The 57,671-nt window shown below is 62.1% G+C and carries 48 protein-coding genes (1 of these 48 running past the window's edge); 34 read left to right on the top strand and 14 right to left on the bottom strand.

The window, feature by feature from the left end; all coding sequences use genetic code 11:
• The 4 genes from purH to DYL59_RS24175 all read left to right on the top strand — a co-directional run.
• Positions 1-1,457, top strand: the 3' portion of a protein-coding gene (purH, locus tag DYL59_RS24195; protein WP_135291440.1) for a bifunctional phosphoribosylaminoimidazolecarboxamide formyltransferase/IMP cyclohydrolase. 151 nt of this gene lie to the left of the window's left edge; the window shows 1,457 of its 1,608 coding nt (coding positions 152-1,608); its start codon lies beyond the left edge, outside the window; it ends in the stop codon at positions 1,455-1,457.
• A 150-nt stretch (positions 1,458-1,607) separates the two neighbouring features.
• Positions 1,608-2,900: a phosphoribosylamine--glycine ligase gene (gene purD, locus DYL59_RS24185; RefSeq protein WP_135291439.1), complete on the top strand. Its 1,293-nt coding sequence runs from the start codon at positions 1,608-1,610 to the stop codon at positions 2,898-2,900.
• 114 nt (positions 2,901-3,014) lie between these two features.
• The gene (locus tag DYL59_RS24180; RefSeq protein WP_135291438.1) at positions 3,015-5,786 is read left to right on the top strand and encodes a hybrid sensor histidine kinase/response regulator; all 2,772 of its coding nucleotides are present in this window, start codon (positions 3,015-3,017) and stop codon (positions 5,784-5,786) included.
• A gap of 163 nt (positions 5,787-5,949) precedes the next feature.
• Positions 5,950-6,546 carry a MarC family protein gene (locus DYL59_RS24175; protein WP_017738529.1) on the top strand — a complete coding sequence of 199 codons (597 nt, stop codon included), beginning with the start codon at positions 5,950-5,952 and terminating at the stop codon, positions 6,544-6,546.
• On the opposite strand, the gene DYL59_RS24170 is transcribed toward DYL59_RS24175, so the two are convergent.
• The 5 genes from DYL59_RS24170 to cobG all read right to left on the bottom strand — a co-directional run bounded on the left by DYL59_RS24170 (position 6,543) and on the right by cobG (position 11,883).
• Positions 6,543-7,322: a hypothetical protein gene (locus DYL59_RS24170; RefSeq protein WP_135291437.1), complete on the bottom strand. Its 780-nt coding sequence runs from the start codon at positions 7,320-7,322 to the stop codon at positions 6,543-6,545. The genes DYL59_RS24175 and DYL59_RS24170 overlap by 4 nt on opposite strands.
• 227 nt (positions 7,323-7,549) lie before the next feature.
• Positions 7,550-9,187 carry a precorrin-3B C(17)-methyltransferase gene (gene cobJ, locus DYL59_RS24165; RefSeq protein WP_135291436.1) on the bottom strand — a complete coding sequence of 546 codons (1,638 nt, stop codon included), beginning with the start codon at positions 9,185-9,187 and terminating at the stop codon, positions 7,550-7,552.
• A complete protein-coding gene (locus DYL59_RS24160) occupies positions 9,187-9,918 on the bottom strand; it encodes a precorrin-2 C(20)-methyltransferase (protein ID WP_135291435.1) in 732 nt (243 codons plus the stop codon). Before DYL59_RS24160 ends, cobJ begins: the two co-directional genes overlap by 1 nt.
• Positions 9,918-10,544: a precorrin-8X methylmutase gene (locus DYL59_RS24155; RefSeq protein ID WP_135291434.1), complete on the bottom strand. Its 627-nt coding sequence runs from the start codon at positions 10,542-10,544 to the stop codon at positions 9,918-9,920. The genes DYL59_RS24160 and DYL59_RS24155 overlap by 1 nt, the downstream gene beginning before the upstream one ends.
• Entirely contained in the window at positions 10,537-11,883 is a 1,347-nt protein-coding gene (cobG, locus tag DYL59_RS24150) for a precorrin-3B synthase (protein WP_135291433.1), read from the bottom strand. Before cobG ends, DYL59_RS24155 begins: the two co-directional genes overlap by 8 nt.
• A 38-nt stretch (positions 11,884-11,921) precedes the next feature.
• On the opposite strand from cobG, the gene cbiE reads away from it, so the two are divergent.
• The 4 genes from cbiE (at position 11,922) to DYL59_RS24130 (ending at position 14,738) form a co-directional block, all read left to right on the top strand.
• Positions 11,922-13,127 carry a precorrin-6y C5,15-methyltransferase (decarboxylating) subunit CbiE gene (gene cbiE, locus DYL59_RS24145; RefSeq protein WP_135291432.1) on the top strand — a complete coding sequence of 402 codons (1,206 nt, stop codon included), beginning with the start codon at positions 11,922-11,924 and terminating at the stop codon, positions 13,125-13,127.
• Positions 13,124-13,849, top strand: a complete 726-nt coding sequence (locus tag DYL59_RS24140; protein WP_135291431.1) for a cobalt-precorrin-6A reductase — start codon at positions 13,124-13,126, stop codon at positions 13,847-13,849. The genes cbiE and DYL59_RS24140 overlap by 4 nt, the downstream gene beginning before the upstream one ends.
• Before the next feature lie 125 nt (positions 13,850-13,974).
• Positions 13,975-14,253 (top strand): hypothetical protein, encoded by a 279-nt coding sequence (locus tag DYL59_RS24135; RefSeq protein WP_135291430.1) that lies wholly within the window; start codon positions 13,975-13,977, stop codon positions 14,251-14,253.
• Positions 14,250-14,738, top strand: a complete 489-nt coding sequence (locus DYL59_RS24130) for a PIN domain-containing protein (RefSeq protein WP_135291429.1) — start codon at positions 14,250-14,252, stop codon at positions 14,736-14,738. Before DYL59_RS24135 ends, DYL59_RS24130 begins: the two co-directional genes overlap by 4 nt.
• Before the next feature lie 78 nt (positions 14,739-14,816).
• On the opposite strand, the gene DYL59_RS24125 is transcribed toward DYL59_RS24130, so the two are convergent.
• Positions 14,817-15,053, bottom strand: a complete 237-nt coding sequence (locus tag DYL59_RS24125; RefSeq protein ID WP_135291428.1) for a DUF6124 family protein — start codon at positions 15,051-15,053, stop codon at positions 14,817-14,819.
• A 356-nt stretch (positions 15,054-15,409) separates the two neighbouring features.
• Here DYL59_RS24125 and DYL59_RS24120 point away from each other — a divergent pair, with 356 nt between their 5' ends.
• The 11 genes from DYL59_RS24120 (at position 15,410) to DYL59_RS24070 (ending at position 26,148) form a co-directional block, all read left to right on the top strand.
• Entirely contained in the window at positions 15,410-15,712 is a 303-nt protein-coding gene (locus DYL59_RS24120; RefSeq protein WP_135291427.1) for a type II toxin-antitoxin system RelE/ParE family toxin, read from the top strand.
• Positions 15,713-15,715: 3 nt separating this feature from the next.
• On the top strand, positions 15,716-16,006 hold the full coding sequence (locus DYL59_RS24115) for an addiction module antidote protein (RefSeq protein WP_135291426.1): 291 nt from the start codon (positions 15,716-15,718) through the stop codon (positions 16,004-16,006).
• Between the two features lie 92 nt (positions 16,007-16,098).
• Positions 16,099-16,494 carry a DUF2946 domain-containing protein gene (locus DYL59_RS24110; RefSeq protein WP_135291425.1) on the top strand — a complete coding sequence of 132 codons (396 nt, stop codon included), beginning with the start codon at positions 16,099-16,101 and terminating at the stop codon, positions 16,492-16,494.
• Between the two features lie 45 nt (positions 16,495-16,539).
• Positions 16,540-17,022 carry a copper chaperone PCu(A)C gene (locus DYL59_RS24105; RefSeq protein WP_135291424.1) on the top strand — a complete coding sequence of 161 codons (483 nt, stop codon included), beginning with the start codon at positions 16,540-16,542 and terminating at the stop codon, positions 17,020-17,022.
• An 11-nt stretch (positions 17,023-17,033) separates the two neighbouring features.
• Positions 17,034-17,435 carry a DUF2946 domain-containing protein gene (locus DYL59_RS24100; protein WP_135291423.1) on the top strand — a complete coding sequence of 134 codons (402 nt, stop codon included), beginning with the start codon at positions 17,034-17,036 and terminating at the stop codon, positions 17,433-17,435.
• Positions 17,436-17,528: 93 nt separating this feature from the next.
• On the top strand, positions 17,529-19,547 hold the full coding sequence (locus DYL59_RS24095; protein ID WP_135291422.1) for a TonB-dependent copper receptor: 2,019 nt from the start codon (positions 17,529-17,531) through the stop codon (positions 19,545-19,547).
• An 83-nt stretch (positions 19,548-19,630) separates the two neighbouring features.
• The gene (locus DYL59_RS24090) at positions 19,631-21,013 is read left to right on the top strand and encodes a PepSY-associated TM helix domain-containing protein (RefSeq protein ID WP_135291421.1); all 1,383 of its coding nucleotides are present in this window, start codon (positions 19,631-19,633) and stop codon (positions 21,011-21,013) included.
• A 149-nt stretch (positions 21,014-21,162) separates the two neighbouring features.
• On the top strand, positions 21,163-23,271 hold the full coding sequence (locus tag DYL59_RS24085; protein ID WP_135291420.1) for a TonB-dependent receptor: 2,109 nt from the start codon (positions 21,163-21,165) through the stop codon (positions 23,269-23,271).
• A 140-nt stretch (positions 23,272-23,411) separates the two neighbouring features.
• The gene (locus tag DYL59_RS24080) at positions 23,412-24,194 is read left to right on the top strand and encodes an ABC transporter ATP-binding protein (protein WP_135291419.1); all 783 of its coding nucleotides are present in this window, start codon (positions 23,412-23,414) and stop codon (positions 24,192-24,194) included.
• Positions 24,191-25,138, top strand: coding sequence for an ABC transporter substrate-binding protein (locus DYL59_RS24075; protein ID WP_135291418.1), 948 nt, complete (start codon positions 24,191-24,193; stop codon positions 25,136-25,138). The genes DYL59_RS24080 and DYL59_RS24075 overlap by 4 nt, the downstream gene beginning before the upstream one ends.
• Positions 25,135-26,148 carry a FecCD family ABC transporter permease gene (locus DYL59_RS24070; RefSeq protein ID WP_135291417.1) on the top strand — a complete coding sequence of 338 codons (1,014 nt, stop codon included), beginning with the start codon at positions 25,135-25,137 and terminating at the stop codon, positions 26,146-26,148. The genes DYL59_RS24075 and DYL59_RS24070 overlap by 4 nt, the downstream gene beginning before the upstream one ends.
• Here the strand turns inward: DYL59_RS24070 and DYL59_RS24065 are convergent.
• Complete coding sequence (locus DYL59_RS24065; RefSeq protein ID WP_135291416.1) at positions 26,143-30,633, bottom strand: hypothetical protein; 4,491 nt, start codon at positions 30,631-30,633, stop codon at positions 26,143-26,145. The genes DYL59_RS24070 and DYL59_RS24065 overlap by 6 nt on opposite strands.
• Before the next feature lie 336 nt (positions 30,634-30,969).
• Here DYL59_RS24065 and urtA point away from each other — a divergent pair, with 336 nt between their 5' ends.
• From urtA to ureC, 11 genes are all read left to right on the top strand, one after another.
• Complete coding sequence (urtA, locus tag DYL59_RS24060) at positions 30,970-32,235, top strand: urea ABC transporter substrate-binding protein (RefSeq protein WP_135291415.1); 1,266 nt, start codon at positions 30,970-30,972, stop codon at positions 32,233-32,235.
• 139 nt (positions 32,236-32,374) lie between these two features.
• Positions 32,375-33,877, top strand: a complete 1,503-nt coding sequence (urtB, locus tag DYL59_RS24055) for an urea ABC transporter permease subunit UrtB (RefSeq protein ID WP_135291414.1) — start codon at positions 32,375-32,377, stop codon at positions 33,875-33,877.
• Entirely contained in the window at positions 33,877-34,956 is a 1,080-nt protein-coding gene (gene urtC, locus DYL59_RS24050; RefSeq protein WP_135291413.1) for an urea ABC transporter permease subunit UrtC, read from the top strand. The genes urtB and urtC overlap by 1 nt, the downstream gene beginning before the upstream one ends.
• A gap of 11 nt (positions 34,957-34,967) precedes the next feature.
• Positions 34,968-35,819 (top strand): urea ABC transporter ATP-binding protein UrtD, encoded by an 852-nt coding sequence (urtD, locus tag DYL59_RS24045; protein WP_135291448.1) that lies wholly within the window; start codon positions 34,968-34,970, stop codon positions 35,817-35,819.
• Positions 35,820-35,952: 133 nt separating this feature from the next.
• Positions 35,953-36,651 carry an urea ABC transporter ATP-binding subunit UrtE gene (urtE, locus tag DYL59_RS24040; protein ID WP_135291412.1) on the top strand — a complete coding sequence of 233 codons (699 nt, stop codon included), beginning with the start codon at positions 35,953-35,955 and terminating at the stop codon, positions 36,649-36,651.
• A 31-nt stretch (positions 36,652-36,682) separates the two neighbouring features.
• Complete coding sequence (locus DYL59_RS24035) at positions 36,683-37,522, top strand: urease accessory protein UreD (RefSeq protein WP_135291411.1); 840 nt, start codon at positions 36,683-36,685, stop codon at positions 37,520-37,522.
• 177 nt (positions 37,523-37,699) lie between these two features.
• Positions 37,700-38,002 (top strand): urease subunit gamma, encoded by a 303-nt coding sequence (ureA, locus tag DYL59_RS24030; protein WP_003171437.1) that lies wholly within the window; start codon positions 37,700-37,702, stop codon positions 38,000-38,002.
• A 9-nt stretch (positions 38,003-38,011) separates the two neighbouring features.
• Positions 38,012-38,524, top strand: coding sequence for a GNAT family N-acetyltransferase (locus DYL59_RS24025; RefSeq protein ID WP_135291447.1), 513 nt, complete (start codon positions 38,012-38,014; stop codon positions 38,522-38,524).
• A gap of 5 nt (positions 38,525-38,529) precedes the next feature.
• Positions 38,530-39,063, top strand: coding sequence for a GNAT family N-acetyltransferase (locus DYL59_RS24020; protein ID WP_135291410.1), 534 nt, complete (start codon positions 38,530-38,532; stop codon positions 39,061-39,063).
• Positions 39,060-39,365 carry an urease subunit beta gene (locus DYL59_RS24015; protein WP_135291409.1) on the top strand — a complete coding sequence of 102 codons (306 nt, stop codon included), beginning with the start codon at positions 39,060-39,062 and terminating at the stop codon, positions 39,363-39,365. Before DYL59_RS24020 ends, DYL59_RS24015 begins: the two co-directional genes overlap by 4 nt.
• 129 nt (positions 39,366-39,494) lie before the next feature.
• Positions 39,495-41,195: an urease subunit alpha gene (gene ureC / locus DYL59_RS24010; RefSeq protein WP_135291408.1), complete on the top strand. Its 1,701-nt coding sequence runs from the start codon at positions 39,495-39,497 to the stop codon at positions 41,193-41,195.
• On the opposite strand, the gene DYL59_RS24005 is transcribed toward ureC, so the two are convergent.
• Entirely contained in the window at positions 41,192-46,924 is a 5,733-nt protein-coding gene (locus DYL59_RS24005) for an NEL-type E3 ubiquitin ligase domain-containing protein (protein WP_135291407.1), read from the bottom strand. The two genes, ureC and DYL59_RS24005, sit on opposite strands and share 4 nt — an antisense overlap.
• Positions 46,925-47,103: 179 nt before the next feature.
• On the bottom strand, positions 47,104-48,042 hold the full coding sequence (locus DYL59_RS24000; RefSeq protein ID WP_135291406.1) for a DnaJ C-terminal domain-containing protein: 939 nt from the start codon (positions 48,040-48,042) through the stop codon (positions 47,104-47,106).
• A gap of 238 nt (positions 48,043-48,280) precedes the next feature.
• Here DYL59_RS24000 and DYL59_RS23995 point away from each other — a divergent pair, with 238 nt between their 5' ends.
• Positions 48,281-49,549 carry an Hsp70 family protein gene (locus tag DYL59_RS23995; RefSeq protein ID WP_135291405.1) on the top strand — a complete coding sequence of 423 codons (1,269 nt, stop codon included), beginning with the start codon at positions 48,281-48,283 and terminating at the stop codon, positions 49,547-49,549.
• A 135-nt stretch (positions 49,550-49,684) separates the two neighbouring features.
• Here DYL59_RS23995 and DYL59_RS23990 read toward each other — a convergent pair whose 3' ends face one another.
• The 3 genes from DYL59_RS23990 to DYL59_RS23975 all read right to left on the bottom strand — a co-directional run bounded on the left by DYL59_RS23990 (position 49,685) and on the right by DYL59_RS23975 (position 52,073).
• A complete protein-coding gene (locus tag DYL59_RS23990) occupies positions 49,685-50,698 on the bottom strand; it encodes an AI-2E family transporter (protein ID WP_032878157.1) in 1,014 nt (337 codons plus the stop codon).
• A gap of 212 nt (positions 50,699-50,910) precedes the next feature.
• Positions 50,911-51,213, bottom strand: a complete 303-nt coding sequence (locus DYL59_RS23980; RefSeq protein ID WP_010213547.1) for a PsiF family protein — start codon at positions 51,211-51,213, stop codon at positions 50,911-50,913.
• 71 nt (positions 51,214-51,284) lie between these two features.
• Entirely contained in the window at positions 51,285-52,073 is a 789-nt protein-coding gene (locus tag DYL59_RS23975) for an AraC family transcriptional regulator (protein WP_135291404.1), read from the bottom strand.
• Positions 52,074-52,170: 97 nt separating this feature from the next.
• Between DYL59_RS23975 and DYL59_RS23970 the strand changes: the two genes are divergently transcribed.
• Entirely contained in the window at positions 52,171-53,046 is an 876-nt protein-coding gene (locus DYL59_RS23970; protein WP_135291403.1) for a DMT family transporter, read from the top strand.
• Between the two features lie 101 nt (positions 53,047-53,147).
• Here DYL59_RS23970 and DYL59_RS23965 read toward each other — a convergent pair whose 3' ends face one another.
• Complete coding sequence (locus DYL59_RS23965) at positions 53,148-54,038, bottom strand: esterase/lipase family protein (protein WP_135291402.1); 891 nt, start codon at positions 54,036-54,038, stop codon at positions 53,148-53,150.
• Between the two features lie 166 nt (positions 54,039-54,204).
• Here DYL59_RS23965 and DYL59_RS23960 point away from each other — a divergent pair, with 166 nt between their 5' ends.
• On the top strand, positions 54,205-54,735 hold the full coding sequence (locus DYL59_RS23960) for a ferritin-like domain-containing protein (RefSeq protein ID WP_135291401.1): 531 nt from the start codon (positions 54,205-54,207) through the stop codon (positions 54,733-54,735).
• Positions 54,736-54,868: 133 nt separating this feature from the next.
• Here DYL59_RS23960 and DYL59_RS23955 read toward each other — a convergent pair whose 3' ends face one another.
• Positions 54,869-56,938: an AsmA family protein gene (locus tag DYL59_RS23955; RefSeq protein ID WP_135291400.1), complete on the bottom strand. Its 2,070-nt coding sequence runs from the start codon at positions 56,936-56,938 to the stop codon at positions 54,869-54,871.
• A gap of 349 nt (positions 56,939-57,287) precedes the next feature.
• On the opposite strand from DYL59_RS23955, the gene DYL59_RS23950 reads away from it, so the two are divergent.
• A complete protein-coding gene (locus tag DYL59_RS23950) occupies positions 57,288-57,659 on the top strand; it encodes a hypothetical protein (RefSeq protein WP_135291399.1) in 372 nt (123 codons plus the stop codon).
• Positions 57,660-57,671 lie beyond the last annotated feature (12 nt).

Below are 57,671 nucleotides of genomic sequence, written 5' to 3'. Positions count from 1 at the left end.
GCGTGGCCGCAGTGGAAGTGGCGGACTACACCGGTTTCGCAGAAATGATGGACGGTCGGGTCAAGACCCTGCACCCGAAAATCCACGGCGGCATCCTCGGCCGTCGCGGCACCGACGACGCAATCATGGCCGAGCACGGCATCAAGCCGATCGACCTGGTGGCCGTCAACCTCTACCCGTTCGAAGCCACCATCAACAAGCCAGGCTGCGACCTGCCGACCGCCATCGAAAACATCGATATCGGCGGCCCGACCATGGTTCGCTCGGCAGCCAAGAACCACAAAGACGTGGCCATCGTGGTTAACGCCAGTGACTACGCCAGCGTACTGGAAGGCCTCAAGGCCGGTGGCCTGACCTACGCCCAGCGTTTCGACCTGATGCTCAAGGCGTTCGAACACACCGCCGCCTACGACGGCATGATCGCCAACTACATGGGCACTGTTAACCAGGCCGCTGAAACCCTGAGCACTGAAGGCCGCAGCCAGTTCCCGCGCACCTTCAACAGCCAGTTCATCAAGGCCCAGGAAATGCGCTACGGTGAGAACCCGCACCAGAGCGCGGCGTTCTACGTGGAAGCCAAGCCTGCCGAAGTGGGCATCGCCACCGCGACCCAGCTGCAAGGCAAGGAACTGTCCTACAACAACGTGGCCGACACCGACGCCGCGCTGGAATGTGTGAAGAGCTTCGTCAAGCCAGCCTGTGTGATCGTCAAGCACGCCAACCCGTGCGGCGTGGCCGTCAGCCCGGACGCTGAAGGCGGTATCCGCCAGGCGTACGAACTGGCCTACGCCACCGACACCGAGTCGGCGTTCGGCGGCATCATCGCCTTCAACCGTGAGCTGGATGCCGAGACCGCCAAGGCGATCGTCGAGCGTCAGTTCGTGGAAGTGATCATCGCCCCGTCCGTGAGCGAAGAAGCCCGGGCCATCGTGGCCGCCAAAGCCAACGTGCGCCTGCTGGCCTGTGGCGAGTGGTCGGCTGACCGCGCGGCTGCGTGGGACTACAAGCGCGTCAACGGCGGCTTGCTGGTTCAGAGCCGCGACATCGGCATGATCGGCAGCGAAGACCTCAAGGTCGTGACCAAGCGCGCCCCGACCGAGCAAGAGATCAACGACCTGATCTTTGCCTGGAAAGTGGCCAAATACGTTAAATCCAACGCCATCGTCTACGCCAAGAACCGCCAGACCATCGGTGTTGGCGCTGGCCAGATGAGCCGCGTGAACTCGGCGCGCATCGCCGCGATCAAGGCTGAATACGCCGGTCTGCAGGTTGTAGGTTCGGTGATGGCTTCCGATGCGTTCTTCCCGTTCCGTGACGGCCTGGACAACGCCGCCAAGGCCGGTGTGACCGCCGTGATCCAACCGGGTGGTTCGATGCGTGACGCCGAGGTGATTGCTGCTGCCGACGAAGCCGGCATCGCCATGGTCTTCACTGGCATGCGCCACTTCCGCCACTAAACAGCACCGCTTTTCACCGGTAGGAGCGAGCTTGCTCGCGAAGAACTTGAGGACGATGGGGGGTGTCAGGTTTCCCCCTTTATCGTTGACGAATTTCGCGAGCAAGCTCGCTCCTACAGAAAAGCACAGCGTTTCTCAGAGGTTTTTGAAATGAATGTTTTGATCATTGGCAGCGGTGGCCGTGAACACGCCCTGGCCTGGAAAGTTGCCCAGGACCCACGCGTCCAAAAGGTTTTCGTCGCCCCCGGCAACGCCGGCACCGCCATTGAAGCCAAGTGCGAGAACGTTGCTATCGACGTGCTGGCCCTTGAGCAACTGGCCGACTTTGCTGAAAAAAATGTCTCGCTGACCATCGTCGGCCCGGAAGTGCCATTGGTTGCTGGCGTCGTGGACCTGTTCCGCAGCCGCAACCTGGACTGCTTCGGCCCAACCGCTGGTGCTGCCCAACTGGAAGGCTCCAAGGCCTTCACCAAGGACTTCCTGGCACGCCACAAGATCCCTACCGCCGATTACCAGAACTTCACCGAGATCGAGCCGGCCCTGGCTTACCTGCGTGAAAAAGGTGCGCCGATCGTGATCAAGGCCGATGGCCTGGCCGCCGGTAAAGGCGTGATCGTTGCCATGACCCTGCAGGAAGCCGAAGACGCCGTACGCGACATGCTCGCCGGTAACGCCTTTGGTGATGCCGGTTCGCGCGTTGTCATCGAAGAGTTCCTCGACGGCGAAGAAGCCAGCTTTATCGTGATGGTCGACGGCAAGAACGTGCTGCCGATGGCCACCAGCCAAGACCACAAACGCGTCGGCGACGCCGACACTGGTCCGAATACCGGCGGCATGGGGGCTTACTCCCCTGCCCCAGTGGTGACGGCAGACGTGCACAAACGCGTGATGGACCTGGTGATCTGGCCAACCGTGCGTGGCATGGCCGCTGAAGGCAATGTGTACACCGGTTTCCTGTACGCCGGCCTGATGATCGACAAAGCCGGTAACCCGAAGGTTATCGAGTTCAACTGCCGCTTCGGCGACCCGGAAACCCAACCGGTGATGCTGCGCCTGCAGTCGAGCCTGGTGTTGCTGGTAGAAGCCGCCCTGGCCCAGGCCCTGGACAAGGTTGAAGCACAGTGGGACCCGCGCCCAAGCGTCGGCGTTGTGCTGGCGGCCGGCGGTTACCCTGCCGACTACGCCAAGGGCGACGTGATTGAAGGCCTGGACGCGGCTGCTACGCTGGAAGGCAAGGTGTTCCATGCGGGCACCGCGCTCAAGGATGGCAAGGTCGTAACCGCAGGTGGCCGCGTACTGTGCGCTACCGCCATGGGCACCAGTGTCGACGCCGCGCAACAACAGGCGTACAAGCTGGCCGCGAAAATCGACTGGAACGGCTGTTTCTACCGCAACGACATCGGCTACCGCGCCATCGCCCGTGAACGAGGCGAGAACCAGTAAGCAGCGGCTGTCAGTAGCTATCCGTTCGGTTAGGCAAGGGCCTGTGGCCCTTGCCGTATAAAGGCCTGCCGCGCATAGTTAACCCCGTGCATCAACCTACGAAGGGATTTCGCCGTGCGCTGGCTCAGGATCGCCATAGGTTTTACTGTCAGTCTGCTGACGCTGCTCTGCCTGTTCCCGGCCCAGGCCGCCGCGCAAGGCAGTGGCTGGGCAGTATTGCTTGATGAACAGGCCGACCTGCAACTGAGCGACATCCGTTCCTCGCGCTACACCAATCAATTCAGCCCCATCGAACTGGACCGGATCACCGCCGCCGCGCCGGACGGTGCGTTGTGGGTACGCTTCAAGCTGCAACCGGGCAAACACGAACAGATCCTGCGGGTATTCGCCCCGGACCTGTCCCACCTGAGCCTCTATGTACTCGATGGCGACACCCTGGTGGAACAGCAGAGCACCGGCACGCGCCAGCCCCAGGCTGAACGCCCCCTGCCCAGCAGCGATTTCATGCTGCCGATGCCCCAGAGCCAGAAACCCCTTGAGGTCTACCTGCGCCTGGTCTCCGAACACGAACTGCGCCCGTATATCACCCTGGAACCGGCCGTCCTCGCCGCCGCCAACCAGACCCAAACGCTGATCTACGGCCTGTTGTTCGGCTGCCTGCTGATGCTGATCCTGCACAACCTCACACGCTTTGCCTACCACCGCTCCCGCAGCAGCCTATGGCTGGCGGCCTGCGAAGCCCTGTTGATGCTGAGCCTGGCGCTGCTGCTTAACCTGGTGGGCCCGTGGCTGCCCAACTGGCATGCAATCCAGACACCGGGCGCGTACCTGGCACTGCTGCTGACCGCGCCGTGCGGGCTGATGTTTGCCTATCGCTTCTTCATGCCCCTGGGGCCGCACCCACTGAACAAGCTGCTGATGGCCGATATCCTGTTTATCGTGCTGTGCGGCCTGTTGCTGCTGTTCGTCAACACCCTGCCGCTGAACATCATCACCTATGCCCTGGTGGCGCTGGCCGGCTTGAGCATGCTGTTCGTGTCGGGCTATCACTGGCAAAAAGGCTACCGCCCGGCGCGTTTGTTCGTGGCGGCGATGGTGGTGTTCAACATCGGCACGCTGATCATCCTGCCTGCATTACTAGGCCTCACGCTGTTGGCGCCCCAAGGCTTGATCCTGACCCTGCTCGGCTTTATCTGCCTCAGCGGCCTATTGATGAGCCTGGCCCTGGGCGAACGCCAGCGGGCAATTGTGGAGGCACGCTTCAGCCTCAGCCGCGACCTGGCCGCCAGCAATGCCGAAATCGCCGCCAAGGCTGAGTTCCTGGCCAAGATCAGCCACGAAATCCGCACCCCCATGAACGGCGTGCTGGGCATGACCGAACTGTTGCTGGGTACGCCTTTGTCGGTGAAACAACGGGACTATGTACAAACCATCCACAGCGCCGGCAATGAACTGCTCACGTTGATCAATGAAATACTCGATATCTCCAAGCTCGAATCCGGGCAGATCGAACTGGACGACGTGCAGTTCGACCTCAATGCGCTCATCGACGACTGCCTGAGTATCTACCGCGCCAAGGCCGAGCAGCAGAATGTCGAGCTGATCAGCTTTATCCAGCCCCAGGTACCCCGCGTCATCAGTGGCGACCCAACCCGTCTGCGCCAGGCCATGTTGAGCCTGTTGGAGAACGCCCTGCAAAAAACCGACGAAGGCGAAGTGCTGATCGTGGTTGCCCTGGATGACCGCAGCACCAAGCCGCGCCTGCGCATTGCCGTGCAAGACAGCGGCTTGCCGATGGAAGCCGCCGAGCGCGACGCGTTGCTGCACAGCGAACTGCACAGCAAGAACTTCCTCTCGGCCACCCGCCTGAGCGGCCACCTGGGCCTGGTCATCGCCCGCCAGCTGATCCTGTTGATGAACGGCGAGTTCGGCATCAAGAGCGGCAGCCATCAGGGCAGCACCTTGTGGCTGACCTTGCCGCTGGACCCGGAACGCCTGGAACACCCAACCAGCGACCTCGACGGCCCACTCAAGGACGCCCGTGTACTGGTGGTGGACGACAACGACACCTGCCGCAAGGTGCTGGTGCAGCAATGCAGCGCCTGGGGCCTGAATGTCAGCGCCGTGCCATCGGGCAAGGAAGCCCTGGCGTTGCTGCGCACCAAGGCGCACCTGCGCGACTACTTCGACGTGGTGCTGCTGGACCAGAACATGCCCGGCATGACTGGCATGCAACTGGCGGCCAAGATCAAGGAAGACCCTAGCCTGAACCACGACATCCTGCTGATCATGCTCACCGGCATCAGCAACGCGCCAAGCAAGATCATCGCGCGCAACTGCGGGATCAAGCGCATCCTCGCCAAACCGGTGGCCGGCTATACGCTCAAGACCACCCTGGCCGACGAACTGGCCCAGCGCAGCAAAGGCGGCGTACCACCACGCCCGGCCCTCAGCGCACCGGCGGCCGTTACCGTACCGGCGGACTTCCGCATTTTGGTGGCTGAAGACAACAGCATCTCCACCAAAGTGATTCGCGGCATGCTGGGCAAGCTCAACCTCAACCCGGACACCGCCAGCAACGGCGAAGAAGCCCTGGAAGCGATGAAAGCCCAGCGTTACGACCTGGTGTTGATGGACTGCGAAATGCCGATCCTCGATGGCTTCTCGGCAACCCAGCAACTGCGGGCGTGGGAGGTCAGCCACCAGCGGATTCGCACACCGGTGGTGGCGCTGACGGCGCATATCCTGTCGGAGCACAAAGAGCGTGCGCGGCAAGCCGGGATGGATGGGCATATGGCCAAGCCGGTGGAGTTGTCGCAGTTGCGCGAGTTGGTGGAGTTTTGGGTGGCGCAGCGTCAACAGCGCCCCGAGCACGCCCCTTCCTAGCGTTGAAATGCAGTCAAATGTGGGAGGGGGCTTGCCCCCGATAGCGGTGTGTCAGCCAATACATCTGTAGCTGACAGACCGCAATCGGGGGCAAGCCCCCTCCCACATTTGATCTCTTTCGCCTGATAGACTCGATACACCTTCCCTGCCGCGAGCCGCCCTCATGCTCCACGTGTTATTCAGCGTCTACCTGAAAATGCTGGTGCTCTACAGCCCGTTCTTCGTGCTGTCCTGCTTTATCAGCCTGACCCGTGGCTACTCCAACAAAGAGCGACGGCGCCTGGCGTGGAAGGTGGCGTTGGCGACGCTGGTGTCGAGCGTGCTGCTTTACCTGTTCGGCCGGGTGATTTTCAGTGTGTTCGGCATCACCGTGGATGCCTTCCGCATTGGCGCCGGCAGTGTGCTGTTCATCTCCGCCCTGGGCATGGCCCAGGGCAAGTCGGCAGTGCAAAGCGACAATGTGCAGCAGGACGTAACCATCGTGCCGCTGACCATTCCCCTCACCGTCGGCCCAGGCACCATCGGTGCGCTGCTGGTGATGGGCGTGAGCCAGCCCCATTGGGATGACAAGCTCACCGCCATCCTCAGCATCGCCCTGGCCAGCCTCACGGTGGGCGTGGTGCTGTATTTGTCCAACCGCATCGAACGTATTCTCGGCGACCAGGGCTTGCAGATTGTCAGTCGGTTGATGGGCCTGTTCGTGTGTGCCCTCGCCGCGCAAATCATCTTCACCGGGGTGCGTGGCTACCTGGTGCCCTAGATCCGGTATTTGGCGATTGCCAGCTGCACTTTGTCACCTGCGCTCTCGCGCATCAGTTGGATGGTTTTTTCATTGACCACCGAGGTGTTGAGCACAAGGCACGTCTGCCCGCTGAATGCCTCGACCGATGAACTGTCCCACTCCAGGAATGGCACACCCACCTGCTTGCTCACCTCCTGGGAGCTGTAAGTCACCAGCACCATCGTCACTTCGCCTGCGGTTTCGGCGCAGGACGCCAAACCGAAATCGCCGCCCTGATGCACCGTGCAATTGCGCTTGAACAACTCGAACGATGCCGGTTGCTGCTTGAGCGCTTCCAGCGCATCGGCTGCCAGCTTGGGCAGCACATTGAGCAGTGGCCCCGCCAGCGCAGTCGAGGCCAGCATGCCCGCAATCATGTTCAGCGCTGCCCACTGGACCGTCAGCCCCTTGCCAGCGCTTGAGACCCGCTCAAAGCTGCTGCGCAGCGGTAGCCAGCCCAGGCTGACCATCACCTTGATAAATTCGTCGTACCAGCCTTCGGTGCCGCGCTGAACCTTCAATACATCGCTCACATAGCTACTGGCGAGCAAGTAGCTTTTACGAATGTATTCGCGGTTCAACGCCGACATGCCTTCTACAAACGAGATGACCCCGTTGTTCACCACGGCGGCGTTGCAGTCATCCTCGATGTCCACCGGCACGGCCGGGGTGATCACTGGCGACCCCGGCAGCTTGTAGGCGGCAATCAGTTTTCGCCGCTTGGCACTGATGATCCTTTTGTGATGTCGCTCCATTTCCCGTTCTCCACAAGCACCCCAACGTGGGGCTTGCTCTCACACTAGTCCAGCTGCCAACGGGCTTTCCATGCCACAAACATGCCTCAGAGCAGTGGCGTGGAACACGCTGCGCAGCGATCACGGGGCTGCGGTGAACGTCTTCGACAAAAAAAGAAAAAGCCCCGAATAACAGTGGGTAATCACCCAGTGTCATTCGGAGCTTTCAGACGACTGCCAAGCCGTTTTCAGCTCGGTGGTTTTTCGCCATACCAGCGCGGCGTGTACACCCACTCACCGCCACCGGCACGCGGGAACACGCAGGTGGTGGATGAGCCAATCAGCACCATGGTGCGCATGTCCACCTGATCGGGCGTCAGTTGCCCCAGGGTGGTGGTGCGCAGCGTCTGGCCGGGGCGGCCGATATCACGGCCCAGCACTACCGGTGTGGCAGGCGTGCGGTGCTGCGCAACGATTTCCAGCGCGCGCCCCAATTGCCAAGGCCGCGAGCGGGAGATGGGGTTGTAGAACGCCAATGCCAGGTCGGCCTGGGACGCGAGGTCCAGGCGTTTCTCGATGATCGACCAGGGCTTGAGGTTGTCCGACAGCGACATCACGCAGAAGTCATGCCCCAACGGCGCGCCAGCCTGGGCGGCGGTGGCCAGCGAGGCCGACACCCCCGGCAGGATTTCCAGGTCGACCTGATGCCAGGCCGGGTCGCTGGACTCGTGCAACGCCTCGATCACCGCAGCGGCCATGGCAAATACGCCAGGGTCGCCGGACGACACCACCACCACCGAACGCCCTTGGGCAGCCAGCTCAAACGCGTGGCGCGCACGCTGCATTTCTTCGCGGTTATCGGTGCAGTGCTGCACTTGATCGTCCCGGAACGGGCCGGCCATGCGCACGTAGGTTTCATAGCCCAGCACGTCGGTGCAGCGCGCCAGTTCGGCCTTCACCGCCGGTACCATCAACTCGGCGGCGCCAGGGCCCAGGCCGATAACGGCGAGACGGCCACGCAAACGGCCGACTTGAGACAGGTCCAGTGGCTGTTCGGCCACGTCGATGACGATATCGGCCTGCTGACTGATGCGGGTAAAACGCAGCGGCACACCCAGTTCCAACGCGGCGTCATGCAACGACGCCTCGGCCATCTGCGTATCGCAGGCCAGCAGGCACGCCAGGGCTTGCACCGCAATCCCCGCCTCGTGCAACGCGCCGCGAATTCGCTCGGCCAACCGCTCGCCGGGCTTGCAGGTTACGCTGACGTTTTTCGGGTAGATCACCAGTTCATTGGCCGCAGGCAGGCGCTCGGCACTGCCCACATGAATCGCCAGGCGTGCCTGTTGATCCTGGGGCAAATGGGCCTGGTCCAGCCACGGTGCAGCGCCTTCGATACGCACAGGTTCGCCAGCCAGCAGATCGGAAACGAAGCGCTTGCCCAGCTCCAGGTCGGCCAGCTCATAGCCGCTTGGCGGGTTGAGCAGGCAAGTGCCGAAACGCAGTTCCCCACTGGTGGTGATCGCAGCGGCAACATTCAATGCCGCGCCGATCTCACGCGCCATGACGTTTACACCGCCCAGGCCACCGAGCAACGGCACCACGGCACTGCCGTCTTCGGCCACGGCCAGCACGGCAGGCTCTTCGCCTTTCTCCAGCAACAACGGCGCAAGGGTACGGATGACGATACCGGCAGCGCACAGGGCCACCAGCGGCGTGCCTTGTTGATAAAGCTGACGCAGGGTTGAGCCGAACTCGCTGTAGGCCAGGTCGGCGCCCTCAACCCGTCCGGCCAGGCCATGGATCAGCGCGCCGGGGTAAACCTGCTGGATCTTGCGCGCAGTGGCCAGGCTGCCCTGGCCCAAAATGACAATCGCCGGGCTCATCAACCTTGCCACCGTTCACCGGGCACGATGATCAGCGAGAAGTACGGCGACGACGAAGGGTCCACCTGGTCCAGCGGCACGATCTTCTGGTTGGCCATGGTGGCGCGCTCCACATACAGCGCGCGCCCGGCCAAACCGAGTTCTTCCAGCACCTGGCGCACCTTGGGGAAGTTGCGCCCCAGCTTCATGATCACCGCCGCGTCAGCATCGGCCAGGCGGCGTTTGAGGTCGTCATGGGGCAACACGCCCGAGAGCACCGACAGGCTCTGGTTGCGATACACCAGCGGCGCGCCCAGCACCGAGGCGCCACCGAGCATCGAACACACGCCAGGGATGACCTGTGCCTGGTAGCGCTCGGCGAGGCGGTCGTGCAGGTACATGTAGGAGCCGTAGAAGAACGGGTCGCCTTCGCAGATCACCGCCACATCGCGACCGGCATCCAGGTGCGCTGCCACGTCGACCGCCGCCGCGTCGTAGAAATCGCTGATCACTTGCTCATACGACATCGGCGCCGGCAGCACTTCGGTGGTCACCGGGTACACCAGCGGCATCAGGGTCTGCTGTGGCACCAGGTGGTCTTCGATGATGCCGAAGGCGTTGCCCTTTTTGCCCTTGGCCACGAAGTACGCCACCACGGGCGATTCACGCAGCAGGCGCAGCGCCTTGAGGGTGATCAGTTCCGGGTCGCCGGGGCCGACGCCCAGGCCGATCAAACGTCCGCGAGCCGGCATTATTCGACCTCCGTGGCCAGGGCGTTGACCGCCGCAGCGGCCATCGCACTGCCGCCCAGGCGGCCCTGCATGATCACGAATGGCACGCCACAGCTGTCGGCAGCCAGCATTGCCTTGGATTCGGCGGCGCCGACAAAACCCACTGGGAACCCGAGGATCAACGCCGGTTTCGGCGCGCCTGCGTCAATCATTTCCAACAGGTAGAACAAGGCGGTTGGCGCGTTGCCGATCACCACCACGCTGCCTTCCAGGTGCGGACGCCACAGTTCCAGGGCGGCGGCGGAACGGGTGTTGCCCAACTCCCGCGCCAGTTCCGGCACGCTGTCGTCGCGCAGGGTGCAGATCACCTCGTTATTGGCCGGCAGGCGCGCACGGGTCACGCCTTCGGAGACCATCCGCGCATCGCACAGAATCGGCGCGCCAGCGGCCAGCGCATCACGCCCGGCTTTACCTGCACCTTCGGAGAATTGCAGGCCATCGATGGCCTCGACCATGCCGCAGGCATGAATCACCCGCACCGCGAGTTTTTCCAGGTCAGCCGGGATACGGTCCAACTTGGCTTCCGCGCGAATAATGGCGAAGGAGTTGCGATAGATCTCCTGACCGTCGCGGATGTAATCAATCATCGGTGTTGCTCCGTGGGCGGGCGCGCAGCAAGGCGCCCGTCGCTTCAATAGAAAGGGCGTGCGCGTGCAGCCGGCCAAAGCCTGGGTGGGCTGCATCGCGAAAATAGAGGTCGTAGTGGCCGGGGCTCACCGCCAGCAAGGTGACGGGCGCGGTGTGTGCAGCGGCGCAGGAGCGCGGGCAGCCGGACAGGTGCACGTCATGGCCCGGATGCAGCGCGGCCAGTTGCACGGCGTCGGCCTTGGTGTCGGCCAATGCTTTGCCACAGCCGCTGGAACCCGTGCACGCAGTCATGTGCGCCAGGGGCTGATCGACTGAACACAGAAAACCAAGCTGCGCCAGGCGCTCGGTCACGACGTGGGGCTTTTCGACGTAGGGCAGCAACACGCCCTGCCAGGGAGTGAAACGCAGGGTGCCGTCGCCATAGTCGCTGGCCAGTTGTGCGGCGCCTTTGAGCATCGTCGAATCCAGGCGGCCCAAGGGGGCGATGGCGGCTACGTAAAACTGATTTTTTTGCGCCTGTGGATAAGTGCCGAGGTGCAGCAAGGCGCCGCTGGGCGGGCGTTTGAAGCCATCCGGCGGCAGCAACGGCAGGCTGAGATGGCTCAATAACTTATCCACAGCCAGATGACGCATACGGGTCTGCTCTGGCGTGGCGAGGTCGAGAAACGCCTCCAGCACGGCCACCACCAGTGCGTGGCCCTGCTCCAGCGGCACGGCGGCGATTGGCGCATCCAGCCCTGGGCAACCGGCAAGCCCGAACGCAAGCAGCGTCTGGCCGTCTCGCACAAACGCCGACAGCCACAGGTCATGGTGATGTTCGAGCATCGCCAGGTCTTCGCCGCCATCCAATTGCACGGCGAACTTGGCCGACAACTCATGGAAGCGCGGGTGGCTTTGCAGGGTATTGAGGATCTGCTCGGCCAGCGGCCGTGTGTCGAACAGCATCTGTGGGTCGATGCCGGCGCTGGGGCTGAGCATCAGGTTGCGTACATCGTCACCGGCAGCGTTGTTGGGGCCCAGGTCAGCCGCCAGCAACATCGCAATCAATGCGTTCTCTTCAGTGCCAATGCCGCGAATCTGCAGGTTGGCACGGTTGGTCGCCTCGATCACCCCGCCCGCGTAGGCCTGGGCCGCATCCGCCACCGCATGGGCCTGCTGTGCGGTGATGGAACCACCGGCCAGTTTGATCCGGCAAATGCCGCCGTCCAACGCCTGGACAATACGCAGCAACCCCGGACAAGCCGAGGGGCGCAAGGTATTCACAGCGGGCGTTGGGTTCACAGGGCTACCGGTTGACGGGTAAAGGCGCGGTATTATGCCTGCTTTGTCCGGCGGCATGAAAAGCCTGCCCGTCGGATGTCGTTCAAGGAATCTTTATGTCGCCCTGGCTGACGGTTGTAGGCATCGGTGAAGACGGCTTCAAGGGGCTGGGCAAAAATGCCCGGCATGCCTTGTTGCGCGCCACGCGCATTATAGGTGCTCAGCGCCAGTTGGACCTGTTGCCGGTGTGTATTCGTGGCGAGCGGGCGTTGTGGCCCAGCCCGTTTTCGCTGGAACCGGTGTTGGCGCGGCGTGGTGAGCCTGTGTGTGTGCTGGCCAGCGGTGATCCGATGTTTTATGGCGTGGGCGCCAGTTTGGCGCGGCAGGTGGGGGCGGATGAGCTGTTGATATTGCCGGCGCCTTCGTCGGTGTCGCTGGCAGCGGCGCGGTTGGGCTGGCCGTTGCAGGAGGTGGTGACACTGTCTGTAGTCGCCCGGCCATTGGCGGCGCTGAATGCGCATCTGGCCAGTGGCGTACGGCTGTTGGTGTTGAGCAACGACGGGCGCAGTCCGGCCTTGATTGCGGCGATGTTGGCTGAATGCGGGTTTGGGCCAAGCCGCTTGAGTGTGTTTGAACACCTGGGCGGCGCGGAAGAAAAGCGTATCGACGGGCTAGCCCAGTGCTGGGAACACGCCTCGGTGGCCGATTTGAACCTGCTCGCCATCGACTGCCTGGCGGATGCGAATACTCCACGGTTTTCCCGTGTTGGCGGCCTGCCCGACTCGGCCTTCAAACACGACGGCCAACTGACCAAACGCGATGTACGCGCCATGACCCTGGCCCGCCTCGCCCCCATGCCCGGCGAACTGCTGTGGGACGTGGGCGCGGGCAGCGGCTCCATCGGCATCGAATGGATGCGCACCCACCCCAGCTGCCGCGCCCTGGCGATTGAAGCCGACGAAGGCCGCCAAGGCCTGATCGAACACAACCGCGACGTCCTCGGCGTGCCCGGTCTGCAACTGATCCGCGGCAAAGCCCCGGCTGCCCTGCAAGGCCTGGAAGCCCCGGACGCCATCTTCATTGGCGGTGGCGTCACCCGCGACGGCGTGCTCGAGACCTGTTGGCAACACCTGCGGCCGGGCGGCCGATTGGTCGCCAACGCTGTGACCCTGCAAAGCGAAATGACCTTGATGAACTGGCGCGCCCAGCATGGCGGCGAACTGACCCGCATCCACGTTGCCCAGGCGCAAGCGTTGGGGGCGTTCGATACCTGGCGGCAAGCGTTGCCGATCACCTTACTGGAAGTGGTCAAGCCGCTATGAAACGCATCCTGCTGCTGGGTGGCGTGACCGAAGCACTGGCCATCGCCCGCACCCTGGGCCCGGAACATATCTACAGCCTGGCCGGGGTTGGACGGGTGCCGACTGACCTGATCTGCCAAGTGCGGGTCGGTGGTTACGGTGGGGCTGAGGGCCTGGCGCAGTTTGTTCGGGATGAGGGGATCAGCCTGATTCTCGACGCGACCCACCCGTACGCGGCGCAGATCAGTCGCAACGCGGCCGAGGCTGCACGGTTGAGCGGCGTGCCTTGTTGGGCGCTGCGCCGACCGGCGTGGCAGCCGCAGGTCGGGGATGACTGGCGCGAAGTCAGCGATTGGGCTGAGTTGATAGAAGCGCTCAAACCGTTCAAGCGCCCGTTGTTCACGTTGGGGCGTGAGCCGTTGCAGCACTTGGATGAAATCCCGTCGGAGCAATTCTGGACACTGCGCGCATTGGATGTGTATCCGGGCAATAAGCGGTGCGAAGTGATTGGCGCACGGGGGCCGTTTTTGATCGAGGATGAGCGTGCGCTATTCGAGCGCCGTGGCATTGATGTGCTGATCAGCAAGAACAGTGGCAGCACCGCGACGGAGCCGAAGCTGGAAGTGGCGCGCGAACGTGAGGTGCCGGTGTTGGTGTTGAAGCGGCCGGGGTTGGCGGCGGTGGATCGAGAGCTTTTGTCGCTCGCAGAAACAATCGATGCATTGGCAGATTTCACTCGATAGATCAGGATCATCCGCCAGCTCTATCAACTCTAATTGTTAATAAAGAGGCGGCAATGAATCCACAACATGAAGTGCTACACTCCAGCAATACTTCAAACCCAACTCAACGCTGCTCAGGAGCCGACATGATAGAAGTCAAAGAAGCGGTGAAAGTTGCCAAGACAGCGGCAAACGATTTTCTCGGGCAAGAGACCACGCTACAAGATCTGATGCTTGAAGAAGTTGAATTAAGCCCAGACAAAAAAACGTGGGCAATAACACTTGGATTCAACGACCCCACCGCTTATAAATATGAACGCCTGGGCGCGGTTTTGGCAGGGCAAATACATTCAAGAAAGTATAAAACATTCATTATCGACTCGGAGACTGGTGAGTTCCGCGCCATGAAGATCCGCGAAGTATGATGGATGCCTATATAAAGCAATATCGCAAAAAAGGAATCATAGTCGACACCAATCTGCTGCTTCTGGCATTGATAGGCGGCACATCCAGCATCATGGAGTTCAAAAGAACAAGAGTCTACAGCAATGAAGATTACAGACTTCTGCTCAACATCATTGATCAATTTGAAAAACTTATTTCCACGCCTCATATCCTCGCAGAAGTCAGCAACCTGACAAACGGGCTTTACGGGAGAAAACTGCACGACTTCTATGAAACATTAAAACAATCACTATCAACGATAATTGAGATTCATTGCCCAGCCCAAGGTATAAGTCGTGATTATGAATTATCACCCTACGGCCTTACCGACGTAGGTATTATCTGTACGGCAAAAGATAACTATCTGGTTTTGACGGATGACCTAAGAGTTGCAGGGTTTGCTCACCAGCATGGCGTAGATGTCGTCAACTTCAATCATATTCGGGAAGCAAGCTGGGACGTATGAAACCTGTCGCATGATCGTTCCCACACATCGGCGTAGGAACGATCGGCCATCAGACTGTTAACCCGCTGCCATCGTCGACTACCCTGCGGCTTTGTACACACGATCAGCCAGCAACTGCGCCAGCTCAATCAACTGCGCAACGCCTAGCAATTCCTCTCGTTTCGAACTTTCCAGGTTAAACGCAAGATCACAGCTCAATGCATTGGCCGAGGCGAGGGTTTCGCTGAGGTTGATTAGCAAGTCTTCGGTGCTGATGCCGTCGGTTACGGTGAATAGCCGGATGGGGGCTTTAGAGTTAAGGGTTGATTCACTCATGGTGACGCTCCGTGAGAAAAAGTAGAGGCGCCTTAATGCTTGCGGGCCGCGACGCCCGACCACTGCGTTTGTAGCGGTGCACGGAGACTAGAGATCGAGTGTCCTAGGGACAACCTCAAAGACTTGTCGGAAATTTCTGTTTATCCAATTAACCAGTCTAACCGCCATCCACTTGGCCTCGCCTCGAAAAGCCGAATCATCCTACAAACCCTTCCGAACAGGCTGGCTAGCTCAGCCAAAAGCCCCCGCCCTAACCTCCCCGCTCGCGGTTTTGAGTCAACCAGCCGCAGTGGGGATGCCTGCTTTTGCAGCGCATCGTATCTTGCCAAGATGTATCCCAAGGAATACGATTCGAGATGATTCAATTCGATGAATCCGTTGAATTTGTCAAATGGCTGGACGCCGTTCGAGATCCATTCGCAAAAGTGCGTGTTATCAAGAGAATACGCATGGCAGAAGCAGGTAACTTCGGTGACTGCGAACCCGTAGGTAACGGCGTGTCCGAAATGCGGATCCACTATGGTCCGGGGTATCGCGTTTACTTCACTCGTCGACACGCGGTGGTTTACCTCCTGCTGATTGGTGGTGACAAATCAACACAAGATCGGGACATCAAGCTTGCAAAACAACTGGCATTAAATCTTGGAAATGAGGACTGACTCATGAGCGAATCCTTTACCCGCTTCGACGCGGCAAAATACTTGAAAACCCCACTGGAAATGGCCGCGTATTTAGAGACCTGTTTCGAAGACGATGCAGGTGACGGACTGTTGATTCGCACCGCCTTGAACGACATCGCCCGCGCCCAAGGCATGACCCAAGTAGCCCGCGACGCCGGCCTCGGACGAGAAAGCCTGTACAAAGCCCTATCCACCACTGGCAACCCCGAGTTTGCGACTATCATGAAAGTCATGAAAGCGCTGGGCCTCAAACTTCACGCCACGGTGGTCTGACTGCGACACCAAACCACATCACCCCTTTTTACTTATCCCCTACGATCAGGCTAAATACCCGCCTGATCGTTTAACCCTACGGATTGTCCGCCATGGCCCGTCAACGCTTTGCAATCGTCTGGATCGCCTGCTTTGCAGTGCTGTTCAACACCTTTGCCATGCCGATGGCCGGTGCAATGCAGCAGTCGGATGACCCGGTCAAGCAACTGATGTGGGGCGGTTTCTGCTCCTCCAACGGCGCCAGTCTCAAGACCATTGCTCTGGGCAAGCTGGAAATCCCGACACCGCAGCAGGACGATCATTCGGCCATGCAGCATTGCTGGTGTTGCTCAGGTTCGGCGCCGTTGGTGGCGTTGCCGGGGCATGTGCCGCAGTTATATGTCGCACAATTCAGCACTTCACAAAGCTTGCCGCCCCCCCGGCTGCAAAACCCTGCCCCGCGCCAGCAATGGCCGAGCCTCAACCCCCGCGCCTCTCCAACGGCCTGATTTATTCGCAAGCGAACTGCGTTTAAACCGTTTTGGAGAACTGCCATGCTCAAATCTTCCCTGCTTCTGGCCGCGTTGTTGCTGCCGGTGTTCAGTGCTGCCAATGCCGATGACTACAAGGCCGGCGACCTGCTGGTCAGCGACCCCTGGTCCCAGGAGTTGCCGCCAAATGCGCCGACCGTCGCGGCGTACTTTGTGATTCACAACACCGGTGAAACGCCAGACCGCCTGCTCAGCGTCGAGACGCCCGTGGCAGACAAGGCCGAGCTGCACGAGCACGTCATGCAGGGCGACTTGATGAAGATGCAGCAAGTGCCAAGCGTTACCGTGCCGGCCAAGGGTGACCTGACCTTCGCGCCCATGGCCTATCACGTCATGCTGGTAGGCCTCAAAGACCGCAGCCTGTTGGCCGACGGCAAGCAGTTCCCGCTGACCCTCACCTTCGAAAAGGCCGGCAAGGTCGAGGTAGAGGTGTCGGTGCAGAAGGTGCCGCCCATGGCCAGCCACGCGCACAAGCACCCTCAATAGGCTGACACTCGATGGGCGCCCCTCGCGCCAGGCTGTCCCCCCGCTCCCGCTTGATGCGCGGCAGTTGGATCAGCCTGTTCGCCATGCTGATGATCTTTATCGGTCCGCTGATTTCCCAAGCGATGCCGATGGATCATCACGCCGGTATGTCGATGCCAATGTCCATGGACATGCCCGGCGAACACTGCGAGGCCCATCAAAACAAAACCCCTGACGAACACCACGCCCTCTGGTCCAAGTGCGGCTATTGCGACCTGCTCTACAGCTGCCCCGCGCTACCCGGTGGCGCTTCAACGTTCACCCTCAACGCCCCTCCTCCCGCCAACGCCCTCACCCCCGCCACACGCCTGGGGCATGCCCGGCAGAGCATCTTCCCCGGCGCCCGCAGCCGCGCGCCGCCCATCGCCTCGTAAGCATTTCACAACGTTACTTCACCCCGGCCGACTTTAGACAGACAGCCGCAGGCTGCTGGCCGTGTTGTTTACGATTGATTGATGGAATTTGTCATGTCCAGGTTTTCTGCTGACACCCGTTTTGCCGTTCTATGCGGCGCACTGCTGATCCCATTGGCCCATGCCGATGAGCACGACGAACATGAACTGAGCCCTACCGTGATCACCGCGATTGCGCCCAGCTCGCCGCTGACCGTGATCACCAACCCCAAGGACCCACGCCAACCGGTACCCGCCAGCGACGGCGGCGACTACCTCAAGACCATCCCCGGCTTCGCCCTGGTGCGCAACGGCGGCACCAACGGCGACCCAGTGCTGCGCGGTATGTTTGGCTCGCGCCTGAACATTCTCACCAACGGCAGCATGATGCTCGGCGCCTGCCCTGGCCGGATGGACGCGCCCACCTCATATATCTCCCCGGAAACCTACGACAAACTCACCGTGATCAAAGGCCCGCAAACCGTGCTGTGGGGCCCAGGCGCATCGGCCGGCACCATCCTGTTCGAGCGTGAGCCGGAGCACTTCGGTGAGCTGGGCACGCGCCTCAATGCCAGTGTGCTGGCCGGTTCCAACGGGCGTTTTGACAAGGTCATCGACGCCGCCGCCGGTGGCCCGCTGGGCTATGTGCGCGTGATCGGCAACCAGGCCCATGCCGACGACTACAAGGACGGCAACAACGACACCGTGGCCTCGCGCTACGACAAGTGGAACGGCGACGTCGCCGTCGGTTTCACCCCCGACGCCGACACCCTGCTGGAACTCACCGCCGGCCGTGGCGATGGTGAAGCGCGCTACGCCGGGCGCGGCATGGATGGCTCGCAGTTCCTGCGTGAAAGCCTGGGCCTGCGCTTTGAAAAATCCAACCTCGGCGAGGTGCTGGACAAGGTCGAGGCCCAGGTCTACTACAACTACGCCGACCATGTGATGGACAACTACAGCCTGCGCACGCCCTCGGGCACCGGGATGATGGCCGGGCCCATGGCCTCCAACGTCGACCGCCGCACCCTCGGCGCGCGGGTCAAGGCCACCTGGCGCTGGGAGGATGTGCAACTGATCGGCGGCCTGGATGCCCAGACCAATGAACACCGCCAGCGCAGCAGCATGGACATCGACACTTACAAGGCATTGCCGCGCACCAAGGACGCCAACTTCCACAACTACGGCGTGTTTGGCGAACTTACCTGGTACGCCGCCGACCGGGACCGGCTGATCACCGGCGCCCGCCTGGACCGCGCCTCAGCCAAGGACTTGCGGCAAACCAGCGCCACCGCCGACAAGACCCGCGCCGATACGTTGCCGTCCGGTTTTGTGCGCTATGAGCACGACATTGACGACACCACGCTCTACGCCGGTCTCGGCCACTCCGAACGTTTCCCCGACTACTGGGAGCTGTTCTCGCCGAACACCGGCGCAGTCGGTTCGGTGAATGCGTTCGACGGTGTAAAGCCGGAGAAGACCACCCAACTCGACTTCGGCGCGCAGTACAAAGCCGACGACCTCGAAGCCTGGGCCTCGGGCTATATCGGCCGCGTGCAGGACTTCATCCTGTTCGACTATCAAGCGGGGATGATGGGCACCACTTCCCAGGCCCGTAATGTCGACGCCCGCATCATGGGCGGCGAATTGGGTGCGGCATATAAGCTGACGCGCAACTGGAAAACCGACGCCACCCTCGCCTACGCCTGGGGCAAAAACAGCAGCGACGGCAAGGCCCTGCCACAAATTCCGCCGCTGGACGCGCGTCTTGGCCTCACCTACAGCGAAGACGACTGGAGTGCGGGCGCCCTGTGGCGAGTGGTGGCGGCACAAAACCGCATCGACCAGAACAAGGGCAACGTGGTCGGCAAGGACTTCGACAAAAGCGGCGGCTTTGGCGTGTTCTCGCTGAATGCGGCGTACCGCATCAACAAAAACTTCAAGGTCAGCACCGGTGTGGACAACCTGTTTGGCAAAGCCTACGCCGAGCACTTGAACCTGGCGGGCAACGCCGGGTTCGGCTACCCGGCCAATGACCCGCAGGCCATCAAGGAACCGGGCCGTACCCTGTGGACTAAAATCGATATGAGCTTTTAACGCATTGTGGGCGCAGGTTTCCTGCGCCCACTGGTTTGGCGTTCACGAATAAATAAATCACAAGCCTTGCGGAGAAAAGCCTGATGAGCACGCAAAAAATATCCTTCTACAACCTGGCCTGGCGTTGGCATTTCTACGCCGGTCTTTTTGTCGCCCCCTTCATGGTGCTGCTGGCGCTGACCGGCATCATCTACTTGTTCAAGCCCCAACTCGACCCGCTGATGTACGGCGACTTGCTCACGGTGCAACGTGCCGAACGCGCCCTGAGCGCCGACGAGCTATTGCAGCGCACCAAAGCCGCCTACCCCCAAGGTGGCATCAGCAAATACCTGCCACCGGCCACCGCCACCAGCAGCGCGCAATTCGTGGTGCACAACAACGGCAGCGAGGTCACCGTATTTGTCGACCCCTATCGCGGCACCGTCCTCGGCGAACAGGATGCCAAATACAACCTGCAAGCCATCGCCCGTGCCCTGCACGGTGAGCTGATGATCGGCACCGTGGGCGACCGCCTGATAGAACTCGCCGCCGGTTGGGGCGTGATGTTGGTGGTCTCTGGTGTGTACTTGTGGTGGCCGCGCGGCAAGTCTTCGGCGGGTGTTTTGTGGCCGCGCTTCAACACCCGCGGCCGGGTGTTCTGGCGCGACATGCACGCGGTCACTGGTTTCTGGGGCGCGGCACTGTTGCTGGTGATGCTGCTCAGCGGCATGACCTGGACCGGCTTCTGGGGCAAGCAGTACGCCGAGCTGTGGAATAAATTCCCGGCCGCGATGTGGAACGATGTGCCGAAGTCCGACCAACAGGCGCGCACGCTCAACACCGCAACACAGCAGACCGTGCCGTGGGCCATGGAAAACACCCCCATGCCGATGTCCGGCGACCACGCCGAACACATGAACCACGGCGCCATGCACGCAGGCCCGGCCGCACCCACCGTGAGCCTGCAACAGGTGGTGGATTTGGCCACCGCACGCAAGGTCGAGCCGGGCTACAGCATCACCTTCCCCACCACCGCCACCGGCGTATTCACCGTCGCCGTCTTCGCCGATGACCCGCGCAACGACGCCACCCTGCATGTGGACCAGTACACCGGCAAAATCCTGGCCGATGTGCGCTGGGAACACTACAACCTTGTCGCACGCGCCACCGAGACCGGCGTGATGTTGCATGAGGGCAAGATGTTCGGCTGGGTCAACCAACTGATCGTGCTGCTGATCTGCCTGATGATTTTGCTCAGCGCTGTCAGCGGCGTGGTGATCTGGTGGAAGCGCAAACCCCAGGGCAGCCTTGGGGTTCCGCCGCTGCGCCATGACCTGCCAAAGTGGAAAACCGCGATGGTGATCATGCTCGCGCTGGCGATTGTTTTCCCGCTGGTGGGCGCCTCTCTGGTCTTGGTGTGGGCCTTGGATCGCCTGGTGCTGTCGCGTTTCTTTGGCCAACATGAATCCCCCTCAGGTTCCGTATGAACCCGGCGAGATGCCCCACACAGAGCACTTCTGTAGCCTTGCGCGACTTTTGCCGCGCAGCGAATAAGTGTTAACTTATAACACTTACTGCGTTATCGTGACTCGCCGCCCCACGCGGCGAGTCCACCTCCAAGAAGACTGATCGCCCCATGAACAAGTACCTCGTGTCCGGGCTGTGCCTGCTCGCCCTGCATAACAGCGCCCACGCCCTGACCCTGCCCGCCAGCGCCGTCAACGCACCGCTGGTGGACGACGAACACATCGACCTCAACACCCCCACCACCGCCGGTTCGCGCCTGAACCTCACGGCCCTGCAAACCCCCGGCAGTGTCGAAAGCCAGACCGGCACGCAGATCCGCGAGCGTGGCGATGCCAGCGTGCAGGACGCGATTTCCCGTGCCACCGGCATCAGCCGCACCGGCACGCCAGGCGATGGCGGCACCTCGCTGTCGGCCCGTGGCTTTACCGGCCAGGGCTCGGTGATGCAGCTATACGACGGCACCCGTATGTACATGGGCATGGGCACCTCGACTTTCCCGGTGGACACCTGGTCGGTGGAGCGCGTGGATGTTTTGCGCGGCCCGGCCTCGGTGTTGTACGGCGAAGGCGCCACCGGCGCGGTGATCAATACCGTGCCGAAAAAGCCGTTTGAAGGCGAGATCGAAAACCACATCCGCCTGGGCTACGGCTCTTATGACCGCCAGCAGCAGGCCCTGGACAGCGGCGGCTCGCTGACCGACACCCTGAGCTATCGCCTGAACCTCAACCGCCTGCGCAGCAACGGTTTCATCGACCGTGGCGACTCCAGCAGCGACTTCATCAGCGGCGCGCTGCGCTGGCAGGCGGCCGACAACCTGAGCTTCACGCTGGCCAGCGACTACGGCGACCAACGCCCGCAAAACTACTTCGGCACGCCACTGATCAACGGCCAACTGCACAAGGGCCTGCGCGACAAAAACTACAACGTCCGCAACGACACCCAGCACTACAACGACCAGTGGACGCGCCTGACCAGCGAGTGGCAGTTGAGCGACAACGTCAGCGCCACCAACGAGCTGTTCTACCTGAAAAACCAGCGTCGCTGGCAGAACGCCGAGAACTACAACGTCACCAATGGCCAGCTCACCCGCAGCGGCAACTACGGCATCAAGCACAACCAGGAGCAGGTCGGCGACCGCCAGACCTTCACCTTCAGGCACACCCTGTTCGGCCTCGACAGCCAGACCGTGGCCGGTGTGGAGTACAACCGCATCCGCTTCCGCCTGGCCAGTAACTCGCCGTTCACCGACACCTTCAGCGATGGCCAACCCATCGACATCAACCACCCGGCGCCCGGTCAGTTCGCCAGCAGCGATCCGTTCAAGCCGCTGTTCGCCACCACCACCAAAACCGTCGCAGGCTTCGCCGAAAACCGCCTGCAACTCACCGACCAGTTGGCGCTGGTCACCGGTATCCGCCGCGACTACGCCCACATCGACCGCGATAATTTGCGCACCGGCGAGCAGTCCGACAAAACCCTCACCGGCAACAACTGGAAGGCCGGCCTGGTCTATGCGATCACCCCGGACACCTCGGTCTACGGCCAGTACGCCACCAGCACCGACGGCGTCGGCGGCCTGATTTCACTCAGCCCAGGCCAGCAGCAGTTCGACCTGTCCACCGCCAAGCAGACCGAGGTCGGCATCAAGCAAGCCTTCTGGAACCAGCGCGGTGAATGGACCTTGGCGGCTTACCACATCGTCAAGAAGAAACTGCTCACTGACGTGCCGGGCGACCCGAGTCGTCAGCAGCAAGTCGGCCAGCAATCTTCCCGTGGCCTGGAAGCCAGCCTCGACCTGCAACTCCCCGATGCCTGGCAACTGCAAGCCAATGCGGCGATCGTTCACGCCCAATACGATGACTTCAAACAGGACGTTGACGGCGCGCAGGTTTCGCGCGACGGCAATCGCCCGGTGGACGTGCCGCGCCGCACCGCCAACCTGTGGCTGAGCAAGGCTGTGACCGACGATATCCGCGCCGGTGCCGGTGTGCGGTATGTGGATGCGCGTTACGCCGACATGGCCAACCAGAACGAGCTGCCGAGCTACACCGTGGTGGACGCGACGGTGTCGTGGAAAGCCATGCGCAACACCACGCTGGGCCTGCAGTTGAACAACCTGTTTGATCGCACCTATGCCGTCAGCCAATACAATGACGGCCAACAGTGGATCCTGGGCGAACCGCGCTCGTTCTTCGTGACGGCGGACTACACCTTTTAACTGATACAACACAGGTCAAAAATGTGGGAGCGGGCTTGCTCGCGAATGCGGTGGATCAGCAACAGATGTATTGACTGACACACCGCATTCGCGAGCAAGCCCGCTCCCACATTTAGACCGGTTTTAACTCGAGAGACTTGATGACTTCACTCAGCCTCACCGACCTTACCTGGTCCCCCGCAGGCCACTGCCATCACCAGTTCCACCTGCGTGACGCCAGCCTGCAGGTCGGTGCGGGAGAGTTCGTCGGGCTGATCGGGCCCAACGGCAGCGGCAAGACCAGCCTGTTGCGCTGCGCCTACCGGTTCACCCAACCGGTGCGCGGTGACGTGTTGCTCGACCACCAGAACGTGTGGAAACAAAGCGCCAAATGGTGCGCCCAACGCATCGCCGTGGTGCTCCAGGAGTTCCCCGATGCCTTTGGCCTGCGGGTCGATGAAGTGGTCGCCATGGGCCGCACGCCCCACAAAGGCCTGTTCGACGGCGACACCCTGCACGACCGGCAGCTGGTTCACCACGCATTGCAATCGGTGGGCATGCACGGCTTCGAAGACCACGCCTTCGCCACCCTCTCCGGCGGTGAAAAACAGCGCGTGATCCTGGCCCGCGCCCTGGCCCAACAGCCGCAACTGCTGATTCTCGACGAGCCCACCAACCACCTCGACCCACGCTACCAACTGGAGCTGTTGGGGCTGGTCAAACGCCTGAACATCGGCACCCTGGCCAGCATCCACGACCTCAACCTGGCCGCCGCCTTCTGTGATCGCCTGTACGTGATCCACCACGGGCGCATCGTCGCCAGCGGCACGCCCCATGAGGTGCTGACCACCGAACTGCTGCGCGAAGTGTTTGGTGTCGAAGCCTTGATCGACATTCATCCCTTGTCCGGCTACCCCCGAATCACCTGGATAACTCAACCATGATCCTGCGTTCCCTGCTGGGTGTAGCCCTGCTGTTCGGTGCCTCTGAAGCGTTCGCCGAAGCCACCCATTACCCGTTGACCGTGAAAAGCTGCAACCGCGACGTGACCTTCCAGGAGGCGCCCCAGCACGCGGTCAGCCACGACATCAACATGACGCAAATGATGCTCGCCCTTGGCCTCAAGCCGCGCATGGCCGGCTACAGCGGCGTGACGGGCTGGAAATCGGTCGCCCCGGAAATGGCCAGCACCCTCGACGGCCTGCCGGAGCTGGCCAGCAAGTACCCCTCGGTAGAAACCCTGCTCAATGCCAACGTGGATTTTTTCTTCGCCGGCTGGGACTACGGCATGCGCGTGGGTGGCGACCTCACGCCGCAAACCCTGCAACCCTTGGGCATCAACGTGTATGAATTGACCGAGTCCTGCGCCTTCGTGATGAAACGCCCCGCCGCGACCCTGGACGACACCTATAACGACCTGCGCAACCTGGGCAAGATCTTCAACGTGCAAGACCGCGCCAACGCGCTCATCGCGCAGATGCAGGCGCAGGTCGCCGAGGTGCAAAAAGACCTGCCTGCCGACACGCCACGCGTGTTCCTGTACGACAGCGGCGAAGACCGCGCCATGACCTCCGGCCGCCTGGGCATGCCTCAGGCACTGATCACCGCAGCCGGTGGGCGCAATATTCTCGATGACGTTGATGCCAGTTGGACCCGCGTCAACTGGGAGACGGTGGTGGAGCGCAACCCGCAAGTGATCGTGATCGTCGACTACAGCGAGATCACCGCCGACCAGAAGCAGGCATTCCTGATGAACAACCCGGCGCTGCAAGCGGTAGACGCCATCAAAAACCAGCGATTCATCGTGATCCCTTACGTGCAAGCCACGCCGGGCATCGATAACGTGCTGGCCGTCGAGACCCTGGCCAAGGGGTTCCACGGCGAATGATCACCCGTCGCTACGCCTGGTTGCTTGTGGCCCTGGCTGCGCTGTTGCTGGCCTCTTGCGTGATCTCGCTGGGCTTTGGCCCGGCGCGGGTGCCGGTGGAGGTGGTGTGGCGCATCGTGGTGTACAAGGCCTTCGGGATCGGCGAGGTCAGCTGGCCCGCCGGGCAGGAGCATATTGTCTGGCTGATCCGCGTGCCGCGCATGCTACTGGGTGCATTGGTGGGTGCGGGGCTGGCGTTGATCGGCGCGGTGTTGCAGGCGGTCACGCGCAACCCGCTGGCCGACCCGCACCTGCTGGGCGTCACCTCCGGCGCCACCCTGGGTGCAGTGATCGTGGTGCTGCATGTGGGTGAAATCATCGGCTTGCTGACCTTGCCCATCGCCGCGTTTATCGGCGCCTTGGCGAGCATGCTGGTGGTGCTGGCGGTGGCCAGCCGCAATGGCCGCCTGGACAGCGATCGCTTGCTGCTGTGCGGTGTGGCGGTGTCGTTTGTGATGATGGCGGTGGCCAACCTGTTGCTGTTCATGGGCGACCATCGCGCTGCCTCGGCCGTCATGTTCTGGATGCTCGGCGGCCTGGGCCTGGCGCGCTGGGAGCTGCTGGCGATTCCCGCTGTTACGGTGCTGCTGGGGCTAGGGGTGTTGCTGGGCATGGCGCGCCCGCTCAACGCCTTGATGGCCGGTGAGCAGACTGCCGTGACCCTCGGCCTCAACGTACGCACGGTGCGCTTGAAGGTGTTTCTGGTGGCCTCGCTGATGACCGGTGTGCTGGTGTCGATCAGCGGCTCCATCGGCTTTGTCGGCCTGATGATCCCGCACATCGCCCGGCGCCTGGTGGGCGCCGAGCACCGGCGCTTGCTGCCGGTGTGCGGGCTGCTGGGCAGCTTGTTCCTGGTATGGGTGGACGTGGCTGCACGCACCCTGATCGCCCCCGAAGACTTGCCGATTGGCGTGGCCACGGCAGCCATCGGTGGGCTGTTCTTTATCGGCTTGATGCGCCAGCGCTCATAGCTCGTCCCTGGCCGGGTAGGCCGGCACCACCTCCCAGGCGGAATGTTCCTCCCCCGCCTCCAGGGTCCACTCCACCTTCAATACCCCCCTGCGCGTCCAGTAATCGTCCGGGTCCAGCACCTGCACCACGCCATCGCTGGCCAGGCGCGCAAGCCATTGCGTGGGCCGATAGTCCGTGGGGCCCAAAAGCCCGCCGCTGAACAAATCCTCCTCACGCTCGGTGTAGCGAGGCAGGTATTTGAGCAAGCCGCCCTGGCGTGTCGACAGATAACAGAACGCACCACGCACGCCGTTTTTGAACAGCAGGTTGCGATAGAACCCGAGGGTGTCGCGCGCCGCAAAGTGCTCCGCCAGTCGCTGGTCCTGCGCAGTGTCGTCCGGGTTGCCGGGCATGCGCTGGAACAACAGGTGCGCCGCCACCAGTTTGAAACCGGACGGATACGCCGGTGCCGGTGAAGACGGCTCGAACAGACCGCCTTCAACCTTGAACAGCCGTCGCGGCAACGGTGAGTCGATCCCTGTATCGCGCAACGGCTCAAGCGCAACGAAGGAGGTAGACGCGGTATTGACCAGTACCAACCCGAGGTAATGCGCCTCAGGTACGAGACGTCGCTGGGCATGGCGGGCAGCGTCATCCGGGTGGGAAAACAGCGGCCCGAACGCCAGCGCCTTGTCGGGTTGCGCCGCACTGCGCCGGGCCTCCCAGTTCGCGTCGACGCGGCCCTTGATGCTCCAAATTTCACTGGTAGCCAGCACCGTCAATTCATGGGCCTGGGCCATTTCACGGATATAGCCCAGCGGCGTCAGGCTGCCATTTTTTAGACGCGGCAATGCGTTACCAAAGGAGGCCAAGGGTGACTGCAACCGCACCTGAAGCCAGGCCCCGTCCACGCAGCCGACAAACACCGGCAGGTAGTCGGAAGGTTTGGCGCCTCTGAGTCCCCAGGCACGGGTGAGGTCCGCAGGCGAAACGAAACAGCGATACAGCGGGTCGTCCCGCAGAATCTCGGCCTGCGTCGGCGGGCACAGGTACAGCCCTTGCACCTCCAGGCCTGCCGGTGCAGCGCCCGCCACCAGCAGCCGATCCAGGTTCAGGGCCAGGGCACCAGCCGGCTGGGGTGCAGTGGCCACATACTGTTCGGTATTGCGCGCCTTGAGCACCACGCCGTAGCTCAACTGGCGACGCTGGCCGCTCTGGCGGTGCAGGTCGCGCAAGGCGTCGGTCAGTTGCACGAACACCGGGCCGAGGGGCGCATCCACCGACAGCGCGGGCACGTCATCGAGCACGGCAGCGGCCTGCCATTGTTCGACTCGGGCCGCCTGCCCCCACAGGGTGCTGCCCTTGACCACGCGCAACACCAACGCCCGTGCCACACGGCTGACGTACTCACTGGGCGCCAGCACACCGTCGCGCAGGGACTGTTCCAACTCGTTGAGCTTGGGGTTCACCGTGCCACGCACCCGCAACCTGGCCGCCAGCGAGCGCTCCAGCGCACCACCTTGGCTGGCCACGCTGAGCAGCGCGCCATCATCGCAAAACAGGTATTCCAGGCCGGTGGAAAACCGCAGCGCGCTGGGCGAGTCATCGAGCATGGCGCCCAGAAAATCCGTGGCAAACATGTTCTGGTACACCGCCCGTTCGCCCTCGCTCAGGGCAAAAGGCAACTGCCCCAGGCGCCGCGAGTGGTAGCGCGCCACCGCCGTGCTGCCGCCGAGGAATTGGGAATGCACCACCAGGTCATCGCGACGGATCCAGCCTGGCGCGAAGTTCTCGACGTAGACCGCCACCGGATCGGTGGCCGTGAACAGCCCGTCGGTGCGCCGCAGGATCAGCCCGCCGTAGACCCGGTCGCGACGATTGCCCAAGCGTTCCTGCGCATGGCGCGCGGCATCATCGGCGGTGGCGAAACACGGGCCCAACGCATGCCGGTTGGCCTGGGCGAAGGCCAACCACTGCGGCCCGACGCGACCGGCCACGTCCCAGCAGGTGCTGGTGTTGATCACCGTCAGTTGCCCGCCAAGCGCCACCTGCCGCACATAGCCACGCGCCGTCAGCGTCTGGCCGAGCCTGGCCTGCAACGCATCCGGGTCCATTTTCCCTGACTCGTCCTGAAGCACCCCAAGCGGGTCGTAGCCAGCGTGGAACGTCAGCAGCGCACCGTCGAGGGTCGACAGATAGAGCGCCAGGGTGTTGGGGACGCGCGCCCGGCGGCGCCCCTGTTGATCGTAGAGCGCCGCGTACAGGTCGTGCGCACCGATAAAATGCCGCCCCACCCAGGCCGCCTGCCCGCGCAAGCCCTGTGGTAAGCCGCTGGCGCTGTAGTAAACCGCGTGAGCCGTGAAGTTTTCAGTCAATGCCGGTGCGCCGAATTCAGCGGCAAATACCAAGCGGTCCAGCACGGCACCTGGCACCCCTTGCGTGGCGACATAGACCTCAAGGGCTTTATGCTTGAGCACCACACCCAAGCCCTGGGGCGCCTGTGCATAGGCCCGGCGCCAGCGTGAGCAGGCATCGGCCACGGCTTGCTGGGCGCTGGTGAAGATCGGCCCCAACGAGGGCTGTGGCGGCACATGGTCGGCAGCGATCACGTAGGGGGGCGACCAGTCACTCTGCACCCTGGCGGGGCTGCCCCATAGTCTGTTGCCCACCACCACCCGCACCACACCGGCCAATACCATGGCCCGTACCACGTCGCTGGGCACCAGGCTGTGATCCTGCAGTTGACGATGCAACTGGCTGCCGCCGCGCTCAGGGGCGCTCAAGTCGAACAGCTCGCGACTCAGCGCCGGGGCATAGGGTTCGAAGGCAACCAGGCTGTCGGCCGCGCCCGACAAGTACGCTACCGGCACCTTCGGCGCCAGCGTGAGGACCCGGTGAATGTCGCTGTCTAAAAACATCTGCGCAGCGACTTGGGCTTCATCATCACCCGCCGCCACCTGGGTATGGGCGCGTGAACTGTACACCCCGTGCAGGCTGTAGCCAGCCGGGATCACCACCGGAACTGCGTCACGGTCCACCGGCCCGACGCGGCTCATATCAAAACGAGCACCGGGGTTTTCCTGGGGCTCGGTGGCGAAAAAATGCTGCTGTGGCCCTTTGAGGACCAGGCCGATGTATTCACGCTCGCGCCGACTGCCGATGCGCTCGTGGGCATAGCGCGCCGCATCGTCGGCCAGCACAAACGCCGGGCTCAGCACTGCCAGGGGGTGGCGCGAATACGGTTGCCAGTTCGCATCAATGCGCCCGGCCACATCCCACAGTGGGCTGGTCTTGACCACCGACAGGTCACCGGCGCCAGCCAACTGCTGGATGTAGGTGCGCACCGCCAGCCGCCCCTCGTCCAATGCCGCTTGCTGGCCGTTATCGATGCCTCCCTTTCCCGCTCCCGGCGGGTTGTAGAAACGCAACTGCGCACCCGAGTTGGAAAACTGATAGCGCAACAACGCACCGTCAACGGTACTTACGTACAGCGCCATCCCTGGCGTGCCTATCACTCTGTGCAGGTTGATGCCGTGAGCCAGCACTCTGGGCAGAATAAATCGCTCATACAGCCAGGCTTCGCTCACTGCCGGCGGTGCGGGGGCGTCAACCGCCAGCCAATAAAAGCCGGCAATCCGATAGTCCGGCGGCAAGTAGAAGGTACCGTCGTCTGCATTGCGAAATACCAGGTGTGGATCAAATACCGGCTCCTCGACGACCACAGGCTCAGTCACCACATACCTTGCCTGCTGGGCATGCTTGAGCAAAAAGCCCAATTGCCGGGTGCTGGGCTTGAGTAGCAGCTGGTGATGGGCAAACGCCATGGCGCCCGGTGCGTCCGCATAGACCTGACTGAAAGCGGGGTCGACGTTGGCGGGCTCGGTAACCGGCTTAAACGCTTGCCAACCGTCTAACACCTCACCGCGCAAGCCCACCCACACAGGTGACGTGACCACCACCGCCAGCGTGCCCCGGTCGAGCAGATCGTGAATAGAGCGCTCCACCGGCTCTTGCTCGGGCGGTAGCGACAACCGCGGCCAAGGCTGGCGCTCGCTGTCGTGGAGCACGAACCGCACCAGCGAGCCCTGCGGCCCGAGGGTATACACCCCCAGCACCAGCCGGGTGCAGGCTGCGACCACCCGGCCTCCAGGAACGCTTTGGGTCAGGTCGATACGCTGAGGGCTCCAACCGGGACGCAAGCGCTTAAGCAAGGCCTGGTTGTCAGTGTCGCAAAAGAAATAGGCCAAATACCGGTAGCCCTCGGGCATCAAACGGTCCCAATCGGCCTCCATGATCACTTCGCCTTCGAAAAGAAAATCCTCCAGCAGGCCTTCGAATTGGCGTGTGGCCCGGTAGTGTCCATCGGGGTCGATGAGGATATAGCCACCGGTCAATCCACTCTTGCGCCGATCGATTTGCGCCATGGCATGACGGGCCGCGTCGTCCGGCATCAAAAACGGCGGGCTCAGGTGTTGCAGCAGTTCATTGGCACTATGGGTTGGCATTGCGAAGTCCCTCGCGTGGTTACAGTTCATCCCTGATGGGAAGTGGGGTGGGTGCGTACGCGCCTGGCGGCTGCTTTGTTCATTCATGGGGCAGCACTGAAACTGAGTGGATCTTGAAAGCGCCGTGCCCTCTGAGGGCGCTACATAGGTAAAACCGGCACCACAACGGCACATTGGCGTGCACGCGCACCCTCTCCTGGCGCCACATTGGTGCAGACCACAACCCGCTGCGCACTTGAACGGCCCATGCCAGTGGGGTTTTCCCACTTAGGCACAGCCCTTGCTATCTCCACCTGCATCAGCCATCCAAGAAAAATCGGTCACGGAGATCGCACCATGAAGCGTCGCAGCTTGATCAAGGCTTTCACTCTTACGGCATCCATTGCCGCCATGGGCATGACCTGGACAATCCAGGCCGCCGAGACCATCAAGGTCGGCATCCTGCATTCGCTGTCCGGCACCATGGCCATCTCCGAAACCTCGCTCAAAGACATGGCGTTGATGACCATCGACGAGATCAATGCCAAGGGTGGGGTGAACGGCAGGATGCTTGAACCTGTGGTGGTGGACCCTGCGTCCAACTGGCCGCTGTTCGCCGAAAAGGGGCGCCAGCTGCTGACCCAGGACAAGGTCGCCGTGGTGTTCGGCTGCTGGACTTCGGTGTCGCGCAAATCGGTGTTGCCGGTGTTCGAAGAACTCAACGGCCTGCTGTTCTACCCCGTGCAATACGAAGGCGAAGAGATGTCGCCCAACGTGTTCTATACCGGTGCAGCGCCCAACCAGCAGGCCATCCCTGCTGTCGAGTACCTGATGAGCGAAGAAGGCGGCGCGGCCAAGCGCTTCTTCCTGCTGGGCACCGACTACGTGTACCCGCGCACCACCAACAAGATCCTGCGCTCGTTCCTGCATTCCAAAGGCGTAGCGGATAAAGATATCGAAGAGGTCTACACCCCGTTCGGCCATGCCGATTACCAGACCATCGTGGCCAACATCAAAAAATTCTCCGCCGGTGGCAAAACCGCCGTGATCTCCACCGTCAACGGCGACTCCAACGTGCCGTTCTACAAGGAACTGGCCAACCAGGGCCTGAAAGCTACCGAAGTACCGGTGGTGGCGTTCTCGGTGGGCGAAGAAGAACTGCGCGGCATCGACACCAAGCCGCTGGTGGGCAACCTTGCCGCGTGGAACTACTTCCAGTCGGTGGAGAACCCGGTGAACAAGAAGTTCGTGGCGGACTGGAAAGCCTACGCCAAGAAACACAACCTGCCGGGCGCCGACAAAGCGGTGACCAACGACCCGATGGAAGCCACTTACGTGGGTATCCACATGTGGGCGCAGGCAGCCGAAAAAGCCAAGTCCACCGATGTCGACAAAGTGCGTGAAGCGCTGGCTGGGCAGACCTTTGCCGCGCCGTCCGGCTTCACCCTGACCATGGACAAGACCAACCACCACCTGCACAAGCCGGTGATGATCGGTGAGATCCAGGCTGACGGGCAGTTCTCCGTAGTGTGGCAAACCGACGAGCCGATCCGTGCCCAGCCGTGGAGCCCGTACATTCCTGGCAATGACAAAAAGCCGGACTACGCGGTGAAAAGTAACTAAGCCCCACCACGGATCAAATGTGGGAGGGGGCTTGCTTCCGATGGCGGTGTGTCAGGCAATGCATCTGTCACTGAACCACTGCCATCGGGAGCAAGCCCCCTCCCACACTTTGAACCGCGCATGATCAGGACACTTTGTTATGCCCACTGCCGTCTGCCGCTTCATCCTCGCCGCCCTGTTGTTGCTGCCTTTTGCCGCACACGCCAGCGACGCCGAAGACTTCCTGTCCGCCAACCCCAGCCAACAAGCCAAACTCCTCCAGGACTGGGCCGCCCAGCCTGACCCGGCCCGCATCGAGTTGGTGGACGCCCTGCAACAAGGCCAACTCACCGTCAACGGTGAGACCAAGACCATCCGTTTGAACAACCGCCTGCGCAGCCTGATCGACAACGTCCAGGCCAGCCAGCAACTGCTCGCCGCCGACCCCAAGGTACGCCTGGCCGCTGCGGTGACCCTGCAAAAAAGCGCGCAGCCTGCGCAGCTCAAATTCCTCGACCAGCAGGTCGCCAGCGAGACCAACGAAGAGGTGCACTCCGCGTTGAGCCTGGCCCTGGCCAACCTGCAACTGGTGGACCCCGACCCCGTGGTGCGCCTGGCCGCCGTGCGTTTGCTGGGCAGTACCGGCGACCCGCTGGCGCGGACGCGCCTTGAGGCGCTGTTGGCCCCCGGCGTGGAAACCGATACGGCCGTGCACACCGCCGCCGAAACCAGCCTGGCCCAGGTCAAACGCAAACTGATGCTCGGTGAAGTGCTCGGCCAGGCTTTCAGCGGCATGTCCCTGGGCTCGATCCTGCTGCTGGCGGCCCTGGGCCTGGCGATCACCTTCGGCCTGCTCGGCGTGATCAACATGGCCCACGGCGAAATGCTGATGCTCGGCGCCTACTCCACCTACGTGGTGCAGATGCTGATGCAGCGCTACGTGCCGCAAGCCATCGAGTTCTACCCGCTGATCGCGCTGCCGGTGGCGTTCTTTGTCACCGCCGCCATCGGCATGGCCCTAGAGCGTACGGTGATTCGCCACCTGTACGGCCGCCCGCTGGAAACCCTGCTGGCCACCTGGGGCATCAGCCTGATGCTGATCCAGTTGGTGCGCCTGGTATTCGGCGCGCAGAACGTCGAAGTGTCCAACCCTGCGTGGTTGTCGGGCGGTATCCAGGTGCTGCCCAACCTGGTGCTGCCGTACAACCGCATCGTGATCATCGCCTTTGCATTGTGCGTGGTGGTGCTGACCTGGCTGCTGCTGAACAAGACCCGCCTGGGCCTGAACGTGCGTGCCGTGACCCAGAACCGCAACATGGCGGCCTGCTGCGGCGTACCCACCGGGCGCGTGGACATGCTCGCCTTTGGCCTGGGCTCGGGCATCGCCGGGCTGGGCGGCGTGGCGCTGAGCCAGATCGGCAACGTCGGCCCGGACCTGGGCCAGAGCTACATCATCGACTCGTTCCTGGTGGTGGTGCTCGGCGGTGTCGGCCAGTTGGCCGGTAGCGTCATGGCGGCCTTCGGCTTGGGCATTGCCAACAAGATCCTCGAACCGCAGATCGGTGCGGTGCTGGGCAAGATCCTGATCCTCGCGCTGATCATTCTGTTTATCCAGAAACGCCCGCAAGGACTCTTCGCACTGAAAGGACGGGTGATCGACTGATGAACCAGCCATTGATGCTCACGGCCACGCAAAAGGCCGGCCCCAAGGTAACGATTGCGGTGGGAGCGGTGATCCTGATCCTGCTACTGGCGCTGGCGCTGTGCTCGCTGTTGTCGCCGGACAACCCGCTGCATGTGTCGGCCTACACCCTGACGCTGGTGGGCAAGATCCTCTGCTACGCCATCGTCGCCCTGGCCCTGGACCTGGTGTGGGGGTATGCGGGGATGTTGTCCCTCGGCCACGGCCTGTTCTTTGCCCTGGGCGGTTACGCGATGGGCATGTACCTGATGCGCCAGGCGTCCGGTGATGAACTGCCAGCGTTTATGACCTTCCTCTCGTGGACCGAGTTGCCTTGGTATTGGGTCGGCACCGAACACTTCCTCTGGGCCATGTGTTTGGTGGTGTTGGCGCCAGGTTTGCTGGCGCTGGTGTTCGGCTTCTTCGCCTTCCGCTCGCGGATCAAGGGCGTGTATTTCTCGATCATGACCCAGGCCCTGACCTTTGCCGGAATGCTGTTGTTCTTTCGCAACGAGACCGGCTTTGGCGGCAACAACGGCTTCACCAATTTCCGTAGCATCCTGGGCTTCGGCATTACCGAACCGGGCACGCGGGCGGTGTTGTTCGTGGCCACAGTGCTATTGCTGGTGACCAGCCTGTACATCGGCTGGCGCCTGGCCCAGAGCAAATTCGGCCGGGTGCTGACCGCGCTGCGTGATGCCGAGAACCGCCTGATGTTCTGCGGCTACGACCCACGCGGTTTCAAGCTGTTCGTGTGGGTGTTGAGCGCGGTGCTGTGTGGCTTGGCCGGGGCCTTGTATGTGCCGCAAGTGGGCATCATCAACCCCAGCGAAATGTCGCCGACCAATTCCATCGAAGCGGCCGTATGGGTCGCCCTGGGTGGGCGTGGCACGCTGATCGGCCCGTTGCTGGGCGCCGGCGTGGTCAATGGCATGAAGAGTTGGTTCACCGTGGCCTTCCCGGAATATTGGCTGTTCTTCCTGGGCGCGCTGTTCATCATCGTCACGCTGTACCTGCCCAAGGGCGTGATCGGCCTGCTGAAAAAACGAGGTGAATCATGAGGTATCTGGAAATGCGCGCCGCGGGCGCCGCCGCCGAATTCATGCTCGAACCGATCCTCGACGCCGGCAGTGGCCGCGAGGCCATCGGCCTTGGCCAGGCGGCGGGCAAGGGCCTGAACACACGCCACGGCACCATCCTGACCCTGGAAGACATCAGCGTCAGCTTCGACGGTTTCAAGGCCCTCAACAACCTGAACCTGTACATCGGCGTGGGCGAGTTGCGCTGCATCATCGGCCCCAACGGCGCGGGCAAGACCACGTTGATGGACGTGATCACCGGCAAGACCCGGCCCAGCCACGGCACCGCCTGGTTTGGCGAAAACCTGGATTTGACCGGCATGAGCGAAGTGCAGATCGCCCAGGCCGGTATCGGCCGCAAGTTCCAGAAACCCACGGTGTTTGAAGCCCTGAGCGTGTTCGAAAACCTGGAGTTGGCGCAGAAGACCGACAAATCCGTGTGGGCCAGCCTGCGTGCGCGCCTGAGTGGCGAGCAAAAAGACCGTATCGACGAAGTGCTCGACACCATCCGCCTCACCGCCTCGGTGCAGCGCCCGGCGGGGCTGTTGTCCCACGGCCAGAAGCAGTTCCTGGAAATCGGCATGCTGCTGATGCAAGACCCGCAACTGTTGCTGCTGGACGAACCGGTGGCGGGCATGACCGACGCCGAAACCGAATTTACCGCCGAACTGTTCAAGCGCCTGGCGGGCAAGCATTCGCTGATGGTGGTGGAGCACGACATGGGCTTTGTCGGCTCGATTGCCGACCATGTGACCGTGTTGCACCAGGGCAGCGTGCTGGCCGAAGGGTCGTTGGAGCAGGTGCAGGCCGATGAGCGAGTGATCGAAGTCTATCTCGGTCGCTAAGTTCGCTTTTCTGTAGGAGCGAGCTTGCTCGCGAAGATCGTCAACGATGACGCGGGCATCCTGAATGCACGCAGCGCCCTCAGGTTTTTCGCGAGCAAGCTCGCTCCTACAGGGACATGAGGAGAATTTGGAAATGTTGCAAGTCGACAAGCTGCACCAGTACTACGGCGGCAGCCACATCCTGCGCGGGCTGTCCTTTGATGTGAAGGTCGGCGAAGTCACCTGCCTGCTGGGCCGCAACGGCGTGGGCAAGACCACCCTGCTCAAGTGCCTCATGGGCTTGCTACCGTCCAAGGAAGGCGTGGTGAATTGGGAAGGCAAGCCCATCACAGGGTTCAAGCCGCACCAACGGGTGCATGCCGGCATCGCCTACGTACCACAGGGCCGGGAGATTTTCGGGCGCCTCACGGTGGAGGAAAACCTGCTGATGGGCCTGGCACGTTTCCCCGGTTCCGAGGCCAAGGAAGTACCGGCGTTTATCTACGAACTGTTCCCAGTGTTGCTGCAGATGAAACATCGCCGTGGCGGTGACCTGTCCGGCGGCCAGCAACAACAGTTGGCCATCGGCCGCGCCCTGGCCAGCCGCCCACGCTTGCTGATCCTGGATGAGCCCACCGAAGGCATCCAACCCTCGGTGATCAAGGAGATTGGCGCGGTGATCAAAAAGCTCGCAGCCCGTGGCGACATGGCCATTTTGCTGGTGGAGCAGTTCTACGACTTTGCCGCCGAACTGGCCGACCAGTACCTGGTGATGTCCCGAGGCGAAATCGTGCAGCAGGGCCGTGGAGAAAATATGGAAACCGAAGGTGTACGCGGCTTGGTAACCATCTAATCTGTAGCCTCCTAACGATAAGCACGCTGCCATGAACCTGCCCGTTACCCCTGCCCTGTTCACCCCCAGCTGGCATGCCGAGCTGGAACTCGGCTACGCACGTTTCGGCGACACCACGCGCCCGGTGATGCGCCGCCACCTGGGGCCATTGCGGGTGCAAAAACACCTGTACGCCGAAGGCCCCGAGGTGTGCCAGCACATCATCGTGCACCCGCCCGGCGGGATTGCCGGCGGTGATCGCCTGGATATCAGCGCCCATGTGGCGCAAGGCGCCTGGGCCCAGTTGACCAGCCCCGGCGCGGCCAAGTGGTACCGCGCCAGCGGGCCGGCGTTCCAGCAGTTGGACCTGACGGTGGAAGCCGGCGCCACCCTGGAGTGGCTGCCCCAGGAAACCATCGTATTCAGCGCGGCCCAGGCCGAACTCACCACGCGTATCGAACTCAAGGGCGATGCGCGGTTGTTCTACTGGGACGTGATCGCCCTGGGCCGCCCCGCCAGTGGCGAGCGTTTTGACCTGGGCCACTTTCAATCCCACCTGGATATTCGCCGCGACGGTCAGTTGCTGTGGCATGAGCGCCAGCGCATCAACGGCGCCGATGGCTTGCTCGACTCGCCCATCGGGTTGGATGGGCAACCGGTGTTTGCCACATTGCTGCTCACCGGCGATATCGACCCTGAACTACTCGAACAATGCCGCGCCCTACCCCATGCGGTGCGCGGCGACCTGAGCCAATTGCCCGGTTTGCTGGTGGCCCGTTGCCTGGCCAGTGAAGCGCTGTTGGCAAGGGCTTGGTTGATTGATTTATGGAAATTGCTGCGCCCGGCGGTGCTTGGCCGGGAAGCGGTACCACCGCGAATTTGGAGCACATGAAGATCTAACAGTGGGAATGGGTTTGTGTGGGAGCGGGCTTGCTCGCGAATGCGGTGGATCAGTAACAGATGCATTGACTGACACACTGCATTCGCGAGCAAGCCCGCTCCCACACAAGCTCACTCAACATTGGATCTCTGGTGTATTTGAGAATGTATTTATGAAGGACCTTGAACCATGGACCTGACCCCACGGGAAAAAGACAAACTGCTGATCTTCACCGCAGGCCTGGTGGCCGAGCGCCGCCTTGCGCGGGGCGTGAAGCTCAACTACCCGGAAACCATCGCCTACATCTCCGCCGCCCTCATGGAAGGCGCCCGCGATGGCCGCACCGTGGCCGACCTGATGCACTACGGCACCACCCTGCTCAGCCGTGAACAGGTGATGGAAGGTATCCCGGAAATGATCCCGGACATCCAGGTGGAAGCCACCTTCCCCGACGGCACCAAGCTGGTCACCGTCCACCAGCCCATCGCGTGAGACCTGATGATGATTCGTGACGCAACCCAACACGATCTGCCGGCGATCCGCGCCATCTACAACGACGCGGTGCTCAACACCACGGCGATCTGGAACGAACAACCGGTAGACCTGGGAAACCGCCAGGCCTGGTTCAGTGCGCGGCATGCCCAGGGTTATCCGATTCTGGTGTCGGTGGAAAACGATGAAGTCACCGGCTACGCCTCGTTCGGCGACTGGCGCCCGTTCGAAGGTTTCCGCTACAGCGTCGAGCACTCGGTGTATATCCGCAGCGACCAACGCGGCAAAGGCCTTGGGCCGCTGTTGATGCAAGCCCTGATCGAACGCGCGCGCCTGTGCGGCAAACAGGTGATGGTCGCCGCCATCGAAAGCGGCAACCAGGCCTCGATCCGTCTGCATGAACGCCTGGGTTTCATCACCACCGGGCAAATGCCCCAAGTGGGCATCAAGTTCGGCCGCTGGCTGGACCTGACCTTTATGCAGCTGGCCTTGAACCCGGGCGCCGAACCGCCCAAGGAGTGATGTCGATGAACGCCGCGCAACTGCGTCGAGTCAATGCTGAAAGTTTTGCCCATTACCGCTCCGGCTTGGTGGAACTGTTGCTGGACGCGGTCAAGAACGGCGCATCGGTAGGCTTTATGGCCGACTTCGATGAAACCCAGGCGCGCACCTATCTGAGTGGTGTGCAAGCCAGCATCGAACACGCCAGCCTGTTGCTGTGGGTGGTGGTGCGCGACGAGCAGGTGATTGCCAGCGTGCAGTTGGCGCTGTGCCAGAAGGCCAACGGCCTGAACCGCGCCGAAGTGCAAAAGCTGCTGGTGCACAGCAGCGCCCGCCGCCACGGCCTGGGCCAGCAATTGATGAACACCCTGGAACTTGCCGCGCGCCAACACAAGCGCGGCCTGCTGTACCTGGACACCGAGGCCGGCTCGCCCGCCGAAGCCTTTTACCAGTCGCTGCGCTACACCAAGATCGGTGAGTTGCCCGACTACTGCCAAAGCCCGGACGGGCGCTACAGCCCGACCGCCATCTACTTCAAGACCCTGGGGCAACCTGCATGATTCCTGGCGAATATCAGATCCAGCCTGGCGAGATCGAACTCAACGTCGGCCGCCGCACCCTCACCCTGAGCGTGGCCAACAGCGGCGACCGACCGATCCAGGTGGGCTCGCATTATCATTTTTTCGAGACCAACGACGCGCTGACCTTTGATCGAGCGGCGAGCCGGGGCATGCGCCTGAACATTCCGGCGGGCACCGCGGTGCGGTTCGAGCCGGGGCAGAGCCGGGAGGTGGAGTTGGTGGATTTGAGCGGTGGGCGGCGGGTGTTTGGGTTTGCCGGTCGGATTATGGGTGACCTTTAGGGCCTCTTCGCGAGCAAGCCCGCTCCCACATTTTGACCGCGTTCGCCTGAACAACACCGACCCCATGTGGGAGGGGGCTTGCCCCCGATAGCGGACTCACATTCAACACACATTTTTCAGGGCACACATATGAAAATCTCCCGCCAAGCCTACGCCGACATGTACGGTCCCACCGTCGGTGACAAGGTCCGCCTGGCCGACACCGAGCTGTTCGTCGAAGTCGAACAGGACTTCACCGTCTACGGCGAAGAAGTCAAATTCGGCGGCGGCAAGGTCATCCGCGATGGCCAGGGCCAGAGCCAGTTGCTCGCCCACGAAGTGGTCGACACCCTGATCACCAACGCGCTGATCATCGACCACTGGGGCATCGTCAAAGCCGACGTGGGCCTGAAAAACGGCCGCATCCACGCCATCGGCAAGGCCGGCAACCCGGATATCCAGCCCGGCGTGACCATGGCCATCGGCGCCAGCACCGAAGTGATTGCTGGCGACGGCATGATCCTCACGGCCGGCGGCATCGACAGCCATGTGCATTTCATTTGCCCGCAGCAAATCGAGGAAGCGCTGACCAGCGGCGTCACCACCATGATCGGCGGCGGTACGGGCCCGGCCACCGGCACCAACGCCACCACCTGTACCTCGGGCCCGTGGCACCTGGCGCGCATGCTCCAGGCCAGTGATTCGTTCCCGATGAACATCGGCTTTACCGGCAAGGGCAACGCCAGCCTGCCGGAGCCTTTGATCGAGCAGGTCAAGGCCGGCGCCATCGGTTTGAAACTGCATGAAGACTGGGGCACCACCCCGGCCAGCATCGACAACTGCCTGAGCGTTGCAGACGAATACGATGTGCAGGTGGCGATCCACAGCGACACCCTCAACGAATCGGGGTTTGTCGAAACCACCCTGGCCGCCCTCAAGGGCCGCACCATCCACACCTACCACACCGAAGGTGCCGGTGGCGGTCACGCGCCAGACATCATCAAGGCCTGCGGTTTCCCCAACGTGTTGCCCAGCTCCACCAACCCGACCCGGCCGTTCACCCGCAACACCATCGACGAGCATCTGGACATGCTGATGGTCTGCCACCACCTGGACCCGAGCATTGCCGAAGACGTGGCCTTCGCCGAAAGCCGCATCCGCCGCGAGACCATCGCCGCCGAAGACATCCTGCACGACCTCGGTGCGTTCTCCATGATCAGCTCCGACAGCCAGGCCATGGGCCGCGTCGGTGAGGTGATCACGCGCACCTGGCAGACCGCCGACAAAATGAAAAAACAGCGCGGCGCCCTGCCCGGCGACGGCCCCGGCAACGACAACTTCCGCGCCAAGCGCTACATCGCCAAGTACACCATCAACCCGGCGATCACCCACGGCATCAGCCATATCGTCGGCTCCATCGAAGTGGGCAAGTGGGCCGACCTGGTGCTGTGGCGCCCGGCGTTTTTCGGCATCAAGCCGACCCTGATCCTCAAGGGCGGCGCGATTGCCTCAAGCCTCATGGGCGACGCCAACGCCTCGATCCCGACCCCGCAGCCGGTGCATTACCGCCCGATGTTCGCCAGCTTCGGCAGTTCGCTGCACGCCACCAGCCTGACCTTTATCAGCCAGGCGGCGCAGGCGGCGGGCTTGCCCGAAACCTTGGGTTTGAAGAAGCAGATCGCGGTGGTCAAGGGCTGCCGCGAGGTGCAAAAAACCGACTTGATCCACAACGACTACCTGCCGGACATCGAGGTCGACCCGCAGACTTACCAGGTCAAGGCCGACGGTGTGTTGCTGTGGTGTGAACCGGCCGAGGTGCTGCCCATGGCCCAGCGGTATTTCCTGTTCTAAACCCCGCTTGCACCTGACGGAGGGCCGGGCTGGGGATGTACCGTCAGCTCGGCGTCGGTCAAGCGCTCGATCAACCCAGCCTCGGCAATACCCAGTTGGTCCTGCAAGCCTAGCGCCTGAGTGTCATAGTCGGCGCGCGCGAGCCCGCCGGCTTCGACCTGTTCCAGCAACTGCGCAAGCTGCTCGTGGAAGGGTTTGCTCAATACGTCGAATTGCGCGCGGTGCTTGTGGGTGAGGTAGTCTTTCCAGAAATCCCGGGACAGCAGGGCCTGGCGTTCTTGCGGCGAGTTGTTCAACGCCAGGATGCGGGCACGGGCATCCGACAGGTCCTTGGCCGCAACATTGCCCAAGCGGGTAAAGCGCACCTGGCTTGGCTGACCGGGCAGCTCCAGATCGTCTTTCAACCCATATCGATAGGCCAGGCGAACCTCGACCTCTTCAATCATCGCTATCGCCTGGCGTTTAGCCTGCAACGACAGTTGCGGGTCGTTCTGGATCTGCTCGGTGCGCTCGGCAATGCATCGCAGCGCGGTCTTTTCCACCTCGTCCAAACGAAACAAGCCACGGGCCAGTTTCAACAACGCCGGCCCCTGCGCCGCATCGCCTGCCGCCGCCTTGGCGCGGTAGACCATCTGCATCACTTCCAGGTTGCTGAACGACAACGCGGCCCGGTCACAGCAGGCGGCACGCCCGGCCCAGGTGAACATTTCTTCGCGCAGGGCTGCGGACTCGACGTTGGGTTCGGTGATGCTGTCGATCACGTTCCACACCCGACGCTGCAGGTCGTCACGGGCAGCCGGTGGCGCGTCAACGTCGCTGAGTACCTGGAAAAACCCAGGGCTGCCAGGGTCATCCCGCAGGGTCGACCACTGAGCCGTGCGGCGCGCCACCTGCTGGGCATCCAAGCCTTGGGTCCACCGTTCGAACCCGGCGCCCAGAGGGCGGGCCACCACCGGCGAGCGCAGGCCCAGTGCCGTGCTGATCAACCGCAAGGGACGACCGATCTCCAACTGGCCGCCCTCTTCCAGGCGAGTGGCATACGCCCGAACCTGCTGCAGGGCAGCTTCGGTCAACGGGTTGTTGCCGACATTGGTAATGCGGCTCAGGCGAACGGAGCGCTCCAGTTGCTGCTCGGTGGGCGCAACGATGTGTTCGGGCAAGGAGGTCAATTGGTTATGACTGAGGTCGATGTCGTCGAGTAACAGCTGCGACTCCAGCCCAGCGGGCCAGCGCTGGATGTCGGTACCGCTCAGACGGACCGAACGCATATCCGGAATGTGGCTGAAGTCCGGCGCAATGCCCAGCGGATTGTGGTTCATCCACAGCGCTCGCAAGGTGGTGCGCTCGGCCAGGACCCGGGCGCTGGCAGGGGTGAGCCGGATCTGATTGTCGCTTAGAAACAACCGCGTCAAGCCGTGCATCTGCCCCACCGCCGGAGGCAGTTCGCGCAGTTGGTTGTTCGACAGATCCAGCCAGCGCACCCCGCGAAAGCCGGAAAGAAAACCCTCCGGCGAGGTGCTCAGGTTCATGCCGGTGAGCTTGACGGAGCCGACATGGCTGAAGTCCGCTTCCAGGTCGGGCAGGCTCGGCAACGTTAAGCCACTGAGGTCCAGCTCCAGCCCGATAGGCGTACGGTCGGCGGCAAATCTCATCGGGGTTTCCTGGCGCCAGCAGGCCAGGATGCGGGTACGGGCCATGACGCGGTCATCACGTTGCGCAAGGTTTTCCAGAACCTGGTCCATGCGTATGTAGCGCTGGCGTGCGCCGCCGCCGGAAAACACCCAGCCGTCCAGTTGCGCCCTGAGTTCGTTGTACTCCTCCAGCATCCGATGCAGCTGTATCTGGGCATCCTCACCCAGGTTCCAGATGAATTGCCGACATTGGCCAATATCGTAATTGGGGTACATGCGCCGCACCTGGACGATGGGGGGGGACTCCACCGAGAAGCTGTCCCCGCGACCATTGAGCAACATATCGGGATGGGTGTGGGACAGCCGCCGCCAGTAGTCGTCCAGCGCCTGTTCTGTTTGGGCGGATAAGTGATTGCCCCGGATCGACGTCACTTGGTTGATTCTGATCATTTGCTCGGCGTACTCAGCCGGCGGCTCCAGATGCTCCCGAGGGATAGTGCGCAGGCGGTTGTCCCGCAGGTTCAGCTCCCGCAGGTCGCTCTGATCGCGCAGGCCTGTGGGCCACTGCTCCAGTCCGGTTTGGCTCAGATCGACGTACCTCAAGTGCGGCATGCCACTGAAATCTGGAGCCCGCTCCAAGGGGTTGAGCGCCAGGTCCAGCAGTTCCAACTGGTTCAGTTGCGCCAGTTGTTCGCCCCCCTCAGGCGTCAAACGGATATGGTTTTGCCGCAAACGCAACTGAGTCAATTGACTCATCTGCTCCAAGCCTTCGGGCAGTTCGGCGAGGCCCGCTTCGCGGATACGCAGGCGCTTGAGTTGCTTGAAATTATTCAGGAAGGTTTGAGCATCGCTGTTCCATGGGGTGTTGGTCAGTTCCAGCTCTTGGACGTGGCTGAAATCCGCCGTGAGTGCAGGCAGGTTGAGTGGATGGCCAGGAGCGATACTGAGTGTGTTGGCCTGGCGACGCCAGCAACGCTTGATGGCATCGGCGAAAGTCTTCACGAACCCGCCCTGGCGATCGAAGGCCGTGGTGCTCACTGACGGGGCATTGTCCCGCACCCAGTGCTTGAGGTCGCGTTTGAGGGTGGCGTATTCGTCTTCCAGGCGTGACAACCCGCTACGCACTTCGGTGCCAAGGGAGCGCAGCAACGCCTCAGTCTCCTCCTCGGTGTAGTCCGGGAACAGCCGGCGCACGCGCTCGGGCGGAGAGCGCAGTGCGTTGGCAGCCGTGTCCACCAGTTGCCGTACACCACGGCCACCGCCGAGCAAACGCATCGACGGGTCGTAGGCCGGTTTGCGCAGCGGCTGCTCCAGCAGTGCCGCACGCAGGCTCTCGCGCGAACGCGTACCCAGGGCTTGCAGGCGCGGGGTGTCGGCAGTGGCCAGCGACTCGACGAACAACCCTTCCCAGGCGCGGGTCAGGCGCAGCTCCTGGGTCTGCCATTGGGCCTGCTCCAGCACGTTGATCGGTAGCTGGCCGGTGCTGCGAAAGCTGTGCAATTGGTCGTCACTCAAGGTTTTGAGCAGGTGCTCGGCCATGGCGCCCGGCAGGCTGGGGAACTGAGCCTGGACCCTCGCGGTGTCGGGGTGATGGCTGATCGTGCGCGCCTTGTAACGCTCCTCCACCAGCGTGTTTTCAAAGGATTGAACCTCTGTACCGAGGTAATGGCGCAGTTGCCGTGCGCGCTCGGGCAAGGACTCGCCGGCTTGGCCGGGGAACTCACTCAGGCTGGGATCAACGTCTTGAAAGTAACCCAGCACCTCTTGCAACAACTCACCACGCGCTTGCGCACCATCGGGCAGCACGATGGCTCGTCGCGCCTGGCCAGGCAGTAGCGGATCACTCCAGACTTGCGTCCCATCGCGCTCAAGCACCACGTACGACTCCTCCGGCAGCAGGCCACGGCGGCGCAGCAGGTCCATTTGCAAAACGGGGTCGGCCTTGGCGTACTCCAGGGCATCGTGCGACTTCATCTGCGTGATAAAGGTGGCCACCTCATCCGCCACCTTGAAGCGCTGCAAGGTATCGGCCAATGCCAGGGGCACCGGCTCCTGGTCCAGGTGCCCGGCGCGCAAGGCATCGGCCTCGATGCCGCTGGCCTCGCACGCCTGGCGCAGGCGCTCGGCGCTCAGGCCTTGCACCGGCTCGCCCGAGCGTCGCAGGGTGGTCCCGTCGTCCCAAGTCAGTGGATGTTCAAGCTCGTGTTGCCAGGCGCCTTCATGGTTATGCTCCAGGTGCGGCGCATAGGCCTGCGGCCGCTCGGGGTGCTGGATGCGGTATTCGGCGGTTTGAGGGTCGTATGCCACGGCAAAGTGGTCGCCCTCCAACGGCAGCACGCGCTGCCCTTGATGGGCATACAGGCCCAGCACGTCCGGTTTGGCATCGGGCGCCAATTGCACCGCCACCTTGTAGGGCGCCAGATCGGCTTTCCAGAGTTTTTGCTGACCATCGGGCAGGCTCACCGGTTTGAGTTGCTCGATCACCGCCGGGGTGCTGAGCGCCTTGCCCACCACCCTGCCGCCTGCCGCCATCACGCCGATAAACACCAGGTTCTCGGCCACATCGGTCAAGTGCCCCAACGCTGCCTCGCGGTCGCCCTCATGCCACTCCACCACGCCTTCGAAGGTCTCGTACAACAGTTGCGCGGCCATCACCGCCATCATCACTTCCCCAAGTCCCGGTACAAACATCGACACCAGGTTCAGCGCCAGCAGCCCGGCACTTTCCAGGGCCGCGATCTTCCTGGCGCGCACCGCCGCATCCACATCCGCGGTGGGCACTGCATGGCCACGAGCGTCGGCGATCAGTTTGTCGCGCAGCTTGTCGAAGCTATCGCCCCAAAGCTCGACGTTGTCTTGCCACGGCTCGCGCTTGGCGATGACCTGGATATAAAAGTTCGGGTCTTTGATCGGTTCGCGAGCCGTGGGCGGCGGCGGGGGCAATTGCTTGGGGCCGACAAGCAACGAGAGGGTCGTCGAAACGAACGGCAATATATATTGGCCAATGCGCAGCGGGCTGTAAGGGTCACGGGGCTGCTCGGACGCGTCCTCGGTGAGGCGGCGCAGGTAGGTCGGCTGGTCGGGGTAGGCGATGTAGTTCTTGAGAAAACCTTGATAGGGCGTCAGCCCCGCGCCCGCCTTGGCGCCGTCCATCAACTGGCGGGTCAGCTCCGCTTGCAGGTCTTGGAGGCTCGCGTATTTTTTCAGCGGGTGGAGCGGGTCGTGGGGGATGTACACCAGCACCGCTTGGGCGTGCTGGTGTTTGTCCGCGGCAACGAACGCGGTGCAGCCCGACAGACGCAGGCCCATCAGACTCAGGTCGTTGAACCAGACCGGTTTGCCGTTATCGCGGATCTCTGGGTTGCCTGCGATCACCGCACCGATCACGGCGTAGTCGCCGGGCTCTATATCTTGCTTGAGCAGTGCGGTGTAGGCAGCGGCTTGCAGAGCGTCTTTCTGGGCCTGGATCACCAGGTCGCGCAGGCCGCTGGCGTTGTGGAAAAACGCCGTCAGCCGCGACTGGTATTGCGTGCCGATGTCGAGGCGGCGGCACACGCTCAGGAAGCTTTCGATGCTGATACCCAAGGCCACGCTGGCGTCGTGTTCAGCCGGCCCGCTCTTGAAACCTGAAGTGGGCCCAAAGGCGTCGGCCGCGCATTCGCCCTCTTCAAAGTTGTGCAACGCCGCTTGCAGCAGGCTCAGGGTCAACACCGAAAAACTGCCGATGCGGATGCCAAACGCGCCCAGTTCCACGGGCTTGCGCAAGTCCACATAAGTGCTGTCCAAATCCGGCTCGATACCGAACTGCGCCTTGAGTGCCGCAGCCAGCAACGGCTTGGCGAACACCTCGACGCTGGGCAGGCCGGCCATGGCCTGGTCAAGGGCATTTTGCGAGTGCGCGCAGGCACTGGTGTAGTGCTGCAACTGGCGGCGTTCGCTGGCCGTTAAGCTGGCGAGCCAGTCGACTTCATGGGTAGGCGCGGCCTTGACGGCGCCGCGAGTGGTGGCCGACGCCTGGGTCAGCCAGGCGGGCACTTTTTGCTTGATCACCTCGTAAGCCGCAGTTTGCGGTTCGAGGCGGGGTGTATCGACAGGCATGGGTGACTACTCACTGATTCAAAGTAGTCATCAGCAGATCATGCCCGGCAGCCCTCGCTGCGGTAGGTAGTTAGTGCGTGCGGCCGCTGGCGGAGGGAGGCCGGCCATGGTGTCGCCCGTCGGCACACCATGGCCTAATTCAGAATCCGCGCCAGACCGTCAGCGCGGGGGCGTCAGGTTCAGAAGTGTTCCCGCGGGTTGAACGCGGCTTTTTTTGCCAGTTCCTGCCACAGCGCAATGGTCTCGTCGTCTGCCTGCTTGGGCATCACGGCCTTGAGCTGGATGTACAGGAACCCCCGCTCGCCAGCCTTGTTCAGCAAGCCATGGCCCTTGGCGCGCATGCGCTGGCCGTTCTGGCTGCCCGCCGGCACCTTGAGGTTGATCTTGCCGGTCAGGGTCGGCACCGCCACTTCTGCGCCCAAGGCCAGTTCCCACGGCGCCAGCGGCAGGGTGATCACCAGGTTTTCGCCTTCCACTTCGAATTTGGAGTGCGGCGCAAACTTGATGATCAGGTACAGGTCGCCATTGGCTCCACCGCCAATGCCTGGTGCACCTTGCGCCTTGAGGCGGATGCGTTCACCGTCGGCCACGCCGGCGGGGATCTTCACGTTCAGACTCTTGGTGGTGTTGCTCACATGCCGGCCCGAGGCGTCGTACTGCGGCACCTGGAAACTGATCTGCTTGGACTCGGCCGACAGCGTCTCTTCAAGCGACACCGTCAGTTGCATCTCCACATCCTGGCCCTTGCGCCCGGCTGGACGGCGCTGGCCGCCGCCAAAGGCATCGCCACGGGAGCCGAAGATCGAGCTGAAGAAGTCCGAGAAGTCCTCGCCGCCGCCGCCGCCGCCAAAACCGCCACGGCTCTGCCAGCCCGGTGGCCCCTGGAACGGCTGGCCATGCTGGCCGTATTTGCGCAGCTCATCGTATTCGGCGCGCTTGTCGGCGCTTTTGAGCGCCTCGTAGGCTTCGGACGCGTCCTTGAACTTGGCTTCGGCGTCTTTTTCCTTGCTCACGTCAGGGTGATATTTGCGCGCGAGCTTGCGATAGGCGGCCTTGATTTCCTTGTCATCGGCCGTCGGCTCGACACCCAGAATCTTGTAGTAGTCTTTGAAATCCATCGGCGGTTCACCATCCTTAATCGAGATCGCACAGCCCGGGGCACAACGTGCGCTGGTTTGCACCTGTTGAGTGATGTGGCCTGGGGGTGCGTCAAAGTGTTATCGGCACTTGCCGTATGCAGCAGATGTGGGGGCGAATCGCCAGGTTTCAAGCAAGATTTAACAGATGGTCGGCCTACGCATCCGCCCTCGACTGACATACACTGCGCGGCCGTTTTTCAACCGGAACCTGATTGTCATGGAAAACCCATCCCCGGCCCGTGCCTGCGGCATCGACTTTGGCACGTCCAACTCCACCGTCGGCTGGATCCGCCCCGGCATGGAAACGCTTATCGCGCTGGAGGACGACAAGATCACCCTGCCGTCAGTGGTGTTCTTCAACTTCGAAGAACGTCGCCCGGTGTACGGTCGCCTGGCGCTGCACGAGTACCTGGAGAACTACGAAGGCCGGCTGATGCGCTCGCTCAAGAGCCTGCTGGGTTCCAAGCTGATCAAGCACGACACCAGCGTATTGGGCACGGCGATGCCGTTCACCGACCTGCTGGCGCTGTTTATCGGCCAGCTCAAGAGCCGCGCCGAAGCCAATGCCGGTCGCGAGTTTGAAGAAGTGGTGCTGGGCCGCCCGGTGTTTTTCGTCGATGACGACCCGCTGGCCGACCAGGAAGCCGAGAACACCCTGGTGGATGTGGCGCGCAAAATCGGCTTCAAGGACATCTCGTTCCAGTACGAGCCGATTGCGGCGGCGTTCGACTACGAGTCCACCATCGAGAAGGAAGAGCTGGTGCTGATCGTCGACATCGGCGGTGGTACCTCTGACTTCTCGCTGGTGCGCCTGTCGCCGGATCGTCGCCACAATGACAACCGCCAGAGTGACATCCTCGCCACGGGCGGCGTGCACATCGGCGGTACCGACTTCGATAAGCAGCTTTCGCTCAACGGCATGATGCCGCTGTTCGGCTACGGCAGCCGCATGAAGAGCGGCGCCTACATGCCCACCAGCCACCACATGAACCTGGCCACCTGGCACACCATCAACTCGGTGTACTCGCAAAAATCCCAGCTGGCCCTGGGCAGCATGCGCTACGACATCGAAGACACCGGCGGTATCGACCGCCTGTTCAAGCTGATCGAAGAGCGCGCCGGGCACTGGTTGGCGATGGAAGTGGAAGAAACCAAGATCCAACTGACCCACCAGGACAGCCGCCATGTGGCGTTGGACCGCATCGAAGCCGGCCTGAGCGTGGACCTGAGCCGCACCCTGTTCGAGTCGTCCATCGACAGCCTGCTGGAGCGTGTGCGCGGCAGCGTAACGCAGTTGCTCAACGATGCTTCGGTGAGCGTTGCGCAGGTGGACACGGTGTTCTTTACCGGCGGTTCCAGCGGGATCCCGGCGCTGCGCCACAGCATCTCGGCGATGTTGCCGAATGCGCGGCATGTGGAAGGCAATATCTTTGGCAGTATCGGCAGTGGTCTGGCGATTGAGGCCAGCAAGCGGTACGGCTACTGAGTTTTAGTTCAGAGACCGCAGCGACCCTTTCGCGAGCAAGCCCGCTCCCACATTCGACCGCATTTCAAAGTTGGAACTCGGTCAAGTGTGGGAGGGGGCTTGCCCCCGATGAGGCCAGCTCAGGCAACACAAGGCTTAAACCATCCCACCGAGCTTCAGCTCACTCTTGAGATACGCATAATAAATCGGCCCCGCCACCACACCGGGCAAGCCGAAAGCGGCCTCAAACACCAGCATCGCCAACAACAATTCCCACGACTTGGCACTGATCTGCCCGCCCACGATCCGCGCGTTGAGGAAGTACTCGACCTTGTGGATAACAATCAGATACCCCAACGCCGCCACCGCTACCCAGATCGACAGCGACAACGCGACGATGGTGATCAGCGTGTTGGACATCAGGTTGCCGATCACCGGCAGCAGGCCCAGCAGGAAGGTCAGCACGATCAGGGTCTTGGTCAGCGGCAGGTGAATCCCGCACAGCGGTAGCACCACAGCCAGGAACACTGCGGTGAACGCCGTGTTGAGCGCAGCAATCTTGATCTGGGCAAAAACGATATTGCGAAAGGCCTGGACCAGCAGGTGCAGACGGTCGAACAGCGCGGCGGCCAGGGGTTTGCGCTTGGTCAGGTCGGGCACGCGCTGCAGGGCGATGATCGCGCCAAGCACCATGCCGATCAGCAAGGTGACGAACATGTGGGCAGCGTCTTTGCCTACCAACTGCAACTCGCTCAGGTGCTTGCTCATCCAATCGCCAATGGCCACGCGAAACTCAGCGGCGCTGGCGGGCAGGTAGGCGTCGATGAACGGCGGCAACTGGCCGCGTGCGCGGTCGACCACGCCCATGAATTTGTCGAGGGAGGCTCCGGGGTTTTCCGCCTCATGCAGCAGAAAGCTGATGGCGCCGGCGAAGATCAGGGTGAGCACGCTGACAATCAAAGTTCCCAGCAAGGCTACCGCCAGCCAGCGCGCACGCCGACCCTCGATCAGCCGTTGCAATTGGGGGGTGAGCATGTTGACCAGTTCATAGACCAACAAGCCGGCCAACAGGCTGGGCAGCAACTTGAGCGGCAGTACCAGCAGCAACCCGCCGAAAATGATGATGTAGCTGGCCAGCAACAACACATGACGCTGAGAAAACGTTGGCATACAGCCTCAAAACGAACGGCGTTAAAGGATGGGCAGTCTGCCAGCCTTGAAGGAATCAAGCGAGAGTTCTGAAAATTGTGAACACCGTCAATGGGGGAGCGGGCTTGTGTGGGAGCGGGCTTGCTCGCGAATGCGGTGTATCAGTCGCCAGCTTTGTTGACTGACCCACCGCATTCGCGAACAAGCCCGCTCCCACAGGAAATCTGCGTGAATCAGCTGCCTTTGAGGCAAGTGCTCATAAAGGTTTTGCGCGCGTCGCCCGTCAATGCCTTGGTTTTGGCCGAGGCATTGCAGTCCTTCATCTTCTGCTGCTGCGGGGTCAGGGTCTTGGCGTCGTTGGCCGCCGGGGCCGACAGGCAGGTTTTCATAAAGGCCTTGCGCTCGTCGCCCTTGAGGGTCTTGGTGGTGGCCTCGGCGTTGCAGGTGGTCATTTTGTTTTGCTGGGCGGTGGCAGCGAAGCCTTGGGAACACAGCAACAGGCCCATCATCAACAGCGGAATTCGCAGCATCTTCATGGAGTTTTCTCCCGGTTACCGTGCCGAGGGGCACGGCCTGTAGAGCAGTGTAGTCAAAGCCTGTTACATCTTCACCGTGGGCGGATATTCGACCGGCGGTACTGCTCCGGGGTACAGCCGGCGTGGCGTTGGAACATCGCGATAAAGGCTGACGCGGTGCTGTAGCCCAGGTCGAACGCCACATGTTGCACGCTGTGGTCACTGTCCAGCGCCTCAATGGCCGCGAGGTAGCGCAGGCGCTGGCGCCATTCGCCGAAGCTCATGCCCAACTCCCGCACAAACTGGCGCGCCAGGGTGCGTTCGCTGACGTGCACCCGCTCGGCCCACTGGGCCAAGGGGCGGTTGTCGGCCGGGTCGGCCTGCATGCCTTCCAATACACCCAGCAACCCCGGGCTTTGCGCGTAGGGCAGGAAACCATCGTGGATCGGCGCCTGCCTGAGTTGGTCCACCAGCACCTGGGCCAGGCGGATGTCAGCTTCGGTCTGCGGGATATTTACGTCACGCTGGGCGAAGTCGCTGAGGATGGCCTTGAGGATGTCACTGATCGCCAGGGTGCAGGGCTGTTGCGGCAGCTGGGTGCAGAGTTCCGGGGCCAGGCCCACCGAGTGATAGACAATCGCCTCGGCATTGTAGGAACTGTGCTCGGTGTGGGGAGGCACCCAAACCGCATATTGCGGCGGGGACATAAAGCGGCTGCCGGCCACCTCCATGCGCATCACACCGCTGGCGGAATAGTCCAGCGAGCCCCAGGCATGTTGGTGCGGGGTGCACTCGGTATCCGGGGCGAAGTCCGAATAGCGAAAATACACCGGGCTGGGCAACTGGCGAAAATCCGCAAGGCGTATGTTGTGCTTGGCCATATTGTCTGGATGCAACGGTCGTTTGTCTGTGTCGCAGTATAGGCTTCGATCCAGACAATGGATAATCCGGCCTCATCAACACACCTGGTTTCTTTCAATGCAATACGCTTATCCGCTGCTGGCCATTTTTATCTGGGCGGGCAATACCGTCGTCAACAAGTTGGCCGTGGGCGCGATTTTCCCCGCCGAGATCGGTTTTTACCGTTGGTCCCTGGCCGCGCTGCTGTTTACCCCCTTCATGATCAAGCCGGTGATCGCCCACTGGGCGCTGATCCGCCCGAACCTGGGCAAGATCGCCATCCTTGGCGTGCTGGGCATGGCGGTGTACCAAAGCCTGGCGTACTACGCCGCATCGCTGACCAGCGCGACCAACATGGGCATCATCCTGTCGCTGATGCCATTGATGGCGTTGACGGCGGCCATCATCAGCCTGGGCCAGCGCCTCACTTACGGTGCCCTCACCGGTGCGGTGCTGTCGTTTGCCGGCGTGGTCGTGGTGGTGTCGTCGGGCAGCCTTGGCGCGTTGCTGCAGCATGGGGTGAACCTGGGTGACGGCATGATGCTGGTCGCCACGCTGGCCTATGCGGTCTACAGCACGCTGCTGAAAAAATGGCAGCTGCGCCTGCCGCCGTTGGTATTGCTGTATTTGCAGGTGCTGGTGGCGGTGGTGGTGCTGTTTCCGCTGTACCTGTTTTCGGCAAAAGCAGGGCTTGGCTGGGCGAACATCCCGCTGGTGCTGTACGCGTGCCTGTTGGCGTCGATGCTGGCGCCATTGGCATGGATGCATTCGGTAAAAACCCTGGGGCCGAGCCGGACCACGCTGTTTTTCAATTTGCTGCCGTTGATTACGGCACTGATAGCGGCCGTGGTGCTGAAAGAAGAATTGGCGCTGTATCACCTGGTGGGAGGCTTGTTGACACTGGGCGGGGTAATTCTGTCGGAGCGGTGGACTACACCGGTAAAAGCTGACTGAACGCGGTCAAAATGTGGGAGGGGGCTTGCTCCCGATAGCGGTGTATCAGCCACATATCCAGTGACTGACACCCTGCTATCGGGAGCAAGCCCCCTCCCACATTAGACTCCTGCCGCCTTGAGCCTTTGCGCATGCTCCACAAACAACCGAATCGGCTCCGCGCCCTTGCCCACCAGCCCCATCGACTGGTTGACGATATCGAAGTGGTCCAACGGGTAGTCATCACCGATCACCAAGCCCAAATGTGAGCTGTAGCGCCCCACCATGCCGTCGCATTGGCCTTTTTCCAGCACAAAACTGCGGGCAAACAGGCGGCAGCTGCGGTTCGTGCCATCGAACAGGTTGCGCCCACGGTCGGTAATGCCCGGCTGCAAGGTGCCGGACCACGAGTAATAGTGCACACCGTTGACCTCTTCTGCACCCTGCCCGCCCCAGGTCTCGGGCAGCCCTTGTGGGTATTGACGGTTGAACAGCGCAACACCCGCGCTTGTGAGGGAATGGTGCGAGGCCTGCAGGTCTGCCTTGAAGCGGGGCCCGCGATAGCCGGTTTCCAGCACGCCCATGACCCAGGCCACCACATGGAACAGCGCGCTCATGATGCGGCCCTTGACCCCGTCGATGGGGTAATGGACGTGAATATGGTCCGCCAACTCCGAACCGTGGTTGGGCCCCGCCACCGACGTCACCGACGCCACCCACTCCGGGCGCCTGGCTGCCGCGTAACGTGCGGTCAGCGAGCCCTGGCTGTGGCCGATCAGGTTGACCTTGTCGGCGCCGGTTGCGCGGCGAATCTGCTCGATCTGCACCAGCAACTGCTCGCCGCGCACCTCGCTGGAGTCCAGCGGTGCTACTTGCACGGGGAACACCTGCGCCCCGCCTGCCCGCAGCGCCGGAACGATGCCGTACCAATAGGGAAAAAACCCCAGGCGCACAAAACCGAGCATGCCGGGCACCAGCACCAGGGGGTAACGCGTGGCTAATGACTGCGGCATGGGCCGAACATCCTCGATCAGGAAGGTGCCTTGAGGCTAGCCCAGTCCCGCGACGAGCTTGTGACATAAATCCGATAAAACTTTTTGCGTAACGCGGCACTCACAACTTGGAGCGATCACGCCGCCAGAGCGTGGCGCAAAACCGGATTAGCCCCAGGAGATTGAGATGACTGAAGCACACCTGACAGACGTTGCCACCCTGCGCAGCCGCGCCCGCCAGAACGTCGAAAACGGCGCCGTGACCGAAGGCTATGACGCCGACCGCGAAGAAATCATCCGCTTGCTCAACACCTCGCTGGCCACTGAGCTGGTTTGCGTGCTGCGCTACAAGAGCCACTACTTCATGGCCAGTGGCATCAAGGCTTCTGTCGCCGCCGACGAGTTCCTCGAACACGCCACCCAGGAAGCCGAGCATGCCGACAAGCTCGCCGAGCGCATCGTGCAATTGGGCGGTGAGCCGGAGTTCAACCCGGACCTGCTGACCAAGAACTCCCACGCTCAATACGTGGCGGGCAACTCGCTGAAAGAAATGGTCTACGAAGACCTGGTAGCTGAGCGGATTGCGGTGGACAGCTATCGCGAAATCATCCAGTACATCGGTGATAAAGACCCGACCACGCGCCGTCTGTTTGAAGAAATCCTGGCCCAGGAAGAAGAGCACGCCGACGACATGGCGGACATCCTCGAAAGCCTGTAACCCAGCAACACTGCAATACCAATGTGGGAGGGGGCTTGCCCCCGATAGCGGTGGATCAGTCGATAGAGTTATCAACTGACAGACTGCCATCGGGGGCAAGCCCCCTCCCACATTTGGATCTGTGTTGGGCCAGTTAGCCCTTCACGGTTTTCGGGGCTTTGCCTTCCTTCATCTGTTGCAGCAGCGGTGCGCATTCATTGGGTTCACCACCACTTGGGGCGACCAAGGCAAGCAGCCCAGCAGCCGGCCCAGCAATCACACCCAGCGCCACCATCCCTGCACCGCGCAACGCCAGTGGAATCGCTTTGACCCCAGCATTGGGCTTGATGAACGGTCCATTGACGTACAGCGGCGAGCGCAGGGAGAACAAGCGGAAGCCCTTGGACTCAGGCGTGATCGTCAGGTCCAGTTGCTCGCTGGCCATGTTCGCCGTGCCATCGATGTAGATGATGGCGTTCTCGGTATCGAACACAAACAACCGCGTGGTTGCCAGGCCAGTCTTGATGCCGAAGTCGGCCGCCGCGCAGTTGATCTTCACTTCCTTGTCGCCAAACAGGCGGCCCACCACGTAGTTGCCCACATTCAGCCCGGCAATTTCCATCAGGCTGCGGCTGATGGCGCCGTCGTTGATCAGCATTTTCAGATCGCCGTTGGAGGTGCCCAGCAGCGCGGCCACAGAGTTGCCACGCCCGGAAATATCCGCGTCGCCGTTGAGTTCGCCAAAGCTGGTTTTCATCGGTTCAAAGGTTGGGAACAACTGCTTGAGCTTGAAGTTACGCGCGGTGAGCTTGGCACGGCCTTCCATCGGCGTGATACGGCCGTTCAGGCGGATTTGCGCGTCCAGCTTGCCGCCGGCCACGCCAAAGCGCAGGGGTTCCAGGCTCAGTTCGCCGTCGTTGAGTACCAGGTGGGTGTAGAGGTCGGTGAAGGGCAGTTCGGCACTGTGCACGATGCGTTTGCCAGTGAATTCCACATCGGCATCCATGTCGCGCCAGCGCTCGGTGCGAAACTCTTCCACCGGCAGCACTTTGGTCGCCGGCTGTTTGCTTTCGCCGCCACGGGCTTTTTGCTTGGCGTTGGAGTCGGCGCCGATCAGGGGGGCAAGGTCGGTCATCAGCAATTGGTTGGACACCAGCGCACCGGTGAGTTTGGGCCGCGGCTGGCTGGCCACATAGCCCAGGTTGCCGTGGATATCGCTGTTGCCGATTTTGCCGTTGAAGTTTTCATAGCTGAACGAGGCACCTGTGGGTTCGTGCAGCTTGGCGATCAGGTGGCCGTCGGTGGAGTACGCCGGCGAATCCGGCAGGGTTACGCCGGTAAGCGGGTACAGGTTGCCCAGGCTGCTGCCTGCAAGCTTGAGGCGCAGGTCGAGGGCGCCCAGGTTCAATGGGTCGGTGAGGGTACCGGCCAGGGCGATGCTGGTGTCGGCGATCTTGACCTGCGCCTGCAGCGGAAACGGCTTGGCCGCGTCCTGCAGGGCCAGCAGGCCGCCGATCTTGCCGGTGCCGTCGAGTTTCTGGCCGTGGTATTGGCCTTTGACCTTGAGGCCGAATGCATAGTCCTGGGGCTTTGATCCTTTTTCCAGGGCCTTCTTGGCATCGGCATCGCCGACAATTTCGCCAAAGGGGATGGGTTTGCCCAGCGGGTCGATGATCACATCCAGTTGGGTCTTGAGGGTCTGGTCGTCGAGGGTCACGTGGCCTTTGTCAAAGCCGATGGCGCCGATGTCCACCACCCAGTTCGACGGTTCGGCATTGGGGTCCTTGGGGTCGAATTTGAAGGTCCAGTTGGCACGGCCATCGGCCAGGCGCTGCAACTGGGCACTGGGTTCGGTGAGGTCGATACGCGGGATCACCACGCGCTGCACCAGCAATGCCAGGGGCGAAATGCGCAACTCGACTTTCTTGAGGGTGACCATTTGCGGCTGTTTCGACCAGTCTGGGTTACCCAGGCTCAGGTCTTCGGCGATCACATGGGGCCATGGCACCCAGGCGCGCCAACCGCCTTCATCGGGCTCCCGCGCCCACGCCACCGCCAGGTTGCCGTTGATGGCAAATGGACGATGCAGCTCTTCAGAAACCTTGGCATTGATCTGCGGCTTGATGCGGTTCCAGTCGAAGAACACCAGCACCAATACCACCACGGCGATTAACAGAACGAAGCTGGCGCAGCTCCAAGCGACGATTTTACGAGTGCGCGTCATTGCACAGGACTCCTGAATACGACTACTGGCTGAACTACAGCCCATAAGGGTACGACTGGCAAACCGCCCAGGGGTTTAACCCGGTAACCGATTTAACCGCAAAAACCTGTTTTCCTGACCAACTCGACAGATTCAACCCATCGATGGCGCACCATTGTTACCCAGGATCGTGTCGAAAATACCCACCACGGTGCAAAACCGCGGGCTTGAGAGGCGCGAGATAGAGCCCTCGCCGTGAACAATCAATTCCGTTGATTATTACCATTGTATTTATGAACTTTTATATCGACTTATCGAGAGTAGCATTAGCCCTGTACCCACTTTATCGCCCTCCCAAGGAGCAACGACCATGAAACGCCAAATACTCGCTACTGTCCTCTTGTCTGTCCTGGCTTCCAGCGCTTTTGCCCTGCCCGCCGCCGAACAAGCGACCCCACAGAACAAAGCCCAAGCCGTTCAATCCAGCCAAACCCTGGCTCGCAGCGGTTCGCAAGAAGAAGAGAACCGTGACTACGCCAAAGGCGGCGTTGCTGAAAACGGTTCGGAACAAGCCAACAAACGCGCTTACACCGAAGGCCTGACTGAAGGTGGCCGTGATCGCCTGGAACAGAAAGGTCTGGTTGAAGGCGGCGCTGAACAAGCCAACAAACGTGCCTACACCGAAGGTGTTGCCGAAGGTGGTGCTGACCGCCTGAAAGAACTGCACGAAGCACAGAGCTAAGCCTGTGGTGGC

Source organism: Pseudomonas kairouanensis (assembly GCF_004682055.1).
GTDB lineage: Bacteria > Pseudomonadota > Gammaproteobacteria > Pseudomonadales > Pseudomonadaceae > Aquipseudomonas > Aquipseudomonas kairouanensis.
The sequence above is the reverse complement of the archived record's forward strand: the minus strand, read 5'-3'. Positions and strand labels throughout refer to the sequence as shown.

Excerpts from the sequence above, each read along its gene's own strand:
- cobJ (WP_135291436.1), bottom strand. The coding sequence starts at position 9,187 with ATGAGCCCGGCGATTGTCATTTTGGGCCAGGGCAGCCTGGCCACTGCG.
- cobG (WP_135291433.1), bottom strand. The coding sequence starts at position 11,883 with ATGCCGCCGGACAAAGCAGGCATAATACCGCGCCTTTACCCGTCAACC.
- DYL59_RS23975 (WP_135291404.1), bottom strand. The coding sequence starts at position 52,073 with ATGGCCAAGCACAACATACGCCTTGCGGATTTTCGCCAGTTGCCCAGC.
- DYL59_RS24095 (WP_135291422.1), top strand. The coding sequence starts at position 17,529 with ATGTCCAGGTTTTCTGCTGACACCCGTTTTGCCGTTCTATGCGGCGCA.
- ureA (WP_003171437.1), top strand. The coding sequence starts at position 37,700 with ATGGACCTGACCCCACGGGAAAAAGACAAACTGCTGATCTTCACCGCA.
- urtD (WP_135291448.1), top strand. The coding sequence starts at position 34,968 with ATGCGCGCCGCGGGCGCCGCCGCCGAATTCATGCTCGAACCGATCCTC.
- urtB (WP_135291414.1), top strand. The coding sequence starts at position 32,375 with ATGCCCACTGCCGTCTGCCGCTTCATCCTCGCCGCCCTGTTGTTGCTG.
- DYL59_RS24065 (WP_135291416.1), bottom strand. The coding sequence starts at position 30,633 with ATGCCAACCCATAGTGCCAATGAACTGCTGCAACACCTGAGCCCGCCG.
- DYL59_RS24140 (WP_135291431.1), top strand. The coding sequence starts at position 13,124 with ATGAAACGCATCCTGCTGCTGGGTGGCGTGACCGAAGCACTGGCCATC.
- DYL59_RS24175 (WP_017738529.1), top strand. The coding sequence starts at position 5,950 with ATGCTCCACGTGTTATTCAGCGTCTACCTGAAAATGCTGGTGCTCTAC.
- urtE (WP_135291412.1), top strand. The coding sequence starts at position 35,953 with ATGTTGCAAGTCGACAAGCTGCACCAGTACTACGGCGGCAGCCACATC.
- DYL59_RS24070 (WP_135291417.1), top strand. The coding sequence starts at position 25,135 with ATGATCACCCGTCGCTACGCCTGGTTGCTTGTGGCCCTGGCTGCGCTG.
- DYL59_RS24035 (WP_135291411.1), top strand. The coding sequence starts at position 36,683 with ATGAACCTGCCCGTTACCCCTGCCCTGTTCACCCCCAGCTGGCATGCC.
- DYL59_RS24015 (WP_135291409.1), top strand. The coding sequence starts at position 39,060 with ATGATTCCTGGCGAATATCAGATCCAGCCTGGCGAGATCGAACTCAAC.
- DYL59_RS24155 (WP_135291434.1), bottom strand. The coding sequence starts at position 10,544 with ATGATTGATTACATCCGCGACGGTCAGGAGATCTATCGCAACTCCTTC.
- DYL59_RS24135 (WP_135291430.1), top strand. The coding sequence starts at position 13,975 with ATGATAGAAGTCAAAGAAGCGGTGAAAGTTGCCAAGACAGCGGCAAAC.
- urtA (WP_135291415.1), top strand. The coding sequence starts at position 30,970 with ATGAAGCGTCGCAGCTTGATCAAGGCTTTCACTCTTACGGCATCCATT.
- DYL59_RS23990 (WP_032878157.1), bottom strand. The coding sequence starts at position 50,698 with ATGCCAACGTTTTCTCAGCGTCATGTGTTGTTGCTGGCCAGCTACATC.
- DYL59_RS24085 (WP_135291420.1), top strand. The coding sequence starts at position 21,163 with ATGAACAAGTACCTCGTGTCCGGGCTGTGCCTGCTCGCCCTGCATAAC.
- DYL59_RS23995 (WP_135291405.1), top strand. The coding sequence starts at position 48,281 with ATGGAAAACCCATCCCCGGCCCGTGCCTGCGGCATCGACTTTGGCACG.
- DYL59_RS23965 (WP_135291402.1), bottom strand. The coding sequence starts at position 54,038 with ATGCCGCAGTCATTAGCCACGCGTTACCCCCTGGTGCTGGTGCCCGGC.
- ureC (WP_135291408.1), top strand. The coding sequence starts at position 39,495 with ATGAAAATCTCCCGCCAAGCCTACGCCGACATGTACGGTCCCACCGTC.
- DYL59_RS24115 (WP_135291426.1), top strand. The coding sequence starts at position 15,716 with ATGAGCGAATCCTTTACCCGCTTCGACGCGGCAAAATACTTGAAAACC.
- DYL59_RS24170 (WP_135291437.1), bottom strand. The coding sequence starts at position 7,322 with ATGGAGCGACATCACAAAAGGATCATCAGTGCCAAGCGGCGAAAACTG.
- DYL59_RS24130 (WP_135291429.1), top strand. The coding sequence starts at position 14,250 with ATGATGGATGCCTATATAAAGCAATATCGCAAAAAAGGAATCATAGTC.
- DYL59_RS24005 (WP_135291407.1), bottom strand. The coding sequence starts at position 46,924 with ATGCCTGTCGATACACCCCGCCTCGAACCGCAAACTGCGGCTTACGAG.
- DYL59_RS24000 (WP_135291406.1), bottom strand. The coding sequence starts at position 48,042 with ATGGATTTCAAAGACTACTACAAGATTCTGGGTGTCGAGCCGACGGCC.
- DYL59_RS24090 (WP_135291421.1), top strand. The coding sequence starts at position 19,631 with ATGAGCACGCAAAAAATATCCTTCTACAACCTGGCCTGGCGTTGGCAT.
- DYL59_RS24105 (WP_135291424.1), top strand. The coding sequence starts at position 16,540 with ATGCTCAAATCTTCCCTGCTTCTGGCCGCGTTGTTGCTGCCGGTGTTC.
- DYL59_RS24025 (WP_135291447.1), top strand. The coding sequence starts at position 38,012 with ATGATTCGTGACGCAACCCAACACGATCTGCCGGCGATCCGCGCCATC.
- DYL59_RS24160 (WP_135291435.1), bottom strand. The coding sequence starts at position 9,918 with ATGCCGGCTCGCGGACGTTTGATCGGCCTGGGCGTCGGCCCCGGCGAC.
- DYL59_RS24100 (WP_135291423.1), top strand. The coding sequence starts at position 17,034 with ATGGGCGCCCCTCGCGCCAGGCTGTCCCCCCGCTCCCGCTTGATGCGC.
- DYL59_RS24080 (WP_135291419.1), top strand. The coding sequence starts at position 23,412 with ATGACTTCACTCAGCCTCACCGACCTTACCTGGTCCCCCGCAGGCCAC.
- DYL59_RS24120 (WP_135291427.1), top strand. The coding sequence starts at position 15,410 with ATGATTCAATTCGATGAATCCGTTGAATTTGTCAAATGGCTGGACGCC.
- DYL59_RS24075 (WP_135291418.1), top strand. The coding sequence starts at position 24,191 with ATGATCCTGCGTTCCCTGCTGGGTGTAGCCCTGCTGTTCGGTGCCTCT.
- DYL59_RS24020 (WP_135291410.1), top strand. The coding sequence starts at position 38,530 with ATGAACGCCGCGCAACTGCGTCGAGTCAATGCTGAAAGTTTTGCCCAT.
- DYL59_RS24110 (WP_135291425.1), top strand. The coding sequence starts at position 16,099 with ATGGCCCGTCAACGCTTTGCAATCGTCTGGATCGCCTGCTTTGCAGTG.
- cbiE (WP_135291432.1), top strand. The coding sequence starts at position 11,922 with ATGTCGCCCTGGCTGACGGTTGTAGGCATCGGTGAAGACGGCTTCAAG.
- DYL59_RS23950 (WP_135291399.1), top strand. The coding sequence starts at position 57,288 with ATGAAACGCCAAATACTCGCTACTGTCCTCTTGTCTGTCCTGGCTTCC.
- DYL59_RS23955 (WP_135291400.1), bottom strand. The coding sequence starts at position 56,938 with ATGACGCGCACTCGTAAAATCGTCGCTTGGAGCTGCGCCAGCTTCGTT.
- DYL59_RS23980 (WP_010213547.1), bottom strand. The coding sequence starts at position 51,213 with ATGAAGATGCTGCGAATTCCGCTGTTGATGATGGGCCTGTTGCTGTGT.
- DYL59_RS23970 (WP_135291403.1), top strand. The coding sequence starts at position 52,171 with ATGCAATACGCTTATCCGCTGCTGGCCATTTTTATCTGGGCGGGCAAT.
- purD (WP_135291439.1), top strand. The coding sequence starts at position 1,608 with ATGAATGTTTTGATCATTGGCAGCGGTGGCCGTGAACACGCCCTGGCC.
- urtC (WP_135291413.1), top strand. The coding sequence starts at position 33,877 with ATGAACCAGCCATTGATGCTCACGGCCACGCAAAAGGCCGGCCCCAAG.
- DYL59_RS23960 (WP_135291401.1), top strand. The coding sequence starts at position 54,205 with ATGACTGAAGCACACCTGACAGACGTTGCCACCCTGCGCAGCCGCGCC.
- DYL59_RS24125 (WP_135291428.1), bottom strand. The coding sequence starts at position 15,053 with ATGAGTGAATCAACCCTTAACTCTAAAGCCCCCATCCGGCTATTCACC.